We start from the raw sequence: 57,188 nt of genomic DNA on the forward strand, positions 1-57,188 counted from the left end.
CCGCCCCGAGGTGCGGCGCCACAGCAACTCGGCCCAGGGCAGCGCCTGCCCGCCCGTGGCCGAGGGGATCGAGGAGCCCAGCGGCGCGGGCGGCTCGCGGAAGTCCTGGGCGCGGTTGACGGCGAGGGCCTCGGCCAGCGCGGGGTCGGGACCGTCCGCCCCGGTGCCGGGGCTGGGGCCGGTGCCGGTGCCGGTGCCGGGGTCGGGACCGGAGCCCTCCGCGTCCAGTTCGACGGTGAGCGGCAGCGACCACTGCCACGCCGGGGCCAGGCCGAGCGCGCCGAGGCCGGCCTCGGCGGAAGCGTCCGGCAGCCGCAGCCGCCCCGGCAGCCCGAAGAGCTCCAGGGCCAGGCACAGCATGCGCAGGTTGACGCCGAGTTCGAGGTGGACCAGCGAGCCGCGGAACCACTTGTAGACGGGCGGCAGCCGGGTGTACCGGCCGGCCAGCGCGATCTCACGCCCGGCGCCGGGCCGGCCCGTACCGGCCCCCGCCGCGGGGAGGCCGGCCAGCGCGTGCCGGTAGACGTCCAGAGCCCCCCACCGCCCCCGCTCGCCGACGAGGACCTGCACGGGGAACCTGCTGCGCACCGACGGATAGCCGCGGTGGTCGTTGAACGGGTTCTCCGGTTCGCGGCGCTGCACCCCGAAGGCGGCGGCCAGCGCGTGGCCCAGCCGGTCGGCGCCCGGCTCCCCGGCGAACCGGCCCCGGGGGAAGGGGAGTTCCTCCAGCAGGTCGACGGTGCCGTGCGGCAGCGCGGTCAGCGGCCCGGACCGGGCGGCGTCCGGCAGCCCGGGCACCACCTCGGTCTCCGTCAGCGGGCCGGGCGGCGGTACGGGCGGCTCCGGGCGGTCGGCGCCGTTGCCGTAGGCGAACCACATCAGGTCGCGCGCCATGAAGTCCGCGTCCTCGGGCATCGGGGCGCCGACGGGTTCGCCGCGGGCGGGTGCGGTCTCCATACGGTCTCCGTGCTGTCGTGGTCGGTGGTGCGGGTGGTCAGGTGGTGCGGCCGGTGCGGCCGGTACCGCCCGTGCGGGCCTCAGGGGAACGGATGCGGGTCGTAGGGCGGGCTCCCGTGCTCACCGGGGGTGCCGGCCAGTGCGGCGGTCAGCCGCGGAAGGCCCGCCAGGCGCTGCTGCGCGTGGCCGAAGCACATCGGGAGGATGCCGGGGACGACGGCCTTGACCACGGCGGTGCCCAGATCGGTGTGGTCGCGGGTGGTCTGGTCGACGAGCACGATCCGGTCCAGACCCGCGGCGGCGTACAGCCCCCGCACGTACTCCAGCGCGCCGCGCACATCGCCCGCCGCGGCCCGCTGAAGCCTCTCCGGCCAGCCCGGGAGGGCGTCGCGCAGGGTGGTCCGGGGCCCGCCGAGCACGGCGGTGACCCGCTCCCGCTTCTCCGGCAGCGCGTGGAGCCGGAGATGGTCGTCGAGCACCTCGACCCGCCACGGGTCCTCCAGCATCGCCTCCGCCGCCGAACGGTCCCAGTCCGCCGGGTCGCTGACGATCTGGCCCAGCTCCCACAGCGCGGCGCGCACCACCGACTCCGGGCGCGTACCCGAGCCGGCGGCGGAGAACGTCGCGGGGAAGCCGCCGGTGCGGTTGACCGCCAGCGCCCAGACCACCGGGACTCCGATGTCCTGGGTGGCGACCAGCAGATGGGTCTCGAAACCGCGGGACTCGATGAGCGCCAGCAGCCGCCGGGAGGCGGGGTCGGTCACCGTGGCCGGATCGATGGAGGGCAGCGGCACGGCACGGTGCCAGGAGAGCAGGAAGGCGTCGCGCTCGGCGAGTTCGAGCAGCGAGTGCAGGGCCGCCTCCTCCAGGGTGGAGCCGAGCGCGCAGCCGCTGGAGGACTCGTGGAAGAAGTGCCGCCGCGGTGCGGCGCCCTCGGCGCGGGCGGCGTGCCGCGCCAGCCGGTAGCGGTAGTCGTACTGGTAGAAGCCGATGTCGGCCGGGACGAGCCGGGCCTGGCCGGTGTCCAGGTCGTGGCCCCACACCCAGTCCATCGGGGTGTCGGCGGAGGAGGGCATCACCCGGCAGTGCGGGTGCGCCAGCTGCTCGGGCGTGTACCGGCCCAGCGTCGCCGGGTCCAGCGCGAGGTCGCGGACGTCCCGGTGGGCCAGCCCGGTGAGCACCGGGCTCTCGTGCGGGAAGCCGGCCAGCCGCTCGTACGCCTCCAGCACCGCGACGGACTCGGCCTCGCCGAAGGTGAACGCCCGCCCGTAGCCCATGGACAGGGAGTCGGGCACGGCCGCCGCGCTCATGGCGAACGGGGCCAGGGACTGCCGCAGCACCTCCAGCACCGGCCCGTAGCGGGGGTCGACCAGCTTCTCGCGCAGGGCGCCGGGGCGCAGCAGACGGCTGCCGCCGGTGCCCCGGGTGGGGTCCTGCGGGGAGGCGGGGCGGCTGCGCAGCACCAGCGGTTCGGGCGGAACCGGCGGGAGGGGGGCGGGAAGGGGCGCGGAGGCGGCGGCCCGGGCGGCCGGGGCCGGGGCGCACACCGGGCAGTCGAAGCTGCGCGGCACCCGGCGGCGGCGGACCGCGTGCCGCCCGACGGCGTACAGCTCGCCGGGGCGCAGCGGGTGCCCGGCCAGGTGCTCCAGCGCGGTGGCGAGCATCGGCAGCAGCAGCGGGCGGCGGGGCGCCGGGCGTGAGCAGGGCTCGGCGAGGTTCTCCACCAGCGGATGGGACACGGCCACCCGGGCCCGCACCTCGGCGCAGCCCGCGCAGCCCGCGTCGGTGTCCGGCACCCAGCGCGGCCCGACGACCACCTCGTCGTCGTAGACCCGCACCGACAGGTGTTCGGTGCGGCGGTCGGCGGCGCGGCGCCAGTGCCCGCGTTCCCGGGACAAATCCCAGCCACGGCCCAGCGAGATCCCGCCGGTGGCCGTGCGGGCCAGCGGTTCGAGCGCCTCGTGCCATGCGCCGTCGAGGCCGTCGAGGCCGTCGAGGCTGTCAGGGCGGTCGAGGCTGGCGGGACGCTCAGACATCGGACCCCTCCCTCCCGGCCGGGTACGCGCGGACCGGCCCGTACCACACCGGGAGCTCGCCCAGCACGGGATCGGCGCGGTGGCAGACGCCCAGGTAGCGCACTCCCGCGGCGGCGGCGTACGCGGCGACCTGCTCGCGCAGCAGGGCGACCGCCTCGGCGCCGGCGAGGGCCAGGGCGTCCGTGCGCACGCCCGGGGACGTGCCCGCGGCCGCGTCCGCGCCCCGCAGACGGCGCACCTGGACACGGGCCAGGGCGGTGCCCAGCGCCGCCCGCGCGGCCCCGGCGCCGTCCGGGCCCCAGGCCAGCACCGGCGGCTCCCCGCTCCCGGTGATCTCCGCGCGGCACAGCCGCCAGTCCAGGCCGGGGACGTGCAGCAGCCGCACGCGGACGTCCGCGGGCCCGTGCTCCGCCAGGCCGTGCAGGATCCGGACGGTCTCCGGGTCCCGCTTCCACTCCTGTTCCGTCTCCTGCTCCGCCGCGGCGGGAGGGGCCGGGGGACGGGCGTCGGCCGCGAGCAGCCGCAGCGCCCCGTCGAGGAGCCAGCGCTCCTCGGTCAGGCCCGCGGCGGGCACGGCCTCCGACTGCGCGGGCGCCAGCCCGCGCAGCGCCTCCAGGCCGGTGGCGACGGTCGCGGTCCGCTGGTCGTGCGCCCAGGCGACGACGCGGCCGGTGCGTCCGGCGCGGTACTCCGCCTCCCGCAGCGCGAGCGGCATCTGCGGCAGGTCGTCACCGGCGGTGAGGGCGAACAGCCCGGTCCAGGGCGTCGCGACGGCGGTGACGGACCGCACCGCGTCCTGCGGCTCCGGCGCGTCGGCGGGAACGGCGTCCGCCAGCGCGCGCGGTGGGCGCACGGGGTCGGCGGGCGACGGGACGAGCACCCGCTCGGCCGCCACCTCCGCGCCGTGCAGCACATGGGCCTCGCCGGGGGTCGCGCCCTCGGTCAGGGCCTCGAACAGCGCCTGGCCGGCGAGTGCCCCGGCCAGCGCGTCCGCGGCGGGCCGGGCGGCCGGCTCCCCGCCCGCCGGCTGCGGCTCCCCGCCCGCCACCCACGCCTGGGCCCGGACGTCCAGCGCGGGCCACACACCGCGCGCGGCCCGGTCGCGGACGGCCGGGCCGGCCAGCACCAGCGGCCCGGCCGTCCGGACCGCCACCACCGGCACCCCGTCCGGCAGCCAGTCCGCCCCGGACTCCCCGTCCGGGGCGGTCCCGCTCTCCTCCCGGTGGTACAGCACGGCGTCGGCCTCCCCGGCCGTCCGTGCCAGATCCCGCGAGGAGCCGGGCAGCACCTCGGCGCCCAGCCGCAGCGCGGTCGCGGCGACGGCGTCCGGGTCGGGCGACGCCAGCACCAGCCGCCGGGCGCCGGCCCGGGCCAGGCCGCGGGCGGCGGGCAGCACGACGACCGGCGGCCCGCACAGCAGGATCCGCGCGTCGCGGAAGCGCTCGAAGAGGGCGTACGGGTCGTCGGAGACCGACTCCAGCCAGGCCAGCGCCTCGGGGTGGCGCTCGCGCACCTCCCGCGGCGGCTCGGGCACGGTCAGGGCGTCCAGGTCCAGCAGCATGCCGTGCCCGCGCAGCCCGTCGGCCAGCTTCCGCACCACGGGGCGGGCGCGCTCCGAGCCCAGGGCGGCGACCAGCTCGTCCTCGGTGACGCCGTCCTCCAGCAGGGGGACGCACACGTCGACGACCTTGAACAGCGCCTCCGGGCCCCGCATGGCGAACTGCGTGCCCGCCCCGCTGAGGTACACCCCGCCCGGTACCGGCGCGTAGTGGAGGTACGGCCGGGCCTTCATCCTCATTCGGTCTTCCCTCCGTACTGGAACGGTCCGCCGGGAGCGCGGCCGATCTCGACGACCCACTCGGCGGCGTGCTCCCCGTCGGAGACGCCGGGCAGCGCCTCCTCCACGTAGCCGGCGCTGCGGCGCTCCATCAGCCGGGGCAGCACCCGGACGTTCAGGGCGGCGGCGAGGTCGACGTACTGCGGCTTCTGGCGGCGGCGGTGGTCGCGCACGTCCTCGCCCGACTCGTTGGCGGCCTGCCGGTAGCCGTCGTCGAACGGCGTCTTGAGCACGACCTCCTCGGGCACGCCGTGGCGGGCGCGCCAGGCGGCGAGCGCCAGCAGCCGGTCGTGCTCGGCGGGCCCGGCGGCCACGGCGTCGGCCAGTTCCCGGCCGCCGTACCAGCGGCGGCGGGCGAACACCGCCGAACCGACCGACAGCCGGGGGCAGCGGTGGGTGCGCCGGTCGTCCCGGCCGGCGGCGGTGTGCCGGCGGCCGACCAGGTCCTCGTACAGCCGCCCGCCGCTCATCAGCCAGCTCGCCAGCCGCACCGGCGGCGGGAACAGCTCGGGGTGCCCGGCGCCGAGGGTGAGCACCCGCAGGTCGCGGCCTTCCGCGTCGCGCAGGGTGAGGGTGTCGGTGCCGGGGTCGTGCGCCAGCCGGAGGGGGAGCCAGTCGTCCGGGCGGAGCCCGTCGGCGAGGACCGGGACGTGGGCGTTGACGTTGAGCCGGTGCAGACCGAGGTCCTCGGCCACCCGGGCACCGTCCGCGCCGTACTGCGCGGTCAGCCGGCGCGCGGCGTGATCGAGCGCGCCCCCGCCGAGCGCGCGGTCGTAGCCGAGGAAGCGGCCGTAGAGCATGCCGTGCCCGGCGTAGGCGTCGTTGAAGACCAGCCGGTCGCGCCACGGCTGGACCAGGACACCGTAGGCCAGGTGCCCCTGCCGGAAGCGGTCCGGCAGCCCGGCGGCGAGGTCGGCGGCCTCGGTGGCGGTCAGGGTGAGGTCCTCGCCGCGCTCGGCGGCCCGGTCCAGTTCGGCGCCCAGGGTCTCGGCGACGGACCGGCGCAGGTCCTGCAGCCGGTCCAGGGAGCCGTCGGCGGGGCCGGTGCCCGCCGCGACGGTGCCGTCGTAGTCGCCGCCCCTGCGGTACACCTCGCCGACGAGTTCCGCCGCGTGCTCGACCAGGGACACCTCGGCGCCCGCGCCGAACCGCTCGGTGAACGCGGTGCTCAGCAGGGCCCGTACGTCGTGCATCCGGTCGAAGACGGACAGCAGCCCGACCCCGGCGGCCAGATCGTCCAGCCGGGAGCGCCAGGCGGCGGTGGCGATCCGGGCGGGCGGCAGGATGTAGTCCTCCTCCACCAGGATCCGGGCGGGCCGGTTCGCCGCCAGGCTCAGCCGGTTCAGGGAGGAGTTCAGCCGGTCCAGGTCGCGTTCGCGCTCCGAGGGCGGGGAGTCCGCCAGCGCGGGCAGCCGGGTGCGGATCTCCGCCAGGACGCCGGCCGTGGCCGGCTCCGCGAGGTCCGGCGGGTCCAGCAGACCCTGGAAGTCGGCGCCGCCGTCCTCGGGGCCCCGGCAGACGCACAGGATCCCGGCGGCCACGGACTTCGCCACCGCCCGCAGCGCCTCCTCATGGGGGCGGCCGGTCCGGGCGGCCAGGTCCGTCGCCACGGCGGAGGCCCGGCGCGGTCCCAGGGCGGTGGCCTCGACCAGCGGCCGGATGCTGCCGTTCAGGGGGGCCGCCAGGCGTCGCACCCCCTGGTCGGTACGGCGCAGGAAGTACAGCCTGCCGCCGGCGGGGTCCACGGTCGAGGTGGGCGGCAGCTGCACCCAGGTGTCCGGGGCCAGGTCCTCCCGGGCCGGTTCCAGGCCGCCCAGCACGTAGTCGAGCATCACCCGGTCCAGGCCCACGAAGGCGGTCGCGCCCCCGAAGCGCACCTCGCCGGGCGTGGTGCGGTCCTCGCCGTCCTCGCCGTCCTCGCAGGGCAGGGCGAGGCCGACGGCGGTGAAGCGGGACAGCGGGCTGGTGCGGACCATGGCGCGGGTGACGTACTGGAGCAGACCGCGCTCGGTCTTGCGGACCCGGGACGGTATTTGGCCCCCGGCGGCGGCCCTGCGGTAGCGCTCGGCCGATCCGGCCACCTCCGGGGCCACCAGGGCCAGGGAGCGCCGCAGGTCCTCGTCGCCCAGCACCCCGGCCAGCAGGGTCCGTTCGCGGTCCGCGGCCTCCGGGTAGGTCTCGGCCACCCGGGCGCGCAGCCCGTCGCGCCGCTCCCGGGCCTGCCGCCAGCGGGCGACGGCGGCGGGTTCGGGGTCCGGTACGGCGCGGGGCCGGCGGTCGTTGTGGATGTCGCGGCGCAGGGCGATGAGCCTGCCGCGCTCGTCGGTGCCGGTGGTGCCGGCGATCAGCTCGTACAGGGCGTCCGAGCAGGCGTCGGCCGCGGCCCGCACCTCCTGCTCGGCGTCCGTCAGCTCCCCCAGGAGGCCGGCGAGGTGCGGGTCGCCCAGGCGGGAGCGGCGCAGCGGGTTGACGCGGAGCATCCACACCGGCTCGGCCGGCGCCGCTTCGGGGAACTCCGGCGCTCCCGTCCCCTCCGCCGCGCTCACCGGGACCCGCCCGCGGTCGGCTGCTCCACCTGTATCCGGTCCAGCCGTTCCCGCCAGGGGACGCCCAGGACGGTGTCCACGGTCTCGGCGACGGCGTGGCACATGTAGTAGCGGTGCATCGGGGAGACCCCCAGCAGGGGGAGCTGCTGGTAGAAGAGGTTGATGAGCAGGCGGTAGGAGGCGAACCACTCGGGCGGGTCGTCGACGACGCCGGTGGCCCCCACGGTGCGGTGGAACTCGCTGGGTTTGGCCTGCCGGCCGTCGGTCATGCCGGGAGGGCCCATGGTGGCCGCGTCGAACCCGGCGCCCAGCGACTCCAGGCCCTCCAGCGTCAGCGTTCCGCCGGCCACCGCCGAGTCGAAGGCGCCCATGCAGTACGCGAACGCGGTGCGCCAGGCCCCGGCCTGCGGCCCGTATTCACCGGCCAGGGATTTCTCGACTATTTCGCGGAGCAGTGGTGCGTCTTTTTCCAGACGCTTGTCGAATGCGGGTCTGGGATCTTTTCTCGGAGCCGCCCAGGACATGAACGCCTCGGAATGTGAACGCAGTGAGAACACTCCGTAAGCGGCGCCGGAATGGTGTGAGGAGATCAGCGCCGTGAATGCCTCGGCCAGCCGTGCGGTGGCCTGTGAACGGTCCCGGGTGATCTCCTCGATCATCTCCGTCAGCGGCTCGCACATCCGGCCCAGCGCGATTTCCCGGAGACTGTCCAGCGGCTGCGGCCACCGGGCGGCCTCGGCGGCGGGGATCGGCTCGACCGTCCCGTGCGGACGCATCGGCAGATAGGGCGGGGGGACCCGTTCCAGGCGGCCGAACTCGCGCGCCTGTTCCAGGTACTCCTCCTCGGTGAGCGCGCCCTCCGGCGGCTCGGGGCCGGTCTCCAGGAGCCGGCCGACCTCGTCCCAGGGCAGGGGACGGCCCCGGTCGGCGCGGCCGACGAGTTCCACGTGAGGGCCGTACAGCCAGCCGCGCCGCAGGTAGACGAGGGACGCGCCGTACTCCTGCCGCAGTGCGCGGACGGCGGGCACCACCGTGCCGGCCAGCCACTGCGGGGTCACGGGGGTCCGGGTGTACAGACGCAGACCCGCCACCTGGCCGGTGTCCGCCCCGGTGACGGCTGCTGCACCAACGGTCACGCTCATCCACCTGTTCGCGGTCGAGGGTCCGGCCGCGTCCCGCCCGTCCGTGCGGTGGACGGAATCGCGTGTCCGGGGGTGGTCGGAAAAGAAAGGGAAAACCGATAGTTCTTCGACGCTCGCGGCTTCTTCGAAGGCCGCGGATTCTGTTTGTGTTCCGTAGAATTTCTGGATCATCTTGCCCGGCCGCTCCGCCCGGGACAATGGGGGCAGAACAGTTGCCTGACATGTGTCACGATTCTGCGTGACATCGATCATGGGAATCCATGCGCGGAGAATCTGCGAGTAAGGTGGCCGCGACTTTGCCGCAGTTCTTCGGCTGGGTCCGCCCGATCACTTCGGCGGGCCGACAGGAGGCAGCATGACCGGTATGTCTGGCCGGCGGTCCACGGGGGACCTGCCGAGCGGCAGCGGGGTGGAGATCTTCGAGGCGCACTACGCCGGCGAGCCCGGCGCCGGCTGGGAGATCGACCGGCCGCAGTCCGCCCTGGTGCGGCTCGCCCGCGAGGGGGCCCTGCGCGGCCGGGTGCTGGACGTCGGATGCGGCAGCGGGGACAACGCCCTGATGATCGCGGAACACGGACTGGAGACCACCGGGGTGGACGCCGCGCCCAGCGGCATCGAACTCGCCCGCCGCAAGGCGCGCGACCGCGGCCTGGACGTCCGCTTCCTGGTCTGGGACGGCCTGGCGCTGTCCGGCCTCGGGGAGCGGTTCGACACCGTCGTCGACGTCGGCTTCTTCCACTGCTTCACACCCGCCGACCGCCCGGCGGTGGCGGCGTCCGTCGGCGCCGTGGTCCCGCCCGGCGGACGGTACTTCCTGATGTGCTGGAGCGACCGGGAGCCCGGCACCTGGGGCCCCCACCGGATCTCCGAGCGCGACATCACGAGCGCCTTCGCCGACGGCTGGCGCGTCGACTCCCTGGAACCCGCCGACCTGGAGGTCGCCTTCTCCCCGGGCGCCGTACGGGCCTGGCAGGCGGCCATGACACGGCTGTGACGACACGACCGTGACGAACACGGCTGTGACGACACGGCCGTGACCGCGGCCCGTCCGAGCCGGTACCGGGCAGCACCTCTGCTCCACAGCGCAAGCGAAAAGGAACGCATCACCATGACCATCTCCCGAAGAAGCCTGGTCACAGGCGCGGCCGTGCTCGGCACGGCCGCGGCCCTCCCCGCCTCGGGCCAGGCCTGGGCCCGGCCCGAGGCGCCCGGTTCCCCGGGGCAGGGCCCGGGGAACCCGGGGAAGCCGGGTAAGCCGGTGAAGAAGGGGCCCTCGCCGGCGACGGCGGCCACCGAACCCTTCACCGTGCCGCTGGCCGTCCCCCGGCCGCTGCGCCCCCTGCGCGCGGCCGGTCACGACTTCTACCGGCTGACGACCGGCGAGAGCGAGGTGGAGCTGCTGCCGGGCGCCACCACCCGGATCCGCGCCTACAACGGGCGGATCAGTCCGCTGATCACGGCCCGCCGCGGCCGCCCGGTGCTCATCCGCCAGGTGAACCGGCTGGACGTGCCCTTCGCCATGCACCTGCACGGCGGACACGTCCCGCAGCGGTACGACGGCCACCCGATGCACCAGGCCGAGCCGGGCGACGTCCGGTACTACCACTACCCGAACGAGCAGCGCGCCGCCACGCTGTGGCTGCACGACCACTCGCACGGAACCGGCCACGGCCACCACCACTCCGACAGCGCCGAGAGCATCTACCGCGGCCTGGCCGCCACCTACCTGCTGACCGACGACTTCGAGGACGAACTGCCCCTGCCCCGGGGCCGCTACGACGTCCCCCTCCAGATCCGCGACGCCAAGTTCGAGGACGACGGCACCCTGCGCTACGACCCGCAGGGCTTCATGGACCGCCCGACCTTCCTGGTCAACGGCAGCCCCAGGCCGTACTTCAAAGTCGCGGCCCGCAAGTACCGCCTGCGGCTGATGAACACCTCCAACGACCGCTTCTTCCTGCTGCGGCTGCGGGACGGCACCCCCATGACGCAGATCGCCTCGGACGGCGGTCTGCTGCCGGCCCCGGCCCAGGCGTGGGCGGTCCCGCTGTGGCCCGGCGAGCGCATCGACGTCGTCGTCGACTTCTCGCAGTACCCGGTCGGCTCACAGGTGGTGCTGGAGAGCCTGGCGTCGTTCCCGGGGGAGACGCCGGACGTGATGCGCTTCGACGTGGTGCGCGAGGCGCACGACCCCAGCAGCGTGCCCGGCGAGTTGCGCCCCGCCCCCGACCTGGGGACGCCGGCGCTGGAGCGGGAGTTCCGCATGCGGTTCGACCCGGAGACCGGGCGGCATCTGATCAACGAGCGGGTGTTCGACATGAACCGGGTCGACTTCCGGCCCCGGCTCGGCGAGACCGAGGCGTGGACGGTCGTCAACGAGGACGTCGAGATGAACATCCCGCACTCGATGCACCCGCACCTGTCGCACTTCCGGATCCTCGACCGCAACGGCCGCCCGCCCGGCCCGGCCGAGGCGGGGCTGAAGGACACCGTCACCGTGGCGCCGGGGGAGACGGTCCGGTTCGCGGTGCGCTTCACCGACTACACCGGGCTGTTCATGTACCACTGCCACATGATGAACCACGTGACCATGGGGATGATGGGGCAGATGGAAACCGTGCGCTGAGCGGCCGTGTCCCGCTCCCGCGGGCGGGCCGGGCCCCCGGTCAGCGGACCGGGGGCCCGGCCCGGCCTCCGGTCGCGGCGGCCCGGACGAGGAGGGCCGTCGCGGCCCACAGGACCGCGGCACAGGCCAGGCACACCACCGCCCGTGCGGTGTCCACGCCGCCGCCGGCCAGCGCGATCCAGCAGCCGGCCAGGCCGACGCCGATGAGCAGGCCGCCGGTCCACCGGTACACGGGCATCCCGAACAGCGGCGCGAGGGGGAGGAAGTGCGCGCCCACGACGACCGCGATCGCCCCCGGGATCCACGCCAGGGCCCCGGCGCGGTTCGCGGCCACGATCACCGCCACCACGGCCGCCGCCTGGATCAGGTTGATCCCGTGGAAGCGGCGCGCCGCACGCTCGTACGCCGCCTGCTCGCCCACGCCGTTCAGCCGCCGCAGGGCGAGCGTGAACAGCAGTACGCCGACCGCCGGCCCGCCCACCAGGGCGACCGGCTCCGCGAGCCCGCGCAGGGCGGTCGCGCCCGACAGCCACCACACCGTGCCGAAGACCGTCATGACCAGGGCCGCTCCCCGGGTGCCGTCGTGACGCGGGTCGCCGTGACGCGGACCGTGGTGGCGCGGGCCGTCGTGCGCTTGTGTCCTCACGGAAGAACAGCCAACCCGATTACCGTCCCGGCGCGCCAGCCCCGGGACGGAAGACCGGTTCCGGAGGTTGTCTCCAGACGTCAACCCACCGTTTCCACAACCGGTTTCAGGATTCCGGGCGGGACACCTCCATGTGAAGATCGGGGCTCAAAAGGCCCCTACTCCTTCACAACTCGCCGTTCCTGGCCAAAGATTGGCCCCCAGCCAGTGAAAGGTTCCGGGAGGAAGCACATGAGCAGGCTCTGCTTAGCCGTGGCCGGCTGACGGTCGGGGGGCGTGTACCGGCGGTGGCCTCCCGGTGCCGCCGCGGAACCGCCACCACGACGAGAGTGCAGCCGAGAGCATCTACGCGAGTATCTACGAGTCTTCACGCCGGGAAAACGGGGATCGGCTCCGGCCGCCGGGGGCCCACGAGGCCCGCGGTGCCGAGAGGGCGACACGCTGGTGACTCGTCCACGGGGAGCGCCCGGGCCGCCATCCGGCTCCCGGCGCGCGTCCGGTGACAGCGATCTTCCGATCCGACCTTTTGGAAGCGTTGCGGGGGAAACCGAATGACCATTCGCATCATGGTCGCCGACGACCATGTTCTTTTCCTGGAGGCACTGGCCGAGGCGCTCGACCGGGTCGAGGACTTCGACGTGGTGGGGGCGGCCTGCGAGAGCGGGGAGCTCCTGCCGACGGCCCAGCGGGTCTCGCCGTCCGTCCTCGTGGTCGGCGGAGGGATGAGCGGCCCCGGCGGGCTGTGCCAGGTGGCCGAGCTCACCCGGCGCGTGCCGTCCTGCGGCATCACCCTCATCGTCGTCGAGCCCACCCGCTCCCATGTGACCCGCGCGGTCGAGGCCGGGGTGCTGGGCATCGTCCCCAAGCAGGCCAAGCTGCCGAACCTGATCGGCGCCATCCGCGGGGTGGCGGCCGGCTGCGTGACGGTCGACCCCTGCCTGCTGAACGCCCCCGGACCGGGCAACCGCTGTCTGAACGACCGTGAGGTGGAGATCCTGCGGCTGACCGCGACCGGCGCCTCCATCAAGGAGATCGCCCAGGAGCTGTATCTGGCGAGCGGGACGGTCCGCAACCTGACGTCCGCCGCCATCAGGAAGCTGCAGGGCCGCAACCGGTTCGACGCCGCTCGCATAGCACTCGAACGCGGCTGGCTGTGAGGGCTCGGCGGCGTGCGCGCCGCGATCCCCTGGCGTACGGTTGACGGCTGCCCTGAGTACAGCAGAAGGGGGCCGTGCGTTGGGAGCGCAGGAGACAGTGCCGTCGGCGCCGGGGACCGCCGGCGGCAGCGCCGGCGACGGCGGCGGGCACGAGGTGCACGACGGCGTACGGGAGCGGGAGATCCGCGGGGAGCAGGAGCACCTCGACCGGGTCTACCGGCGCCTGGAGGAGAAGATCCACGAGGCGGAGTTCCTCATGGCGGACGCCGCCAAGCGCGCCCAGGTCGGCACACCGGGGGCGCTCGCCGAGCGGGACGCGCAGGTCTTCCGCGCCGGTGTGCACCTCAACCGGCTCAACAGCGAGTTCGAGGACTTCCTCTTCGGCCGGATCGACCTGCTGCGGGGCAAGGACGGCGAACGCGGAGCCGACGGCGCGTACACCTCCGTCGAGCCCGCCGACGACGCCGTGCGCGACGGCGGTGATGTCCGCGACGGCGGCGCCGGCACCGCCGTCGCGGACATCGCCGAGACCCTGCACATCGGCCGGCTCGGCGTACTCGACGCCGACTACACCCCGCTGGTCATCGACTGGCGCGCCCCGGCCGCCGCGCCCTTCTACCGGGCCACCCCGGTGGCGCCGGGCCGGGTGGTGCGGCGACGGGTGATCCGCAGCCGGGGCCGCCGCGTGCTGGGCGTGGAGGACGACCTGCTGCGCCCGGAGCTGACGGCGTACCTGGACGGCGGGGAACTGGCCGTGGTCGGCGACGGCGCCCTGATGGCGGCGCTGGGCCGGTCCCGCGGCCACACCATGCGCGACATCGTCGCCTCCATCCAGGCCGAGCAGGACGAGGTGATCCGCGCCCCCGCCGTCTCCGTCACCGAGGTCGAGGGCGGCCCCGGCACGGGCAAGACGGCCGTCGCGCTGCACCGCGCCGCGTATCTGCTCTACCAGGACCGGCGGCGCTACGCCGGAGGCATCCTCGTCGTCAGCCCCACCCCGCTGCTGGTGTCCTACACCGAGGGTGTGCTGCCGTCGCTGGGCGAGGAGGGCCAGGTGGCCGTCCGCGCGCTGGGCTCGCTGGTGGAGGGCGCCGAGGCGAGCGCCCACGACGAGCAGGCCGTCGCCCGCGTCAAGGGCTCCTCCCGCATGGTGCGGGTGCTGCGCAGAGCGGCGCGCGGCACCCTGGAGCTCGGCGCGCCGGGCGCCGGCGGGGTGCCCGGCCGGCTGCGGGTGGTCGCCCTCGGCACCCGCCTGGAGCTGGACGCCGACGACCTGCGCCGGATCCGCGAGCAGGCCCTCGGCGGCACCGCGCCCGTCAATCTGCTGCGCCCGCGCGCCCGGCGGCTGCTGCTGGACGCGCTGTGGGAGCGCTCGGGGGCGGGCCGCCGGTACACCGACCCGGAGCTGGCGGCCGAGGCGCGCCAGGGGTTCGACGAGGACGTCTCCACCGAGACCGACTTCACCGGCTTCCTGGACGCCTGGTGGCCCGAGCTGACCCCGCGCCGCGTCCTGGCGGCCATGGCGGACGAGAGGAGGCTGTCGCGCTGGGCGCGCCGTGTGCTCCAGACCGGAGAGGCGCGGCGGCTGGCGCGCTCGCTGGCCCGGCTGGACGCCGGCGGCTCCGGCCCGCTGTCCGTCCACGACGTCGCGCTCCTGGACGAGCTGCGGGTCCTGCTCGGCACCCCCGCCCGCCCCCGCAGGCGGCGGGAGATGGACCCGCTGGACCAGCTCACCGGCCTGGAGGAGCTGAGCACCTACGCCGACCGCCTCGTCGGCCGCACCGGCCGCGCCGCCCGTGCCGAGCGCCGGGAGGAAGAGGAGCGCACCGACTACGCGCACGTCATCGTCGACGAGGCGCAGGATCTCACGCCGATGCAGTGGCGGATGGTGGGCCGGCGCGGCCGCCAGGCGACGTGGACGGTGGTCGGCGACCCGGCGCAGAGCTCCTGGTCGGACCAGGAGGAGGCCGCCGCCGCCCGCGACGAGGCGCTGGGCGCCCGTCCGCGCCGCCGCTTCGAGCTGACGGTCAACTACCGCAACCCGGCCGAGATCGCCGAACTGTCCGCCCGGGTGCTGGCCCTGGCCATGCCGGGGGTGCGCCCGCCCCGCGCGGTCCGCGCCACGGGCCTGGTGCCGCGCTTCGCCACGGTGACGGGCCGCCCGGACGGGGCGGTGGGCCGGGCGGTCCGCGCGGAGGCCGAGCGGCTGCTGGCGGAGGTGGAGGGCACCGTCGGCGTCGTGGTGGCGATGGGCCGCCGCGAGCAGGCCCGCGCCTGGCTGGCCGGACTCGGCGACCGGGTGGTGCCGCTGGGCAGCCTGGAGGCCAAGGGCCTGGAGTACGACGCGACGCTCGTGGTCTCGCCCGCGGAGATCGCCGACGAGTCCCCGGCGGGCCTGCGGGTGCTGTACGTGGCGCTGACCCGGGCCACACAGCGGCTGACGGTCCTGTCGCGGGAGAAGGACCTGCCGGACGCGGAGGGGGTCCCCGACCTGCTGCGGGAGTGAGGCCCGCGGGTTTTTCCGATCGCCGCGGCCGAACGGAATCACCGTCGCCGATCGTTTGTTAGCCTGACTGTGGCACCGGCCCGATCCAAGCCCCCGGGCCCAACCTTCGTCGCTTCGAGCGACCACTTGCCGCGAGGCGAGCATGGCGGGTCGGTGTCACAGACGTGGATCCGAGGGGTCCGCACCGCCGGAGGGCGGTGCGGACCCCTCGTCCGTACGCCCCGGGTCCGGGCCCGGCGCCCCGCGGCGTGCGGTGTGCCGTGTGTCACACGGTGTGCCGCGCGGCGCGCCTCGCGGCAGCGGTCCACGGCAGAGGTCCACGGCGGTGGTCCGGAGACGGTCCATGGCGGGAACGCTTTCCGTCCTCCGGAACCGGTTACCTGCTACCGGTCGGTAGGTGCGACGATCGGGTGACGCGATCCGGCGAGGAGGCCGGATGCGCGGCACAGCATCACGGAAAGCAGAGGAACCCGGCCATGGCAACGGCGCCCAGTGTCTCGTACTCGATGACCATCCGCCTGGAGGTGCCCGCCGGGGGAGCGGCGGTCAGCCAGCTCACCACGGCCGTGGAGTCCTCCGGCGGCTCGGTCATCGGTCTCGACGTCACCGCCTCCGGCCACGAGCGGCTGCGCATCGACGTCACGATCGCCGCCTCCTCCACCGCGCACGCCGACGAGATCGTCGCCAAGCTGCGCGAGGTCGAGGGCATCGCCATCGGCAAGGTCTCCGACCGGACCTTCCTGATGCACCTGGGCGGCAAGATCGAGATGGCGTCCAAGCACCCCATTCGCAACCGCGACGACCTCTCCATGATCTACACCCCGGGTGTGGCCCGGGTCTGCACCCAGATCGCGGCCAACCCCGAGGACGCCCGCAGGCTGACCATCAAGCGCAACTCCGTCGCCGTCGTCACCGACGGCTCGGCCGTGCTGGGCCTGGGCAACATCGGCCCGAAGGCCGCGCTGCCGGTCATGGAGGGCAAGGCGGCCCTCTTCAAGCGCTTCGCGGGCATCGACGCCTGGCCGCTGTGCCTGGACACCCAGGACACCGACGCCATCGTCGAGATCGTCAAGGCCGTCGCCCCCGGCTTCGCGGGCATCAACCTGGAGGACATCTCCGCCCCCCGCTGCTTCGAGATCGAGGCGCGGCTGCGCGAGGCGCTGGACATCCCCGTTTTCCACGACGACCAGCACGGCACCGCCATCGTGGTGCTGGCCGCGCTGACCAACGCGCTGCGCGTCGTCGGCAAGCACATCGAGGACGTGCGGGTGGTGATGTCCGGCGCCGGAGCCGCCGGCACGGCCATCCTCAAACTGCTGCTGGCCGCCGGAGTGAAGCACGCGGTGGTCGCCGACATCCACGGCGTGGTGCACTCCGGGCGCGCGGACCTGGTGGACGCCGCCCCCGACTCGCCGCTGTGCTGGATCGCCGACAACACCAACCCCGAGGGCGTCACCGGCACGCTCAAGCAGGCCGTCGTCGGCGCCGACGTCTTCATCGGCGTCTCCGCCCCTGACGTCCTCGGCGCCGAGGACGTGGCGGCGATGGCCGAGGGCGCCATCGTCTTCGCGCTCGCCAACCCCGACCCGGAGGTGGACCCGGCCGTCGCCCGCCGGACCGCCGCGGTGGTGGCCACCGGCCGCTCGGACTTCCCCAATCAGATCAACAACGTGCTGGTCTTCCCCGGCGTCTTCCGGGGTCTGCTCGACGCCCAGTCGCGCACGGTCAACGAGGAGATGATGCTGGCCGCGGCACGGGCGCTGGCCGACGTGGTGCACGAGGACGAGCTGAACGCGAACTACGTCATCCCGAGCGTCTTCAACGACAGGGTCGCGGGCGCGGTCGCCGGAGCGGTGCGGGAGGCCGTCATCGAGGCCGGGGAATCTGTGACGACCACCACGATGCCCTGACCGCATGAGATCGGCGCGTCGGGGGCATCCCACCCGGATGGCCCCTTAGGGTGGCGAAAGCCGCACCAAGGGTGGCCACGGAGTGTAATCGTGGCGTGTCACAGGCGTCGCCCGGGCGATGCCGCGGGGTGCCGGATTGGCATTACCACCGCAGGTGGGGGCAGGATGCTCCCCCGAGGGCTGCGTCCTGGGGGCGCCCCCGCGGACGCAGAAGGTCTGGCAGCAGACCCGGGTCCGGGGACTGTCCGAGGGCCCTGGCAGCATCGGCTTCGATCTCATGCCTCACAGGCAAGAAAAACACGGGAGTACGAATTATGAACCGCAGTGAGCTGGTGGCAGCGCTGTCCGAGCGCGCCCAGGTGACCCGCAAGGACGCCGACGCTGTGCTGGCCGCGTTCGCCGAGACCGTCGGCGAGGTCGTCGCCAAGGGCGACGAGAAGGTCACCATCCCCGGCTTCCTGACCTTCGAGCGCACCCACCGTGCCGCTCGCACCGCGCGCAACCCGCAGACCGGCGACCCGATCGAGATCCCCGCCGGCTACAGCGTGAAGGTCTCCGCGGGCTCCAAGCTGAAGGAGGCCGCCAAGGGCAAGTGAGCCCTGGCGCGGCACCGTACAGGCGCATGCACGAGGGCGGTCACCCCTTTTCGGGGTGACCGCCCTTCGCGTTCCGTGCGGACCCCCGGCCGGGGGCCGGTGGGGGTCAGGCGGGCAGTTCGACGCGCGCGCCCAGCGCCGGCAGCTTCTCCATGAAGTTCTCGTAGCCCCGGTTGATCAGGTCTATCCCGTGGACCCTGGAGGTCCCCTGGGCCGCCAGGGCGGCGATCAGGTACGAGAAGCCGCCGCGGAGGTCCGGGATGACCAGATCGGCCCCCTGGAGCTTCGTGGGGCCGGACACGACCGCCGAGTGGAGGAAGTTGCGCTGGCCGAAGCGGCACGGCATGCCGCCCAGGCACTCGCGGTAGAGCTGGATGTGCGCGCCCATCTGGTTGAGGGCGGAGGTGAAGCCCAGCCGCGACTCGTACACCGTCTCGTGGACGATCGACAGGCCCGACGCCTGGGTCAGGGCCACCACCAGCGGCTGCTGCCAGTCGGTCTGGAAGCCGGGGTGCACGTCCGTCTCCAGGGCGATGGCCTTGAGCGCGCCGCCCGGGTGCCAGAAGCGGATGCCGTCGTCGCCGACCTCGAACTCGCCGCCCACCTTGCGGTAGGTGTTGAGGAAGGTCATCATCTCGCGCTGGCTGGCGCCGCGCACGTACACGCTGCCCTCGGTCGCCAGCGCCGCGCTCGCCCAGGAGGCGGCCTCCAGGCGGTCGGGCAGAGCGCGGTGGTTGTAGCCGCCGAGCTTGTCCACACCGGTGATGCGGATCGTCCGGTCGGTGTCCATGGAGATGATCGCGCCCATCTTCTGCAGTACGCAGATGAGGTCCTCGATCTCCGGCTCCACGGCGGCGTTGGAGAGTTCGGTCACGCCCTCGGCCAGCACGGCCGTCAGCAGGACCTGCTCGGTGGAGCCGACCGACGGGTAGGGCAGCTTGATCCTGCAGCCGCGCAGCCGCTGCGGGGCCTCCAGGTACTGGCCGTCGGCGCGCTTCTCGATCGTCGCGCCGAACTCGCGCAGCACGTCGAAGTGGAAGTTCACCGGGCGTCCGCCGATGTCGCAGCCGCCCAGGCCGGGTATGAAGGCGTGGCCCAGCCGGTGCAGCAGCGGGCCGCAGAAGAGGATCGGGATGCGGGAGGAGCCCGCGTGGGCGTCGATGTCGGCGACGTTGGCGCTCTCCACGTGGGAGGGGTCGAGCACCAGCTCACCGGATTCCTCGCCCTTGCTCACGGTGACGCCGTGCAGTTCGAGCAGGCCCCGGACGACCCGCACGTCGCGGATCTCGGGGACGTTGCGCAGCCGGCTCGGTTCGCTGCCGAGCAGTGCGGCGACCATGGCCTTGGGCACGAGGTTCTTCGCGCCCCGGACTCTGATCTCGCCCTCCAGCGGTGTGCCGCCGTGGACAAGGAGTACGTCGTCGGTGCCGGTCATGGGCCTCGCGTTCCAGGATGAAGAAGAGCAGGGGCACAGGGAATGGTAATGGCCGTGCACCCGGGCCGTATCCGTCCGTCCGGGGCGCGGAAGGGGGCCGGGGGCGGCCGGGGGGCGGCGGGGCAGGGCCCGTACCGGCGCCGGCCGCGCCCGCTCACGCACCGCCTCCGGGCCGCTGCGCGGTGTTGTCCGGGATTCGGGGCCCCGTCCCGGCCCGGAGTGCGGGATCATTGGGGCATGACCGAGGTGACCTCGCTCACCGGGCGGCTGCTCGTCGCGACGCCGGCGCTGACCGACCCGAACTTCGACCATGCGGTGGTGCTGCTCCTCGACCACGACGAGGAGGGCTCGCTCGGCATCGTCCTCAACCGGCCGACGCCCGTGGACGTCGGCGACGTGTTGGAGCCCTGGGCCGCGCTGGCGGGGGAGCCGGGCGTGGTCTTCCAGGGCGGGCCCGTCTCGCTGGACGCGGCGCTCGGGGTGGCCGTCATCCCGGGGAGCGAGGGCCCGCTGGGGTGGCGGCGGGTGCACGGGGCCATCGGACTGGTGGACCTGGAGGCGCCGCCCGAACTGCTGGCCGCGGAACTGGGCTCGCTGCGGATCTTCGCCGGCTACGCCGGTTGGGGGCCGGGCCAGTTGGAGAACGAACTGGAGGAGGGCGCCTGGTACGTGGTGGAGTCCGAACCCGGCGACGTCTTCGCGCCCGAACCGGAGCGGCTGTGGCGGTCCGTGCTGCGCCGCCAGCGCAGCGAGCTGGCGATGGTGGCCACGTATCCCGACGATCCCTCGCTGAACTAGGGCGTGTCCGTGAGAGCGGCGTCGTACGCCCGCAGGGCGTGCACGGCGCCGCCCCGCGGACGGGGCGGGTCCGGGTGCCCCGGGGAGTGGTCGCAGTACCCTTGGGGCCCATGAGCACTCCTGAGCCCGAGCGCGGGACGGGCACCGGCACCCTCGTCGAGCCCACCCCGCAGGTGTCCCACGGCGATGGCGACCACGAGCGCTTCGCCCACTACGTCCAGAAGGACAAGATCATGGCCAGCGCGCTCGACGGGACCCCCGTCGTCGCGCTCTGCGGCAAGGTCTGGGTCCCGGGGCGCGACCCCAAGAAGTACCCGGTCTGCCCCATGTGCAAGGAGATCTACGAGTCCATGGGAGCCGGCGGCGACAAGGGCAAGGACGGCGACGGCAAGAAGTGACGCCGTCCCCCGGCGGTCCCTTCTCCTCCCCCGTCCGGCCCTGATCCGCCCCGCACAGGGTCCGTCACTCCTTCAGCGGCCCCCGGAACGCACCCCGGTGCGTTCCGGGGGCCGTCGTGCGTCCGGGCAGGCGTCCGGGAGCGGCCGGGACGCCTTGTCGGCCGTCGCGGCTTGCCCTACTCTCCTGTGCGGTTGTGCATAACGAAACAGGCGTTGCGCAGGGTGCAACGCTGTTTCTTCAGGGTCGCCCCGGAGCGGGACGCCGAGGACGAGGGCACGCGCCGACGGCTTGCGCGGCCCGCGGAACACACGAGGAGAACCGGGCATGTACGAGCCCGATCTGGTCCCCCTGCCGCGCTCCGTCGAGGACGGCGGCGGACGGCTGGCACTCGACGCGCGGACGGCGCTCGACGCCGGCCCCGGCACCGGGCGGGCCGCCCACTGGCTGCGCACCGCCCTCGCCGCGGCCACCGGCCTGCCCCTGCCGCCCGCGGGCCAAGGCGGCGGGGACGGCGCGGGCGGCGGCCGCGGCGCCGTCGTACGGCTGCGCGTGGACGAGGCGGTGGCCGCCGAACTCGGCCCCGAGGGCTACCGGCTGGACGTGACCGGCGACGGCGCCGAGATCCGCGGCGGCGCGGCCCCCGGTGTCTTCTGGGGCGCCCAGACGCTGCGGCAGCTCCTCGGCCCCGCCGCGTACCGCCGCGCGCCGCTGCCGGACCGCACCTGGTCGCTGCCCTGCGTCCGGGTGGCCGACGCGCCCCGCTTCGCCTGGCGCGGCCTCATGCTGGACACCGCCCGGCACTTCACGCCCAAGGACGGCGTGCTGCGCTGGATCGACCTGCTCGCCGCGCACAAACTCAACGTGCTGCACCTGCATCTGACGGACGACCAGGGATGGCGCCTGGAGATCGCGCGCTTCCCCCGGCTCACCGAGGTCGGCGCCTGGCGCGGGCGAACGAGACTGGGGCACCGGGCCTCCCCGTTGTGGGACGTGCGCCCGCACGGCGGCTTCTACACCCACGACGACATCCGCGAGATCGTCGCCCACGCCGCCGGGCACCACATCACCGTCGTCCCCGAGATCGACCTGCCCGGCCACTCGCAGGCGGCCGTCGCCGCCTACCCGGAGCTGGGCAACACCGACGCCCGCGCGGACGCCCCCCGGGTGTGGGACGACTGGGGTGTCAGCCCCGAGGTCCTGGCCCCCACCGAGGACGTACTCCGCTTCTACGAGGGGGTGTTCGAGGAGGTGCTGGAGCTGTTCCCGGGCGAGTTCGTGCACATCGGCGGCGACGAGTGCCCCGCGGACCAGTGGCGGCGCTCGCCGGCCGCGCGGGCGCGGGCCGAGCGGCTCGGTCTGGACGGTGTGGAGGCCCTCCACGGCTGGTTCGTACGGCACTTCGACCGCTGGCTGGCCGAGCGCGGGCGCCGCCTCGTGGGATGGGACGAGATCCTGGGGGCCCGCGCGGCCGGCACGAACGGCACGAACGGCACGGCCGGTACGAACGGCGCGGGGCTCGGCCCCGGCGCGGTGGTCTCCTCCTGGCGGGGCCGCGCGGGCGCGGTCGCCGCCGCACGGGCCGGACACGACGCGGTGATGTGCCCCGAGCAGGAGGTCTACCTCGACCACCGGCAGGACGACGGCGAGGACGAGCCGGTGCCCATCGGGTACGTGCGCACCCTGCGCGACGTGTACGGCTTCGACCCCGTGCCGCCCGAACTCGCGGGCACCGGCGCGGCGGAGCACGTCCTCGGCGCGCAGGCCAACCTGTGGACGGAGGTCGTGGACGACCAGCGGCGCGCCGACTACCAGGCCTTCCCGCGGCTGGCCGCCTTCGCCGAGGTGGTGTGGTCGGGGCCGGGCGCCCGGGACGGGGAGGACGGCTTCGAGAGGCGGTTCGAGGACTTCGAGCGGCGGATGGCCGCCGCCCACTACGCCCGCCTCGACGCGCTGGGCGTGGCCTACCGGCCGCCGTCCGGGCCGCACCCGTGGCAGCGCCGCCCCGGCATCGCGGGGTGCCCGTTCGAGGAGCCGCCGCCGATGTCCTGAGGACCGGTCCCCGGACCGCCCCCGAAGCACTCCCGAACCGCTCCCGAACGACCCCCGAAACGGCCCGTATAAAGTAGTACAAGGTCTCCCAGGAGTGGCAAGGCGCTTCTGTCGGTGACAACCGCCGAAAGCGGGCCATCGGCCAGGTCAGGGACGGATGCTGCCTTCACGGACCCCGGCTCCGGCGGCCCCCCGGAATGTGCCAGAGTTGCCACGTCCGGGTTCCCAGCACGTACGGTACGGCTGGGCAGCCGGGACGACCGGGGAAGGGGCGCTGGATTGAGCACGCACGCACCGCACGCACCACGGGCGGCGCAGCCGGTCATGCTGCCGGCCACGCTCGACGAGGCCGTGGCCGCTCTCGCCGCCACGCCTGCCGCCGTGCCCGTCGCGGGCGGCACCGATCTGATGTCCGGGGTGAACTCCGGGCTGCTGAGGCCCGCGGCGCTGGTCGGCCTGGGCCGGATCAGCGAGATCCGCGGCTGGGAGTACCAGGACGGCCACGCGCTGCTCGGCGCCGGCCTCACCCACGCCCGTATGGGACGCCCCGACTTCGCCGCCCTCATCCCCGCCCTGGCCGCCGCCGCCCGCGCCGCCGGACCGCCGCAGATCCGCAACGCCGGGACGCTCGGCGGCAACATCGTCACCGCCGCGCCCACCGGCGACTCCCTGCCCGTCCTGGCCGCGCTGGAGGCCACGGTGCTGATCGCGGGGCCGGGCGGCGCGCTGCGCGAGGTTCCTGTCAGCCACCTGCTGGCCGGCATGGAGATGCTGCGGCCCGGCGAGATCGTCGGCTATGTGCGCGTGCCGCTGCTGCACGCCCCGCAGACCTTCCTCAAGGCCACCGGCCGCACCGGCCCCGGACGCGCGCTGGCCTCGGTCGCCGTCGTGCTCGACCCCGTCCGCCGCGGGGTGCGCTGCGCGGTCGGCGCCGTCGCGCCGATGCCGCTGCGCCCGGTGGAGGCCGAGCAGTGGGTGGCGTCGCTCATCGACTGGGACGGACGACGGGCCCTGGCCCCCGAGGTGCTGGCCGCGTTCGGCGACTACGTCGCCATGGCCTGCATCCCCGATCCCCCCGCCCCGGAGGGCGGGGGGGAGGCCCCCGTACTTCCGCCCGCGGCACTGCACGTACGGCGTACGGTGGCGACACTGGCCCGACGGGGGCTCGGGAGGGCACTCGCATGAGCAACGACCAGCAGGAGCCGTTCCGGCAGGACGGCCGGCCCGTACCTCCTCCGGCGCCCGAGGGTGGCTGGGGGGGCGAGTACGACGGCGACTCCACCGCCTTCATACAGCTTCCCGAGAACCTGCCGGGTCCGTATCAGTACGGGCCCGCCGACGGGTCCGGAGGCATGCCCGAGCCGCTCGCCGCGCCGGGCACCGGACACGGCTGGGAACCGCCCGCCATCGACCCCGGCGCCCACCCGGCGCCGGGGAGCCGGGCTCCGCTGACCCCGGAGGCCACCACCGACCCGGCGGCCCCGGTGCAGTGGACCATGCCGTTCGCCGGGAGCCGGGCGGAGCCCGCGGAGCACGCGGAGCCCGCCTCCTTCGGCGAGTCCCCGCGGCCCGAGGGCGAGCGGACCCCGCCGCAGGGCGCGGCCGCCGCCATGGGGCAGGGCGCCGCGGCGGCCCTGGCCGGCTCGCACGAGGCACGCGTACAGCAGCAGAGCCGTCCGCAGGAGGCGGACGGCTCCGGCGGCGGCTGGAGCGCGGGGCCCGCGCCCGGCGCGACCGGCCAGTGGTCGATCCCGTTCGAGGCGGCGGGCAGCCCCGACGACTCCGGCGAGTACCTGGCCGCCGCGGCGGCGGGGCGGGTGCCCGAGCCGCCGCCGGTCCGCGATCCGGGGGAGGCGGACGACCCGGAGGCACACGACCGGGAGACGGCGGATACAGCGGATACGGGAGAGACGGGGGACACGGGGGATACGGGGGAACCGGGCACGAAGGACGCTCCGGAGGCCGAAGACGCCCCGGACGCCCCGGACGCACCGAATGTCCCGGACACCGGGGAGCCGCCCGCCGGCCGGCCCGCCGACCCCTCCGTGCCGCGCGCCGCCGAGGTCGACAGCGAGCACCCGCACGTCTCGTACGTCCTGCGCGTCAACGGGTCCGAGCGGCCCGTGACCGACGCCTGGATCGGCGAGTCCCTGCTCTATGTGCTGCGCGAGCGCCTCGGCCTGGCGGGAGCCAAGGACGGCTGCTCGCAGGGGGAGTGCGGGGCCTGCTCCGTCCAGGTCGACGGGCGCCTCGTCGCCTCCTGCCTGGTGCCCGCCGCGACCACCGCCGGATCCGAGATCCGCACCGTCGAGGGGCTGGCCCAGGGCGGCAGGCCCTGCGACGTGCAGCGGGCGCTCGCCGCCCGCGGCGCCGTGCAGTGCGGCTTCTGCGTGCCCGGCATGGCGATGACCCTGCACGACCTCCTCGAGGGCAACCACGACCCGACGGAGCTGGAGACCCGCCAGGCCCTCAGCGGCAACCTCTGCCGCTGCTCCGGCTACCGGGGCGTGCTCGACGCCGTCCGCACGGTCGTCGCCGAGCGCGAGGCCGCGGCCGCCGCGCTCGCCGATGCCAGGGAAGCCGAGGCCAGGGAAGCCGAGGCCCGCGAGGCCGGGGCCGCGGGCCGCCGCACCGGCGACGGCGGGGAGCGGGGCGACGGCTCCCGCGTCCACATCCCGCACCAGGCCGGACCGGCCTCGCCCCGCACCCACCACGACCCGCCGCAGGACGGAGGCGCGCAGTGAGCAGTGACGCGGTGACCGCCACCCCGGCCCAGGGAGTGCCCCTCACCGGTACGGCCGCGGGGCAGGAGCCCGAGCAGGCGCGGCACGGACTCGGAGCCTCGCTCCAGCCCGCCGACGCACTCGCCAAGGTCCAGGGGACCTTCCCCTACGCCGCCGACCTGTGGGCCGAAGGGCTGCTGTGGGCCGCCGTGCTGCGCTCCCCGCACCCGCACGCCCGCATCGTCTCCGTCGACACCGCGCCGGCCGCCGAGATGCCCGGAGTGCGGGCCGTCATCACCCACGAGGACGTGCCCGGCGACGCCACCCACGGCCGCCGGGTCGCCGACCGGCCCGCCTTCGCCCGCGACACGGTGCGCCACCACGGCGAACCCATCGCCGCCGTCGCCGCCGACCACCCCGACACCGCGCGGCTGGCCGCCGCCGCCATCGCGGTCGAGTACGAGGTCCTGGAGCCGGTCACCGATCCGGAGAAGGCCTTCGAGGCCGAGCCGATCCACCCCGACGGCAACCTGATCCGGCACATCCCCCTGCGCTACGGCGACGAGTCCGTCACCGGGGAGGTGGTCGTCGAGGGCCTGTACCGCATCGGCCGCCAGGACCCGGCCCCCATCGGCGCCGAGGCCGGACTCGCCGTGCCGCGCACCGACGGCGGAGTGGAGATCTACACCGCCTCCACCGACCCGCACACCGACCGCGATCTGGCCGCCGCCTGCTTCGGGCTCCGCCCCGAGCAGGTCAAGGTCGTCGTCACCGGCGTCCCCGGGGCCATGGCCGACCGCGAGGACCTGAGCGTGCAGCTCCCGCTCGGTCTGCTGGCGATGCGGACGGGCTGCCCGGTCAAGCTCGCGGCCGGCCGCGAGGAGTCCTTCCTCGGCCACGCCCACCGCCACCCCACCCTGCTGCGCTACCGCCACCACGCCGACTCCGACGGCCGGCTGGTCAAGGTCGAGGCGCAGATACTGCTGGACGCCGGCGCCTACGCCGACGACTCCGCCGACGCGCTGGCCGCCGCGGTCTCCTTCGCCGCCGGCCCGTACGTGGTGCCGCACGCCGCGATCGACGGCTGGGCCGTGCGCACCAACAACCCTCCGTCGGGCCATGTGCGCGGCGAGGGCGCGATGCAGGTGTGCGCCGCGTACGAGGGCCAGATGGACAAGCTCGCCGCCAGGCTGGGCATGGACCCGGTCGAGCTGCGGACGCGCAACGTCATGGCCACCGGCGACCTGCTGCCCACCGGCCAGACCGTCACCTGCCCCGCGCCCGTGGCCGAACTGCTGCGCGCGGTGCGCCAGGCGCCGCTGCCGCCGCTGCCCGCCGACGGCGCGGACGGCGCCCCGGGCCCGGAGGAGTGGCTGCTGCCCGGCGGCCCCGAGGGCGCCGGCGACCCCGGCGCGGTGCGGCGCGGTATCGGCTTCGCGCTGGGCATGGTCCACATGCTGGGGGCGGAGGGCGCCGACGAGGTGTCCACGGCCACGGTGAAGGTCGACGGACCCGTCGCCACGGTGATGTGCGCGGCGGTGGAGACCGGCCAGGGCTTCTCCACCCTCGCCCGGCAGATCGTCCAGGAGGTCCTCGGCGTCGAGGAGGTGCACGTCGTCGCCGTCGACACCGACCAGCCCCCGGCCGGACCGGGCGCGCGCGGGCGCCACACCTGGGTCTCGGGCGGCGCGGTGGAGCGGGCCGCCAAGATGGTCCGCACCCAGCTCCTCCAGCCGCTGGCCGCGAAGTTCGGGATGTCCACCGAGCTGCTGACCATCGCCGACGGAAAGATCACCTCCTACGACGGGGTGCTCAGCACCACCGTCGCCGAGGCGCTGGAGGGCAAGGAGCTGTGGGCCACGGCCCAGTGCCGCCCCCACCCCACCGAGCCGCTGGACGACACCGGCCAGGGCGACGCCTTCGTCAGTCTGGCCTTCGCCGCGATCCGGGCCGTGGTGGACGTGGACGTGGAGCTGGGCACGGTCCGGGTGGTGGAGATGGCCGTGGCCCAGGACGTGGGCCGGGTCCTCAACCCCCAGCAGCTGCGCGCCCGGATCGAGGCGGGCGTCACCCAGGGCGTCGGCGCCGCCCTCACCGAGCACCTGCGGGTCTCGCGCGGCGTGGTGCGCCACCCCGACCTGACCGCCTATCCGCTGCCGACCGCGCTGGACGCCCCGGACATCCGGATCGTGGAGCTGGTCGAGGAGCGGGACGTGGTCGCGCCCTTTGGCGCGAAGTCGGTCAGCGCGGTGCCGGTGGTGGTCTCCCCGGCGGCGGTGGCGGCGGCGGTGCGCGCGGCGACCGGACGCCCGGTCAACCGGCTGCCGATCCGCCCGCAGGCCGCGGTGGCCAGCCCCTGACATCCCTCCGGCCCCGGCGGTGCTCAGCTCCGGGGGCGGGGGAACAGGGCGGGGGAGGCCTGGGTGAGGCTGGCGCCGGTGTGCGCGTCGCGGCGCACCGGCTCGGGCCCGTACCAGTCCAGGCACATCACGGTCGCGTCGTCCTTCAGCTCGCCTCTGTTGGCGTCCAGGACCGCCATGGTCATGATCTGGGTCGCCTCGCGCGGATGGAGCTCCTGGGTGTCCTTGAGCAGCGCGGGCAGGTCGACGAGCCGGGATCGGCGGTCCAGCATCCCGTCGGTGAGGATGGCCAGCCGGTCGCCCGGCCGCAGCTCCATCCCCTGCACCTCGTACGGGCGCCGCGAGGGGACCCCGAAGGGCAGGTTGATCTTCAGCCCGACCTCCTCCACCCTGCCGTCCCGCAGCAGCAGGGGCCAGGGGTGGCCCGCGTTGACGAGCGAGACCCGTCCGTCGCGCAGGCACACCCGCAGCAGCAGCCCCGTCGCCATGGCGCCGCCGCTGTGGTCGACCATGGCCCGGTGGGCCCGCCGCGCCTGCTCGGCCAGGTCGCGGCCCGCCCGGCGCGCGCCCCGCAGGGCGCCGACCAGCAGGGTGGCGAGCATGGCGGCGTTCACCTCGTGGCCCATGGCGTCGGTGACGGACAGGTGCAGGGTGTCGCGGTCCAGGGCGTAGTCGAAGGTGTCGCCGCCGACGTTGCCCGCCGGCTCCAGCGCTCCGGCCACCGCGAACTGCGCGGCCTCGCACGACAGCGAGGAGGGCAGCAGATTGTGCTGGATCTCGGCGGCCAGGCTGAGCGGGGCCGTCCGCTGCCCCCACTGGTAGAGGTCGGTGAAGCGCTGGTTGGCGATGACGATGTAGGCCAGGGTGTGGGCGGCCCGGCTGATCTCCCGCAGCGTCCTGCGGTCCGGATCGGCCGGAACGCGTACCTCCAGCAGTCCGATGGAGTCCCCGCGGTTGGTGACCGGGGCGATCACCCGCTGCCCGCTGTCCCCGTCGACGGAGCCGGCCAGTCGCAGCCGCTGGGTGCGGATCACGTCGCCGTAGACGGTCCCGAACAGCGGGACGGTCTCCGTGCTCTCGCCCGTCCCGACCTCGCCCGCCGTGCTCATCCGCACCACCGACTGCCGTGCCAGGTCGGTGATGAGGAACGACACCGAGGTCGCGCCGAAGCGCCGCTTGAGTTCCCGGGCCACCACGTCGACGGACTCCACCGGCGACGCGGCCTCCGCCGCCGCCAGGATCCCCGTATGGGTGCCCCGTTCGGTGTCGTACTCGACCGTCATCGTCAACTCCCCTCGCCGGAACACGCTCGTTCCGGGCCGTCATCGGCGCGCTCCGGCCCTCCACCCCGGATGCCGCGCCCGTCAAGATCCGCTGCCGTCTCTCCTGTGGTCCGTATGCCCCGGCTTTCCGTTTCAGTGCGCGCGGCCCTGCGACCGGCCGTGCGGCGGGCCCTGCGACCGGTCGTGCGGGCGGTCGTGCGGGCGTCCCCGGAGCGGGGCGAACCGCCCGGGAACGCGCTCCTTCGGGCCGGCGGAAGACCCCCTCCCGGAGACCTGGGGCCGAAGGACGAGCCGGTCACCGCCCTATGACAGGCGCCAGTGTCGGAGACGGGCCTTACTCTGAGCGCATGACCGCACTCGACGACGAGCTCGACGGCCCCCCGGGCGGGGACCTCGGCACAGTGGCCCCCGTCACCCCCGTCCTCACCCCGGTGCCCACACCGGAGGCGGACGGCGGAGTGCTCGGCCGCACCTACCGGGCGCTGACCCTGGGCATCGTCTCCGTCGTCCTCCTCATCGCCTTCGAGGCGACGGCCGTCGGCACGGCCATGCCCGTCGCCGCCGACCGGCTCGACGGGGTGTCGCTGTACGCCTTCGCCTTCTCCGCGTACTTCACCACCAGCCTGCTGGGCATGGTCGCCGCCGGCCAGTGGTGCGACCGCAGCGGGCCGTCGGCGTCGCTGGCCGCCGGGATCGGGTCCTTCGCCGTCGGGCTGCTGCTGTCGGGCACGGCGGTGCAGATGTGGGTCTTCGTCCTCGGCCGCGCGGTGCAGGGCATCGGCGGCGGCCTGGTGATCGTCGCGCTGTACGTCACCGTCGGCCGTGCCTACCCCGAGCGGCTGCGGCCCACGGTGATGGCCGCCTTCGCGGCCTCCTGGGTGATCCCGGCCGTCGTCGGGCCGCTGATCGCCGGCACGGTCACCGAGCAGCTCGGCTGGCGCTGGGTGTTCCTGGGCATCCCCGCCCTGGTCGTCCTGCCCATCGCGGTCATGCTGCCGCCCCTGCGGCGGGCCGCCGCGGGGCCGCCGCCCGGCGGTGCGAGGCCGCCGGACCGCCGGCTGCTGCGGCTGGCGGTGGCGGTGTCGCTGGGGGCCGGACTGCTCCAGTACGCCGGCCAGGACCTGCGCTGGGTCTCCCTGGCCCCGGCCGTGGCCGGGGCGGCCCTGATGGTCCCGGCCGCGCTCGGACTGCTGCCGCGCGGCACGTTCCGCGCCGCGCGCGGGCTGCCGACGGTGGTGCTGATGCGCGGCATCGCGGCGGGATCGTTCATCGTGGCGGAGAGCTTCGTTCCGCTGATGCTGGTGAGCCAGCGCGGGCTGTCGGTGACGATGGCCGGCCTCTCCCTCGCGGCGGGCGGCGCGACCTGGGCACTGGGCTCGTTCCTCCAGTCCCGGCCCTTCGCCGAGGCGCACCGGGAGCGGCTGGTGCGGTACTGCATGGTGCTGGTGACGGCGGGGATCGCGGCCACGCCGCTGGTGCTGCTGGAGTCCGTGCCGGTGTGGACGGCGGCGATCGCGCAGGCGGTGGGCTGCTTCGGGATGGGCGTGGTGATCTCGTCCACGAGCGTGCTGCTGCTGAAGCTGTCGAAGCCGGAGGAGGCGGGCGCCAACTCCGCCGCCCTCCAGCTGAGCGACGGGCTGTCCAACATCGTGCTGCTCGCCGCCTGCGGCGCGCTCTTCGCGGGGCTGGGCGGCGGCGCGGTGTCGGTGGGGCACGGCGCGGGACAGGCGGCGGGCGCCGCCTCGGCCTCCCATCCGGCGGCGTTCGTGGCGGTCTACCTCCCGGCGGCGGCGGTCGCCCTGGCGGGCGCCCTGGTGGCGGGGCGGCTGCGGGCGGGGAGGTGAAACCATGTGCGCGCGGCACCGTTCGACCCATAGCGTTGAGCCATGAAGACGAACCGCGGCGCCGCAGGACGCCTTCGGACTTCCGCCGAGCCGGGCGAGCGCGCCTCCCGCGAGAAGGCGGTGCGCGAGACGGCCGGCCGCGAGGCCGCCAGGTGGCGTGAGCTTCTGGAGCGGCTGAAGTGAGTTTCTTCCACCTCACCCCCGAAGAGGTCCTGACCGTCACCGAATACGCCTGCGACGACATGCGGGTGGCCGTGCGCGACGCTGGCCTGCTGGAATCGGCGGCGCACCGTCCCGCGGCCTCGGCGTTCGGCGAGGAGGTGTACCCGGACGTGTTCGGCAAGGCCGGGGCCCTGCTCCAGGCGCTGGCGATCAACCATCCGTTCGTCGACGGCAACAAGCGGACGGCGTGGCTGTCGTGCGTGACGTTCCTGTCGCTGAACGGCGAGCGGCTGCGTCCCGACATCGACGCCGCCGAGGAACTGGTGATCGCGGTGGCGACCGGGGAACTGGACGACGCCCGGCTGATCGGCGAGCGGCTGCGCCTGCTGCGGGACACCGCCGATCTGTGATGTGGACCGCACCCCGGTCCGCTCCCCGGGATGTCACCCGGATGGCGGACCGGGCGCCCCGGTAGTCTGACGCGGTTGCCGATCGCCGACCCAGTTCAGCGGAGACCGTGACTACCACGACCACGTCCCACCACCTCTCGCCCGCGTTCCCCGGCCGCGCCCCCTGGGGCACGGCGGGCAAGCTGCGCGCCTGGCAGCAGGCCGCGATGGACTCGTACCTCGAGAAGCAGCCGCGCGACTTCCTCGCCGTCGCGACCCCGGGCGCGGGAAAGACCACCTTCGCCCTCACCCTGGCCTCCTGGCTGCTGCACCACCACGTCGTGCAGCAGGTGACGGTCGTCGCGCCGACCGAGCACCTGAAGAAGCAGTGGGCCGAGGCGGCGGCGAGAGTGGGCATCAAACTGGATCCCGAGTACAGCGCGGGCCCGCTGGGCCGGGAGTACCACGGGGTCGCGGTGACGTACGCCGGCGTCGGGGTGCGCCCGATGCTGCACCGCAACCGCTGCGAGCAGCGCAAGACGCTGGTCATCCTGGACGAGATCCACCACGCCGGCGACACCCGCTCCTGGGGCGAGGCGTGCTTCGAGGCGTTCGAGCCCGCCACCCGCCGCCTCGCCCTGACCGGTACGCCCTTCCGCTCGGACACCAATCCCATCCCGTTCGTCACCTATGCCGAGGACGGCGAGGGGATCCGCCGCTCGGTGGCCGACTACACCTACGGCTACGGCAAGGCGCTCGCCGACGGCGTCGTGCGCCCGGTGATCTTCCTGTCCTACAGCGGCAACATGCGCTGGCGCAGCAAGGCGGGCGACGAGCTGGAGGCCAGGCTCGGCGAGCCGATGACCAAGGACGCCGTCTCCCAGGCCTGGCGCACCGCGCTCGACCCGCGCGGCGACTGGATGCCCAGCGTGCTGCGCGCGGCCGACACCCGGCTGTCGGAGGTCCGCAAGGCGATCCCGGACGCGGGCGGGCTGGTGATCGCCGCCGACCAGGACTCGGCGCGCGCCTACGCCAAGCTGATCCGCGAGATCACCGGCAGCGCCGCGACCGTCGTGCTCTCCGACGACACGGGCGCGTCCAAGCGGATCGAGGAGTTCAGCGGATCCGAGGACCGATGGATGGTCGCGGTGCGCATGGTCTCCGAGGGCGTGGACGTCCCCCGCCTGGCGGTCGGGGTGTACGCCACGACCATCTCCACGCCGCTGTTCTTCGCCCAGGCCGTCGGCCGCTTCGTGCGTTCCCGGCGGCGCGGCGAGACCGCCTCGGTCTTCCTGCCGACCATCCCCATGCTGCTGGGCTTCGCGCACGAGATGGAGGTCGAGCGCGACCACGTCCTGGACAAGCCCAGGAAGAGCGGGGAGGACGCTGACCCGTACGCGGAGGAGGCCGACCTCCTCAAGGAGGCCGAGCGGCAGCAGGACGAGGACACCGGCGAGCAGGACCAGCTGCCCTTCGAGGCGCTGGAGTCGGACGCGGTCTTCGACCGGGTGATGTACGACGGCGCCGAGTTCGGGATGCAGGCCCACCCCGGCAGCGAGGAGGAGCAGGACTACCTGGGCATCCCCGGGCTGCTGGAGCCGGACCAGGTGCAGATGCTGCTCCAGAAGCGGCAGGCGCGGCAGATCGCGCACAGCCGCCGCAAGCCGGACGCCGAGGCCGACCTGCTGGAGACGCCCGCCGAGAAGCGCCCGGTGGTCACGCACAAGGAGATGCTGGAGATGCGCCGGCAGCTCAACTCGCTGGTCGGCGCGTACTCCCACCAGAGCGGCAAGCCGCACGGCGTGGTCCACACCGAGCTGCGCCGGGTCTGCGGCGGGCCGCCCACCGCCGAGGCGACGGCCGGACAGCTCCAGCAGCGGATCGCCAAGGTGCGCGAGTGGGCCACCCGGATGCGGTGACGCGGGCGGGCCCGGGGACGGGGGACGAAGGGCAGGGGCGTGGAGGGCGCGGACCGCGGTCCGCGCCCTCCACGCATTCCGCACGCCCCGTACCGCCCGGTAGACGCCATGAGCGCGGTTGTGTGCATCTGTGCGCTATGCGCATAGATGTGGGAGCGTACCCACGCCGGGGCCGGGCCGCTGTGACCTGCTGCTGTACGCAATGCGGATAAACCGTGCCAGCCGCGCCCGGATTCTGGACAGAGTCTTCCGGACGGCGGACGGGATCGCTAGGTTTCCCGTCACGCACACGCCCCGTGGCAGCGCCGCCTCGGAGCGCAGCCGGTGCGGCCCGCCAAGCGACCGGCGGCTCGCCGGGAACAGCACGCGCGCCGCCGACGGGACCGGCGGCGCATCTCCCGGAACGGAGTCGTCGGCACACAACCGAGGAGGGGGCGTCGTGACCGCGGAGACATCTCAGACGCTCGACCGGGGACTGCGCGTCCTCAAACTGCTCGCCGACACCGACCACGGCCTGACCGTCACCGAGCTCTCCAGCAAGCTCGGGGTCAACCGGACGGTCGTCTACCGACTGCTCGCCACACTGGAGCAGCACTCCCTGGTGCGCCGGGACCTGGGCGGCCGGGCCCGTGTCGGGCTCGGGGTGCTGCGGCTGGGGCGGCAGGTCCATCCGCTGGTGCGTGAGGCGGCCCTGCCCGCGCTGCGGGCGCTGGCCGAGGACGTGGGCGCCACCGCGCACCTGACGCTGGTCGACGGCAACGAGGCCCTGGCCGTCGCGGTCGTCGAGCCGACCTGGACCGACTACCACGTCGCCTACCGCACCGGTTTCCGCCACCCGCTCGACAAGGGCGCGGCGGGGCGCGCGATCCTCGCCGGGCGCCGCCCGGACCGGGACCTGGAGGACGGCTACGTCCTCACCCGCGGCGAGCTGGAGGCCGGAGCCTGCGGCGCCGCCGCACCGCTGCTGGGGGTCAGCGGCATCGAGGGCAGCGTCGGCGTGGTGATGCTGTCGGAGTCGGTGCCGCAGAAGGTGGGGCCCCGTGTGGTGCAGGCGGCGCAGGAGGTCGCCGACTTCCTCCGTTAGCGGCCGGCGGAGCCCGGCCGACGCGCGCGGGGCGGCGGTGAACTAGATTCACCCCCATGCCGGCTCCGTCCTCCCGTACCCAGGCCCTCGCGATCTGCGGGACGCTCGTCGCGGCGCTGTTCGCGGTCGCCGCGTTTCTCCCGCTGCCGTTCTCGGTCGCCCAGCCCGGGATCACCGCGGACGTCCTGGGCGAGTACCGGGGCAGGCAGGTCATCACCGTCGACGGGGCCGGCGACCCCGGTGGCGGCGACCCCGGAGCGGACGAGTCGGAGGGGCGGCTGCTGGCGACCACCATCGCGGCGACGGCGCCGGACACGACCGTGCGGCTGGCCGACGTGGTGGACGCCTGGTTCGAAACCGACCGCGCGGTGATGCCGCGCGACTCGGTCTACCCGGTCGGCGACGACGCCGAGGAGATCGAGGAGCACACCACCGCCCAGATGGAGCAGTCGCAGGCGGAGGCGGTGACGGCCGCACTGCGCCAGCTGGGCAGGTCCGCCGACGAGGTCGAGGTGGAGCTGCGACTCGCGGACGTCGGCGGCCCCAGCGCCGGGCTGGTGTTCGCACTCGGGGTCGTCGACGAGATCGACGACGGCGACCTCACCGGCGGCCGTACGATCGCCGGAACCGGCACCATCACCGCACGCGGCGAGGTCGGGCCGGTCGGCGGCGTCCCGCTCAAGACCCAGGCGGCGGCGCGCGACGGCGCCACCGTCTTCCTGGTCCCCGAGGCGGAGTGCGACGACGCGCGGACCGAACTCCCCGAGGGCCTGCGCCTGGTGCCCGTCACCACCCTGGAGGGCGCGCTGAACGCGCTGAGGGCGCTGCGGGACGGCGGCCACGTACCGGGCTGCTGAGTCCTCCGGAAGCCGGCGGGCGCGGTGGGGGGCGGTTTGGCGGTGGGGGAGGGCGCTGCTTGGATACAGGCCATGAGCCACCCGACGCCTCCGCCTCCCCACATACCGCCCCACACGCCCCCGCCCGACCTCCCCGGACAGCCCGGCCCCTCCGGGCCGTACGCCTACGCGCCCCCGCCGTACGCCTACGCGCCGCCGCCGCTGCCGGGCCCGCCGCCGGAACTGGTGGCCCCGCTGGGCAGACGCTTCCTGGCGAAGCTGGTGGACGCACTGGTCATGGCGGCGATCGTGGCCGGGATCACCGTGCCGTGCGCCGTGCACCTGGAGACCGACCCCGAGGGCGTGACGGAGGGGCTGGCCATCACCGGCATCATCTTCTCGCTCCTCTTCGCCTTCCTCCTCTACGACCCCGCCCTCACCGCCACCGGCGGCACCGTGGGGAAGCGGCTGTGCGGGCTGAAGGTGGCGCGCGTCGAGACCGGCGAGCAGGTGGGTTTCGGGGCCGCGCTGGGGCGCCATCTGATGGCGGGGCTCATCAACAACGCGATGTGCGTGCCGCTCGCCTACCTGTGGTGCACCTGGGACAAGCCCTTCCACCAGGGGCTGCACGACAAGATCGTGCGCACCGTGGTGGTCCGCACCAGGTGACGGGCCTGACGGCGGAGCGCGGTGCCGCGCCCGGAAACGGGCCGCGGCCCCGCCGTCGGGGAGGCGGGGCCGCGGGGTGCGCGCGCTGTGCGCGGCACGGGGAGCGGGAGGCCGCGGCTCAGAGGTTGCCGCGCCGCTCCTGCTCGCGCTCGATGGCCTCGAACAGGGCCTTGAAGTTGCCCTTGCCGAAGCCCATGGAGCCGTGGCGCTCGATCATCTCGAAGAACACCGTCGGACGGTCCTGGACCGGCTTGGTGAAGATCTGCAGCAGGTAGCCGTCCTCGTCGCGGTCGGCGAGGATCTTCAGCTCGCGCAGCTCCTCGATCGGCACCCGGGTCTCGCCGACCCACTCGCCCAGGGTGTCGTAGTAGGAGTCGGGGGTGTCCAGGAACTCCACACCGGCGGCGCGCATGGCCCGCACGGTGGCGACGATGTCGTTGGTGGCGAGCGCGATGTGCTGCACGCCCGGACCGCCGTAGAACTCCAGGTACTCGTCGATCTGCGACTTCTTCTTCGCGATCGCGGGCTCGTTGAGCGGGAACTTCACCTTGCGCTTCCCGTCGGCCACGACCTTGGACATCAGCGCGGAGTACTCGGTGGCGATGTCGTCGCCCACGAACTCCTTCATGTTGGTGAAGCCCATGACCTTGTTGTAGAAGGTCACCCACTCGTCCATCTTCCCCAGCTCGACGTTGCCGACGCAGTGGTCGATGGCCTGGAAGAAGCGGGGGCCGGGCTCGGTGATCGGCTTCGCCGCGGTGAAACCGGGCAGGTAGGGGCCGTCGTAGCCGGAACGCTCCACCAGGGTGTGACGGGTCTCGCCGTAGGTGGCGATGGCGGCCAGCACGACGGTGCCGTGCTCGTCCTTGACCTCGTGGGGCTCCTCCAGGCCGGTGGCGCCGTGCTCGATCGCGTAGGCGTACGCGGCCCGCGCGTCCGGCACCTCGATGGCCAGGTCGATCACGCCGTCGCCGTGCGCGGCGACATGCTCGGCGAGGAACCGGCCGCGCTCGGTGGCCGGCTTGATGACTGACGTGAGGACGAAGCGGGCGGAGCCCGACTCCAGGACGTAGGAGGCGGTCTCGCGGTTGCCGTTCTCGGGGCCGGAGTAGGCCACGAGCTTCATGCCGAAGGCCGTGGAGTAGTAGTGCGCGGCCTGCTTGGCGTTGCCCACGGCGAAGACGACCGCGTCCATCCCCTTCACCGGGAAGGGGTCGGCCTGCCGGGCGGTGCTGGGGGTGTTGTGCATGGTCTCAGTCATGGCCGCAGGCTCCCGCTGTTCCACAAGATGCGCAATAGTTCATGCGAATACTGAGCAATCTGTACAGTGATTTCCCGGCCATGCCGGGCGATCTGTACAGGATGACCATCAGGGAGGCAGATCATGGGCATCGACGAGCTGGACGGCCGGCTGCTGGAGCTGCTCGCCGCCGAGCCGCGCATCGGCGTGCTGGAGGCCTCCCGCCGCCTGGGAGTGGCCCGGGGCACCGTGCAGGCGCGGCTGGACCGGCTGCAGGGCGGCGGGGTGATCCGAGGCTTCGGGCCCGACGTCGACCCCGCTGCCATCGGCTACCCGGTCACCGCCTTCGCCACGCTGGAGATCCGGCAGGGGCAGGGCCGCGACGTACGGGCGCATCTGGCGACCGTCCCCGAGGTGCTGGAACTGCACACCATCACCGGCCGCGGCGACATGCTCTGCCGTCTGGTGGCCCGCTCCAACGCCGACCTCCAGCGGGTGATCGACAAGGTGGTCGGGTTCGAGGGCATCGTGCGGGCCTCCACGGCCATCGTCATGGAGAACCCGGTGCCGCTGCGGATCGTCCCGCTGGTGCGCCAGGCGGCCAGGGACGCCGGACGGCCCGCCTCCTGACGCGCTGTCATGGATCCGGGGGTCCGCGGAGGAGACGACGGGGGGTTCGGTGTCGCTGGATGGGGGTGGGGTCGCCGATGGCCGGGGCGAGGGGTGTCCCGTCTCTGGTAGATGTGGAGCCAGCGCTCCCCGGCCCACGCCGCCGGACGGGGAGCGGCACACGCCACAGCGACGGCCGAGCAGATACGGGACCGGACACATGAGCGCCCCTCCGTCAGCATCCGCCAACGGCAGCCCGGGTCCGGGCTACTACCCCGATCCGTCCATTCCGGGATACATCCGCTACTGGAACGGCGCCGCGTGGGTGCCGGGAACGAGCCGCCCCGAGCCCCGCGAGGGCGAGCCGACGCCCGCCGCGCCCCCGGGGGTCGTGGTGCAGGCCCCGCCCGCGCCCGCCGCCCCCGCCGCCCCCGCGGCCGGCTCCCCGGTGCCCGCCGCGCCCGCCGTGCCCTCCGCTCCCTCCGCGTCGGCCGAGTCCCCGCAGGAGGAGACGGGCCCGGTCTTCCTGGACGAGGAGGGGACCGCGGACGCCGGGGGCCGGGCCCGGCCCCCGGCGTCCGCTCCGGGCGACTCCCTGCCCCGACTGCGCGGACGCGGCGAGGTGGAGATCCGCCCGGGGGACCGGGCGGCCGCCTGGAACGACCCCTCCCGGCCGCACGGCGGACCCGAGCCCGCGTCCGTCTGGCAGGCCGACGCCGCCCGGCAGGCGGGCTTCGACGGGGAGCGGGACGGCCGCGTCTCCTGGGGCACGGGCAGTCCGGTCGAGGGGGCGGCCCCGGCCGCACCGGCACTGGGCGCGGGCCGTGCTCCGCAGGCGCTGGGACCGGGCCCGGACCCGCGCGGCGGGAACGCGCAGCCGCGCGACGAGGGCACCGTGCGGATGCGGCCCGTACGTCCCGAGGGCACTGGCACAGCCCCGGCGGCGGGCGGACGGCCCGTCAGGCCCGGGGACACCGTGGGGCTGGGGGGTACGGAGGCGCCCGCGGCGGGAGCTTTGGCCGTACCGGCGCCGGCCGCGCCCGCGGCGCCCGTGCCCGCGCCCGCCGATCCGGCAGGTCCCGCCGCTCCCGTCACGCCCGCCGGTCCCGCGTCCGGGCAGCCCTCCTGGACACGGCAGGTGCACGAACTGGCCCAGCGTGCCCCCGCGTCCGCCGACCCGGCCCCCGCACCGCACGCCCCCGCACCGCACGCCCCCGCACCGCACGCCCCCGTCCCGCACGCCCCCGTCCCGCACGCGTCCGTCCCGCACGCGTCCGTCCCGCACGCGTCCGCTCCCGCCGTGCCGCAGCAGCAGTCGCCGGCCGGGCGGCCCGGCGGCCCGGAGCAGGTCGTACCCTGGCGCCCCCCGGCCGACGACCCCTTCCTGCGGGCCGCCCGGCGGCAGGCACGCCCCGCCGGGCTCGGACGCCGGCTGGGCGCCCGTGTGGTGGACGGTGTCCTCACCGCGGCGGTGGCCGCGGCGGTGGCCCTCCCGTTCGCCGGCCCCAGCGCCGAGCACTTCCGCGAGCAGGTGGAGGCGGCCGAACGGGCCGGTGAGACACGGCAGATCTGGCTGGTCGACGGCACCACCGGCGTCTACCTGGCGATCGTGCTCGGCGCCCTGCTGGTGTTCGGACTCCTCTACGAGGTACTTCCCACCGCCCGGTGGGGCCGCACGCTCGGCAAGAAGCTGTTCGGCGTTCGGGTGCTCGACATCGAGGAGCAGGACGCCCCCTCCTTCGGCGCCGCGCTGCGCCGCTGGCTGGTGTACGGACTGCTGGCGCCGCTGGGCGTCGGCGTGGTCAACGTCCTGTGGTGCCTGTTCGACCGGCCGTGGCGGCAGTGCTGGCACGACAAGGCGGCGCGCACCTTCGTGGCACGCGGCACCGAGGAGTCCGGACCGCTCGGATGACGCCCGGGGCCAGAGCGCCCCAGGTCCCCCGAACGGCCCGTCCCTGATGCGCGGCGGGCCCCGGCGCGGTCGACTCCGAGCATGAGATACGCGAAGGCCTGCCGGATACGGAGGCCGTGCCGGACGCCAGGGCCCCACCGCCCTGGGGAGGGCGGTGCGGGCGGAGGCGCCTACGGCGGGAGCTTTGGCCGTACCGGCGCCGGGCGCACCCGCGGCTCCCGTGCCCCGGCCGGATCAGCGGCGCGAGGAGGTCTCCGCCAGGCGTCGGCCGCCGTCGGCGGTCTCCGCGCCGCGCTGCGCGGGCACCGCGCCGGTCACCGGACGCGGGGCCCCTGAGGGGCGGCGGCCGGACACCCTGACCGCGACGAGCAGTCCGAGTGCGAGCGACGCACTCGCGACGACCGCGATCCCCGCTCCCGAACGCGCCTGCGACACCAGTAGCATCGCGAGAGCCGAGAGGATGACGGTGGCCGAACCGTAGGCGAGCTGTGCGGGATTCGGACGCGGCATGACGGAATCCGTCCTCCGGGATCGGTGGTTGACCGGGGGCGAGGCCGCCGGACGGCGAACGTGGTCCGTCGAACGACTCTACGATGCCGGATGCCCGTACAAGGCCGCGGGTAAGCACGACCTGACCCACCGCCACCGACACGCCGATGCACAGGGGGCGCACGGAATCACGCCGCGACCGTACTGTCATCGGCCGCTACCGTCCGGTCTCCGGACTCCGCAACTGGCTAGTCGGACAACGTACTTGCGTGGCGTGTTCAAATCAAGGGCTGTTTTTTCGGCCGCCGCTCATGTCGAATGCCTCCACACGTGTGCACACACGTGCCATGGCCATGCATGGGGAGGGCAATACCTAGTGAAGAGCCAACGGAGGACGATCAGATCCGCCGCCCTGGCCACGACGGTCGCCGTCATAGGGGCGACCTTTCTGACCGCCGGCACCGCCTACGCCGGTGAGGGCACCGCACCCGACGGCCGTGACCCGGCCGCCGCGGAGCACGGCGACCACGCCAAGGACGGGCACAAGCACGGCAAGGGCAAGGACGGCAAGCACGTCGACCACGACCTGCCCGGCCCGCTCACCAAGAAGCAGCGCTCCCAGCGCCTCGCCGCTCTCGAGCGGCTCGCCTCCGGCCAGAAGCCCGTGACCAAGAACGGCTCCAAGGTCATGAAGCTCGGCGACGACAAGTACGTCGAGATGGAGCAGACCAAGACCGACAAGATCTTCACCATCCTCATCGAGTTCGGTGACAAGATCGACCCGCAGTACGGGGGCACCCCCGGCCCGCTGCACAACCAGATCGCCGAGCCCGACCGCGAGACGGACAACACCACGCTGTGGAAGGAGGACTTCAGCCAGGAGCACTTCGAGGAGATCTACTTCGGAGAGGGCGAGGGCTCGCTCAAGACGTACTACGAGACCCAGTCCTCCGGTAAGTACTCCGTCGACGGCATGGTCTCCGACTGGGTCAAGATCGACTACAACGAGGCCCGCTACGGCAACAACGCCTGCGGCCAGAGCACCTGCAACACCGTCTGGGACGCCGTCCGTGACGGTGTGAACCAGTGGGTGGCCGACCAGAAGGCCGCCGGCAGCACCACCGAGGAGATCAAGGCCCAGCTCGCCGAGTACGACGTGTGGGACCGCTACGACCACGACGGCGACGGCGACTTCAACGAGCCCGACGGCTACCTCGACCACTTCCAGTTCGTCCACGCGGGCGAGGACGAGTCGGCCGGCGGCGGCGCGCAGGGCGAGGACGCCATCTGGGCCCACCGCTGGTACGCCTACGGCACCGACTACGGCAGGACCGGCCCCGACTTCAACAAGGCCGGCGGCACCGAGATCGGCGACACCGGCATCTGGGTCGGCGACTACACCGTGCAGCCCGAGAACGGCGGTCTGGGCGTCTTCGCCCACGAGTACGGCCACGACCTCGGCCTGCCGGACCTGTACGACACCGCCGGCGGCGAGAACTCCACGGGTTTCTGGACCCTGATGTCGTCCGGTTCCTGGCTGAACAACGGCACCGACGCCATCGGCGACTGGGCCGGCGAGATGACCGCCTGGGACAAGCTGTCCCTGGGCTGGCTGGACTACGAGACGGCCAAGGCCGCCACCCGGTCCACCCACAAGCTGGGCGTCTCCGCCCACCAGGGCAAGAACCCGCAGGCGCTGATCGTGGAGCTCCCCGAGAAGGAGGTCACGACCGAGGTCGTCGAGCCCGCGGCGGGCGAGAAGCAGTGGTGGAGCGGCAGCGGTGACGACCTGCGCAACTCCCTGACCCGCACCGTCGACCTGACCGGAGCCTCCTCCGCGTCGCTCGACCTCAAGGGCTGGTGGGAGATCGAGGCCGGTTACGACTACCTCTACACCCAGGTCTCCACCGACGGCGGCGCCACCTGGACCGCCCTGGACGGCACCCGCAACGGCGAGCCGCTCGGCAAGGACGCCTCCGGCGCCCCCGCCCTCGACGGCTTCTCCGGCGGCTGGGAGGACCTCTCCTTCCCGCTGGACGCCTACGCCGGCAAGAAGGTCGACCTCCGCTTCCACTACCGCACCGACGGCGGCGTGGCGGAGAAGGGCTTCACCGCCGACGAGATCACCATCACCGCCGACGGCCAGGCGATCGTCACCGACGGCGCCGAGGGCGACGACAACGGTTGGACGGCGAGCGGCTTCTCCCGCATCGGGGCGTCGTTCTCCAATTCCTACCCGCAGTTCTACATCGCCGAGAACCGTCAGTACGTCTCGTACGACAAGACGCTGAAGACCGGCCCGTACAACTTCGGCTGGCAGGACAGCCGCCCGGACTGGGTCGAGCGCTACGCGTACCAGAAGGGTCTGCTGATCTGGCTGTGGGACACCTCGCAGCTGGACAACAACACCAGCGCCCACCCGGGTGAGGGCCTGGTCCTCCCGGTCGACGCCCACCCCAAGGCCGAGAAGTGGGCCGACGGGACGCTGATGCGCAACCGCATCCAGTCCTACGACTCCACCTTCAGCTGGTACCCGACGCGCGGCATGACCCTGCACAAGAACGGCGAGGCCACCAAGGTCCGCTGGAAGCTGGGCAAGCCGTACTTCGACGACCACAGGGGTACGTACTGGGACGAGACCAACCCGACCGCGAGTGTGAAGGTGCCCGACACCAACACCCGCATCTCGATCGTCCACCAGCCGCTCAACGGCAAGACGATCACCGTCCGGGTCGGACCCTCCACCCGGTGACACCCGCATGACGCCCGCGCGACGCCCATTGACGCGGCGTTCGCGCAGGTCACCGCGGTAAGGCAGGAAACGATCGGCCGTCGCCCCCTAGCGGGCGGCGGCCGATCGTGCTGAGAATGCGCGTACCGTCCGAGGGCGGGTCGCCGTTGTTGACGTGGTGTATAACGGGGGAGTGGTGAAGATGGCAGGCGGTGGCTGGACCAGGCTGCCGGACGGCAGCGTGGTCGTGGCGCTCTCCGTGCCCCGGCCGGGGCACGGCGGGCAGCGTGCCCGCTTCCTGGTCCACGCGGTCAACCGGGCCCGCGCCCTGACCCGGCTGAGAAACCTCGGCCTGCGTGCGGTCTACCTGCGCGGCAACGCCGAGCCGCCCACCCCCGACGAGATCAGCGCGGTGCTGCACCACCCCGACGGCCTGGTCTGGCGCCCGGCCCCGCAGCACGGAGTCGCCGGCGCCACCGATGCCACCGGCGCGCCGGCCGGCGACGAGGGCGCGTACGCGGACAGCGGTTTCTGGCGGCCCATAGGCGCCCTGCGCCGCGCCGCGGCGGGCTGAACCCGCCGGCCGCACCGGCGCCCCGGCCGGCGCGGCCCGCCGGATTCAGGCGGAGCGCACCACCGGCTCGCCCGACAGCTCCACACCCGCCCCGCGCATCTCCTCCAGTGCCGGCCCGGTGGTCCGCTCCGCCACCCCGGCCGTCATGCCGAGCAGCACCCGGGTGCGGAAGCCCTCGCGGGCCGCGTCCAGCGCGGTCGCGCGCACGCAGTGGTCGGTGGCGATGCCCACCACGTCCACCTCCGTCACACCGTGGGAGCGCAGCCAGTCGGCGAGCGGGACGCCGTTCTCGTCCTTCCCCTCGAAGCCGCTGTAGGCGGCGGCGTACGCGCCCTTGTCGAAGACCGCGTCGATCGAGCCGGAGGCGACGGCCGGCGCGAAGTTCGGGTGGAAGCCCACGCCCTCGGTCCCGGCCACGCAGTGCGCGGGCCAGGAGTGGCGGAAGTCGGGGTGGTCGGAGAAGTGGTCGCCCGGGGAGACGTGGTGGTCGCGGGTGGCCACCACGTGGCGGTATCCGGCGGTGCTCTGCCCGACGAGGTCGGTGATGGCCGCGGCCACGTCGGCACCCCCCGCCACCGCGAGGCTGCCGCCCTCACAGAAGTCGTTCTGGACGTCTACGACGATCAGGGCCCGGTGCATGGTGCACACCTTTCGGCTGGAGTGACTGTGGCTGGCTGGAACTGACTGCGACTGCGACTGGGGCTGCGACTGGGACCGGCGTACCGGTCGGGACCGGCCGCGACCGGTCGCTGTGGCCGGCCGCGGTCCGCAGGGGGGACGGTGGTGTGGACGGAGGTGTGGACGCATCCGACCTTAGACACCCGGCGTCCGCCGCGGGAGTGCGTGGGCACCGCGCCTCACCCCCCGGTGTACTCGGTGGGCAGGACCGGCTCGCCGCGCGAGAGCTGCGTCGCCGACAGCGGCAGCCCGTCGAGGGCCCGCAGATGCCGCTCGCGGGCCGCCTCCAGCCGCTCGCGCGCCACGATCTCGCCGCCGCGGACCAGGTCCACCGCCAGCAGGTGGTCCGCCAGCTGCGCGGGCACCTCGCCGGTACCGACGACCTCGGCCTCGGCCACGCCGTCCGCGTCCGGCCGCCGGGCGGCCCACTTCACGCCTCCGACCGACAGCTTCCCGCCCATGGACTTCTTCGCCACCGGGCGCAGCGGAGCCCGGGGATCGGAGGAGTCGGCGCGGGCCACCAGCTTGTAGACCATCGAGGCCGTGGGGTGTCCGCTGCCGGTGACCAGCTGGGTGCCCACCCCGTAGGCGTCCACCGGGGCGGCGGCCAGCGAGGCGATGGCGTACTCGTCCAGATCGCTGGTCACGACGATCCTGGTGTCCCGCGCACCCAGCTCGTCGAGCTGCTGCCGCACCCGGTGGGCGAGCAGCAGCAGATCGCCGGAGTCGATGCGCACCGCGCCCAGGCCGGGGCCCGCCACCTCCACGGCGGTGCGGACGGCCTCGGCCACGTCGTAGGTGTCCACCAGGAGCGTGGTGCCGCCGCCCATGGACTCCACCTGTGCGGTGAAGGCGTCCCGTTCGGTGTCGTGCAGCAGGGTGAAGGCGTGGGCGCTGGTGCCGGTGGTGGGGATGCCGTAGCGGAAGCCGGCGGCCAGGTCGGAGGTGGTGGAGAAACCGCCGACGTACGCCGCCCGGGCCGCGGCCACCGCCGACAGCTCGTGGGTGCGGCGCGCGCCCATCTCGATCAGGGGGCGCCCCCGGGCCGCGACGGCCATCCGGGACGCGGCGGCGGCGACGGCCGAGTCGTGGTTGAGGATCGACAGGATCACCGTCTCCAGCAGCACGCACTCGGCGAAGGTGCCCTCCACCCGCATGACGGGCGAGCCGGGGAAGTAGACCTCGCCCTCCGGGTAGCCGCTGATGTCGCCGCGGAAGCGGTAGCCGGCCAGCCACTGAAGGGTCGGCTCGTCCACCACGTCCCGCTCGCGCAGGAACTCCAGGATCTCCGGCTCGAAGCGGAAGTTCGCCACCGCGTCCAGGACCCTTCCGGTGCCCGCCACCACGCCGTAGCGGCGGCCCTCGGGCAGACGGCGGGTGAAGACCTCGAAGACGGAGCGCCGGTCGGCGGTACCGCCGCGCAACGCCGCCTGGACCATGGTCAGTTCGTAGTGGTCGGTGAACAGGGCGGTGGACGGCACGGCGACCGGCAGGCCCAGGTCTGCGGTGTTCATGGGACGGATGCTACCCCCAATTTCGTCACCTTGACGATATCTGGTTCCGGGAGAACGCGCCGCAGCCCGCCGGAACCCCGTTTGCGTCGCCGCCCGGCCGAAGTGGCAGCATGGGAACCGTGAGCGACGACACACACCGGATGACACCCTCCGCCGTCACGGTCGTGCGGCCGCCCGCCGCGGACCGCGTACCCGGTCCGCGCGGCGCCCATGTGGCGTGGCTGTCGGTCGCCCCCACCGAGATCACCCGTCCCGCCTCGGACGAGGCGCCCGAGGCGGTCTCCGAGCCGGACGTCCCGTGGGTGACGGTCGTCCACAACGACCCGGTGAACCTGATGAGTTACGTGACCTATGTGTTCCAGACCTACTTCGGGTATCCGAAGGAGAAGGCCAGGAAGCTGATGATGGACGTCCACCACAAGGGCCGCGCGGTCGTCTCCAGCGGCAGCCGCGAGGAGATGGAGCGCGACGTACAGGCCATGCACGGCTACGGTCTGTGGGCAACCCTCCAGCAGGACCGCTGATGGCCGGGCTCTTCCAGTCCGCGGCGGGCGTGCCCGGAGGCGCCGCCGTCGCGCTCGACGAGGTGGAGATCTCCATCCTGCGCAGCCTCGCCGTCCAGCTCCTGGAGCTCATCGGCCCCGGCCCGGGAGCGGACGAGGCCGGCGGCGAACAGGACCCGCTCGCCGCGCTGATGGCCGACGGCCCCACCGAGCCGCCCTCCGACCCGGCGCTGGCCAGGCTCTTCCCCGACGCCTACGGCGGCCCCGGCGCCGGGAGGGACGCCGGGACGCGCGAGGCCGCCGCGGAGTTCCGGCGCTACACCGAGAACGACCTGCGCGCCCGCAAGCGCGAGGACGGCCTCGCCGTCGTGCGCACCCTGGACTCCCTGGCCACCACCGGTGAGGGGGGAGCGGTGCTCACCCTCACCCCCGAGCAGTCGCGCCAGTGGCTCGGCGCGCTCAACGACCTGCGGCTGGCCATCGGCGCGCGTCTGGAGATCACCGAGGACGAGGACGGCGACGAGCTGTACGCGCTGCCGGACGGCGACCCGCGCAAGCCGATGGTGATGGCGTACCTGTGGCTGGGGGCGCTCCAGGAGTCGCTGGTGGAGACCCTGGCGCCCTGATGCGCCGGCGCGGCCCGCGCCGCGGGCCGCGCCGGCCCGGCCGCCGCTCCCGGCGCTCCCGTCGCGTCGCGCCGCATTCCGGCGTTTATTTGTGTCATACATTAAAAAGTCTCTACGGGCCCGTCGCATCGCACAGGGTCACCGAAACTCTCCGTTAATCGGATGCGACGCTTCTTCGGGCGGAGATGATGCCCGTTTCGCCCCCGAATTCCCCTGTGTGATCCGACCGTAATATGAGCATGTGATCCAGGTCACACCGACGCGGTAGCGCAGCGTGATAGGAACTCCCAACCCGATTTTTATCCGAGTCTTACAACCCGGAGAACTTCGGAGGAAACTGCGCGCGAGACCGGACGCCGAGGTTGGTCCGTTCGCCGTACCACCGGCAACCACCGTTGCACCCGCCCCCACACGTCCCCGCAGCCGCTACAGCCAGAGGGAACCCATGGCAAACGAAACCTGGACGACACGACTCGATGAATCGATCACCGAATTCGTCGATCCGATCGCGTCGACAATCAGCGAGATCGTCTTCTACACCATTCCGCTCGGGGACACCGAGTTCCCCTGGATCGTCGGCTGGCTGGTGGTCGCGGGACTGGTGTTCACCGGATACTTCGGCTTCGCCCAGGTCCGCCACCTGCCCAAGGCCCTCAAGCTGGTCCGCGGCAAGTACGACCAGAAGGACGCCCCCGGTGAGGTGAACCACTTCCAGGCCCTCACCTCCGCCGTCTCCGGCACCGTCGGCCTCGGCAACATCGCCGGTGTGGCCATCGCGGTCACCATCGGCGGCCCCGGCGCCACCTTCTGGATGATCGTCTGCGGCCTGCTGGGCATGGCGACCAAGTTCGTCGAGTGCACCCTCGGCGTGAAGTACCGCGAGGTCCACGCCGACGGCACCGTCTCCGGCGGCCCGATGCACTACCTGCGCAAGGGCATGGCCGAGCGCGGCCTGGGCGGCCTGGGCAAGGTGCTCGCCATCGGCTCCGCCGTCGCCCTGCTGTTCTTCACCTTCTTCGGCGGCAACCTCTTCCAGGTCAACCAGAGCCTGGAGCAGCTCCAGTCCGTCACCGGCGGCGAGGACAGCCTCTTCAGCAGCTCCGGCGGTGCCCTCTTCTTCGGCATCCTGATCGCCGCCCTGGTCGCCCTGGTCCTCATCGGCGGCATGCGCTCCATCGGCGCCGTCACCAGCCGGCTGGTCCCCGCGATGGCGATCGTCTACGTCATCGCCTGTCTCTTCGTCATCCTGACCAACGTCACCGCCGTGCCCGACGCCGTCTCCGACATCATCGTGGGCGCCTTCGCCCCCGAGGGCGTGGCCGGCGGCCTCATCGGCGCCCTGATCGTCGGCTTCCAGCGCGCCGCCTTCTCCAACGAGGCGGGCATCGGCTCGGCCCCCATCGCCCACTCCGCGGTGAAGACCAAGCGCCCCGCCACCGAGGGCCTGGTCGCGATGATCGAGCCGTTCATCGACACCGTCGTCGTCTGCACCATGACCGCGCTGACCATCGTCATCGCCCGCACCCCGAGCTGGGAGGCGGCCCGCGAGGCCAACGCCAACGGCGAGCCGATCGCCTCCGGCGTCTCGCTCACCTCGGACGCCTTCGAGAGCGCGATCTCCTGGTTCCCCTACATCCTGGCCGTCGCGGTCCTGCTCTTCGCCTTCTCCACGATCATCACCTGGAGCTACTACGGCATGAAGGCGTGGACCTACCTCTTCGGCCGCACCAGGACCAGCGAGAACGTCTACAAGGTGCTCTTCAGCCTCATCGTCATCACCGGTGCGCTGATGTCGCTGTCCTCCCTGGTCTCCCTGGCCGACTCCTTCCTCTTCCTCGCCGCGGTGTTCAACATCATCGGCCTCTACCTGCTGGCGCCCGTCGTCAGGCGGGAACTCGGCCGCGTCCTCGACTACGTCCGCCGGCGCGACGCCGGTGAGAGCGACGAGCAGATCGAGGCCTCCGAGGCCGCCGGCCCCGGCGGCGCCGACGGAACCCCCACGCTCGCCAAGTGACACCCGCCGCCCCCGGGGGCGGCAGAGCACCGCGGGGCCCAGCCCGTACCGCACACCGGTACGGGCGGGGCCCCGCCCGCGCGTCCTGCCTATGCTGTCGCCCATGCTGACCATCACCCAGGAGCTGCACGACAAGATCGTGGCCCACGCCCGCCAGGACCACCCCGACGAGGCGTGCGGCATCATCGCGGGCCCGGCCGGCAGCGGACGCCCCGAGCGCTTCGTCCCCATGCTGAACGCCGCCCGCTCGCCCACGTTCTACGAGTTCGACTCCGCGGACCTGCTGAAGCTCTACCGCGAGATGGACGACCGCGACGAGGAGCCGGTGGTCGTCTACCACTCCCACACCGCCACCGAGGCCTACCCCTCGCGCACCGACGTCGCCTACGCCGGCGAGCCCGGCGCCCACTACGTCCTGGTCTCCACCGCGGAGTGCGGCAACGACGAGGGGCCCTTCTCCTTCCGCTCCTTCCGCATCGTCGACGGCGAGATCACCGAGGAGGAGGTCAGGGTCGTCCCCGCCTACGAGGACTGACCCCCGACCCCTGACCCCTGACGACAGGTGAGACGGCAGGGTCCGCATCATGGAACAGGTATCCGGTTCCCGAGGCGGGAATCGTTACGATGAGCCCATGGTTAACCACGACGTGAGCGATACCCACCCGGGTAAGTCCCCGGGCGCGCTGCTCGTGGCGCGCCTGCACGTCGACCTGTGCCGCCTCGCCAGCGCCCTGGGGTACCCCCGGCGCCGCGCGGCCGACCGCGCCTGACCCGGACGGCCACCCCCCACGCGGCCCGCCCGGCCGCACCTCGCCCCGCGCACGAGCCAAGGCCCGCACGCTTCCCGCCTCTCCCAACAGGAGTACACCCATGGCCATCGAGGTCCGCATCCCGACCATCCTCCGCACCTACACCGACGGGCAGAAGGCCGTCGAGGGCGACGGCGGCACCCTCGCCGAGCTCATCGAGGACCTGGAGACCCGCCACAGCGGCATCCGGGAGCGGCTGGTCGAGGGCGGCGAGCTGCGCCGCTTCGTCAACGTCTACCTCAACGACGAGGATGTCCGCTTCCTGGACGGGATCTCCACCAAGCTGAGCGACGGCGACAACGTGACGATCCTCCCCGCCGTGGCCGGGGGCATGCGCTGATGCGCTACGACTCGCCGATCGCCGCGGTGGGCAACACCCCTCTGGTGCGCCTGCCGCGGCTCTCGCCGTCCGAGGACGTCCGCATCTGGGCCAAGCTGGAGGACCGCAACCCCACCGGCTCGATCAAGGACCGCCCGGCCCTTTACATGATCGAGCAGGCCGAGAAGGACGGCCGGCTCACCCCAGGCCGCACCATCCTGGAGCCCACCTCCGGCAACACCGGCATCTCGCTGGCCATGGCGGCCAAGCTCAAGGGCTACCGCATGGTCTGCGTCATGCCGGAGAACACCAGCGCAGAGCGCCGCCAGCTGCTGGCCATGTGGGGCGCCGAGATCATCTCCTCCCCGGCCGCCGGCGGCTCCAACACCGCCGTGCGCGTCGCCAAGGAGATCGCCGCCGAGCACCCCGACTGGGTCATGCTCTACCAGTACGGCAACCCCGACAACGCCGGCGCCCACTACGCCGGCACCGGCCCCGAGATCCACGCCGACCTGCCCTCGATCACCCACTTCGTCGCCGGACTGGGCACCACCGGCACCCTGATGGGCGCCGGCCGCTACCTGCGCGAGAAGGTCCCCGGCATCCAGATCGTCGCCGCCGAACCGCGCTACGACGACCTCGTCTACGGCCTGCGCAACCTCGACGAGGGCTTCGTCCCCGAGCTGTACGACGAGACCGTCCTCACCACCCGCTACTCGGTCGGCTCCGAGGACGCCGTCACCCGCACCCGCGAACTCCTCGCCCAGGAGGGCATCTTCGCCGGAGTCTCCACCGGCGCCGCCCTCCACGCCGCCATCGGGGTCGGCCGCAAGGCCGTACGCGCGGGACAGAGCGCCGACATCGTCTTCGTCGTCGCCGACGGCGGCTGGAAGTACCTGTCCACCGGCATCTACACCGCGCCCACCACCGAAGCCGCGGTCGAGGCCCTCCAGGGACAGCTCTGGGCCTGAGCCCGGCCCCGCACACCCAGCACCGGCGACACCCCGCCCGCCGCGCCCGCCGCCTCCCCGCACCCCCTCCGGCAGCCGGGAGCGGCGGTGCGGGGGCGCTCGCCGCCGAGGCCGTGCACCACCCGAGGCCCGCACACCGCGCTGTCCGCCCCCACGCCGTCCCCGCACCACCCCCGCCCTGGTGATTCCGCCCACAACGGGGCACTGCGGAGGAGCCACCGGCCCCCATGCGCCTTACGCTCAGGTAACCCCTCTTCCCGGGCCACGGAGGTTCCTTCCCCTATGAAGCTCACCGTCGTCGGCTGCTCGGGATCGTTCCCGTCCGCGGAATCGGCCTGCTCCAGCTACCTCGTAGAGGCCGACGGCTACCGGCTCCTGCTCGACATGGGCAACGGCGCCCTGGGCGAGCTGCAACGCCACTGCGGCCTCTACGACCTCGACGCCATCATCCTCAGCCACCTCCACGCGGACCACTGCATCGACATGTGCGCGTACTTCGTGGCCCGGTACTACCGGCACGAGGGAGGGCGCTGCGAGGCCATCCCGGTGTACGGCCCCCAGGGCACCGAGCAGCGGCTGACCACCGCCTACGCCGACACCCCCTCCGAGAAGTCGATGAGCGAGGTCTTCGACTTCCGCGACCTCGCCCCCCGAAGCACCTTCCGGCTCGGACCGCTGACCGTCACCGCCGACCGGGTGCGGCACCCGGTGGAGACCTACGGCTTCCGCATCGAGCACGAGGGCCACGAGGGCAGGACCAGGGCCCTCGTCTACTCCGGCGACACCGGCCCCTGCGACACCCTGTGCGACCTGGCCCGGGGCGCCGACCTCTTCCTGTGCGAGGCCTCCTTCACCGACGGCAAGGAGGACATCCCCGAACTCCACCTCAACGGACGGCAGGCCGGGGAGTGCGCACAGCGGGCGGGCGCCGAACGCCTGGTCCTCACCCACATCCCCCTGTGGACGGACCCCCGGCACAACCTGCGCGACGCACAGGCCGCCTTCTCCGGCCCCGTGGAGATGGCCCGCCCCGGCGCCGTCTACGAGATCTGACCGGCCGTACGGCCGGGCCCGTGAACCACACGGGCCCGGCCGGCGCGGCACCCGACTACCCCCGGTACTGCGCCTTCTCCTGCTCGGCGATCTCCTCGTCCGACTCCCGGCCCGGCGTCGGCAGATCGAACCGCACGATCGCGAACCGGAAGACCGCGTAGTACACCACCGCGAAACACAGACCCAGCACCACCAGCAGCCACGGCCTGGACGCGATCCCCAGATTCAGCAGGAAGTCGATCGCCCCGGCGGAGAAACCGAAGCCGTCCCGCGCCCCCAGCGCCCAGCTCAACGCCATCGACACCCCCGTCAGCACCGCGTGGACCGCGTACAGCACCGGCGCGACGAAGATGAACGTGAACTCGATCGGCTCGGTCACCCCGGTGACGAAGGCGGTCAGCGCGATGGAGAACATCATCCCGCCCACCACCTTGCGGCGCTCGGGCCGCGCACAGTGGTACATCGCCAGACAGGCCGCCGGAAGGGCGAACATCATGATGGGGAAGAACCCGGTCATGAACTGACCCGCCGTCGGATCCCCGTGCAGGAAGCGCGCGATGTCCCCCTCGTACCGCACCCCGTCGTCCTCGTAGGAACCCGCCTGGAACCACGGGAACGAGTTCAGCAGATGGTGCATGCCCACCGGGATCAGCGCCCGGTTGGCCACCCCGAACACCCCCGCCCCCAGCGCGCCCGACCCCACCAGCCACTCGCCGAAACCGTGGATGGCGGCCCCCAGCACCGGCCAGGCGTAACCGAAGACGACCCCCAGGACCAGACCCGCGAACGACGCCAGGATCGGCACCAGCCGGCGGCCGCCGAAGAAACCCAGCCAGTCCGGCAGCTTCCTGCGGTGGTAGCGCTGGTAGAGCACGGCGGTGACCAGCCCCATCACCACACCGCCCAGCACACCGGCGTCCGCGGGCCGGGCGACGCCCTCCTCGGGAGGCAGATTGGGATCGATGAAGGTGGCCATCACCTGCTGGAAGACCAGATAGCCCACGACGGCCGCCAGCCCCGTGGAGCCGTCCGCCTTCCTGGCGAAACCGACCGCGATGCCCACGGCGAACAGCAGCGGCAGATTGTCCAGCAGCGCCCCGCCGCCCGCGGCCAGGAACTCGGCGATCCGGTTGACGAAGTCCGGGAAACCCTCCCGGCCCAGCATGTCCTCGTAACCCAGCCGGACCATCAGAGCCGCCGCGGGCAGCACGGCGATCGGCAGCATCAGACTGCGGCCGATGCGCTGGGCCACCGCCATCGTGCCCGCGCCACGCCTCCTCCCGCCCCCGCCGCCCCCCTCGCCGCCGCTCCCGCCGCCCCCTTCGCCTCCGTCGTCGGATGTCCTGGCAGTGGCCGTGGTCATCGGCTTCCTCCCGTGGGGCCGTGCGGTCCGCGCCGCACATCCGCATCGCAAGCATCACATGGGTAACAGAGCGCTTAAGTCACCTTGTAACACGAACAAAGTCTCCGAAAGCACCCAGGCGGGCAAGACGGCCGACGGAACGGAGGACAGTGCCGGAATGCAGTACCCGGAACGCCCGCGGGGCCGCGCCCCCTTCCACACGGGACCGAAAAGCGGTAAGGAGCCGATGAGGCACCCTCGTACAGGTGCGCATAACGTGGGTTAATGTGCCGATCCGGTCCACAGGGGGCACCGGACACAGGACGGGCCCAGACGGCCGGCGGCAGCCGGCGGGAAGGCGGAGAACATGCCCGGCAAAGCGGAGAACATCGTCGCCGGACTCGGCGGCATCGACAACATCGTCGAGATCGAGGGCTGCATCACCCGCCTGCGCACCGAGGTCGAGAACCCCGGCCTCATCGACGAGGCCGCCCTCAAGGCCGCCGGCGCACACGGAGTCGTGAAGATGGGCTCCGCCATCCAGGTCGTCATCGGCACCGACGCCGACCCCATCGCCGCCGAGATCGAGGACATGATGTGACCACCCCGCCCCCGCGACCCCCGCACACCCGGCCACCAGGCCGTTCACCCGAACGGCCGCCCCACCCGGGGCACTAGGCTCACACCCATGTCACGCATCGACGGCCGCACAGCCGAACAACTCCGCCCCGTCACCATCGAACGCGGCTGGAGCAAACACGCCGAAGGATCCGTCCTCATCTCCTTCGGCGACACCCGCGTCCTCTGCACCGCCAGCATCACCGAAGGCGTGCCCCGCTGGCGCAAGGGCAGCGGCGAGGGCTGGATCACCGCCGAATACGCCATGCTCCCCCGCTCCACCAACACCCGCGGCGACCGCGAATCCGTCCGCGGCAGGATCGGCGGACGCACCCACGAGATCTCCCGCCTCATCGGCCGCTCACTGCGCGCCGTCGTCGACCTCAAGGCCCTCGGCGAGAACACCGTCGTCCTCGACTGCGACGTCCTCCAGGCCGACGGCGGCACCCGCACCGCCGCCATCACCGGCGCCTACGTCGCCCTCGCCGACGCCCTCGCCTGGGCCCGCGACAACAAACTCGTCCGCGCCAAGGCCCAGCCGCTGACCGGCACCGTCTCCGCCGTCAGCGTCGGCATCGTCGACGGCGCCCCCCTGCTCGACCTCTGCTACGAGGAGGACGTCCGCGCCGAGACCGACATGAACGTCGTCTGCACCGGCGACGGCCGCTTCGTCGAAGTCCAGGGCACCGCCGAGGGAGTCCCCTTCGCCCGCACCGAACTCGACGCCCTCCTCGACCTCGCCGTCGCCGGCTGCGCCCAACTCGACGGCGCCCAGCGGCACGCACTGGACACCGGAGCGCTGCCCCCCGCCTGACCTCCGGCCCCGCCGCAGCCACCCCGGGCCGTCCGGGCCGTCCGGGCGATCCCGGTGACACCTCATGAGAACAGCGGACGGGACGCGGAACTTTGCGAGCGCTTTACGCGTCCTACAGGGCACGGGCCGTACGGGTCGAGCCGTACGGCCCGTCCAGACACAGGAGACCACGCCGCATGCGCAGACGGACCACCCTCGCCGCCCTCGCCCCCGTCGTCCTCGCCCTCCCCCTGATGGGCTGCGGCGCCGTCCAGAACGCACTGGACTGCGCCAACACCGCCGTCGTCGTCGTGGACAGCGCCAACGCCCTCCAGCAGGCCGTCGCCGACGGCGTCGAGAACCCGGCCGAGGTGGACCGGTCCCTGAACCGCATCAACGAGAACCTCGACAAGATCATCGAGAACACGGACAACGCCGACATCACCCGGGTCGCCGAGGACATGCAGAAGGCCGCCGGCAACGTCCGCGAGTCCGTCGAGCAGGGCAAGACCCCCGATGTCAGCCCCGTCGTCGACGCCGCCGACGAACTGACCCAGGTCTGCACCCCCGGCTGACGGACCCCAGCTGACGGACCCCGGCTGACGGACCCGGGCTTCGGGCTCCGCTCCACGGTCCCCGATCCCGGGCGCGGGCACCGGCGTCCGGCCCGCCGGGGGTTCCGGCCGCCGCGACGGGATAATCGGTCCCCATGAGCCAGCGCCTGATCCTCGCAACCCGCAACACCCACAAGGTCCGAGAGCTGGAGGCCATCCTCTCCGCCGCCGGACTGGACCTCACCCTGGTCGGCGCCGACGCCTACCCCGAGGTCCCGGACGTCAAGGAGACCGGCCTCACCTTCGCCGACAACGCACTCCTCAAGGCCCGCACCCTGGCCAGGGCCACGGCGGTGCCCGCCGTGGCCGACGACTCCGGCCTGTGCGTGGACGTCCTCGGCGGAGCCCCCGGCATCTTCTCCGCCCGCTGGGCCGGACGCCACGGCGACGACCGGGCCAACCTCGACCTGCTCCTCGCCCAGCTCTCCGACATCGACGACCCCCACCGCACCGCGCACTTCGCCTGCGCGGCCGCCCTGGCCCTGCCCGACGGCACCGAACGCGTCGTCGAGGGCCGCCTGGCCGGCACCCTCCGCCGCGAGCCCGCCGGCGCCGGCGGCTTCGGCTACGACCCGATCCTCCAGCCCGAGGGCGAGACCCGCACCTGCGCGGAACTGAGCCCGGACGAGAAGAACGCCATCAGCCACCGCGGCCAGGCCTTCCGCGCCCTTGTCCCGGCGGTCCGCGACCTCCTGGGCTGACGGCCCGTCCCGCGGGGCGGGTTCCGCCGACAACGCCGAAGGCCCGGCTCAGCGAGCCGGGCCTTCGAATGAAAGGTCTATGCGGCGGAAGGGATTCGAACCCTCAAGCCCATCAGGGCCACAGAACCTAAATCTGCTGCGTCACCACTGCGCCACCGCCGCTGGACGCCAACCATGGTAGCGGGCGGACGCGCTGAGCGGCCCACCGGGAAGGTCATCCGCGCCTGTTCGCGGAACGTTTGTTGCGGCCGCACCACGTCTCTGTGATCGCGTGACAGTTTGGGCACAGGTAGCGAAGATTCTCCCGGCGGTTGTCGTGCCAGTCTCCGTTGATGTGGTCGATCTGGAGAGTCATTGTTGTTCCGAGCCACTCTCCCGAGTTACCGCATCCTGTGCACTGGTAGGGCATGCCAATCTCCTCCAAGGCCCGTTGCAACCGGGCACGGTTTACCCGAGGAGCGTCTGCGGGGTGCACCCGCAGTACCTCCCCGGCGATCCGTTTCGGTGTCTTCAGTCGGACCTCACGTCGGGTACGTCGCTTGAAGTGGGAGGTCTCCAGCCCGAGGCGCACCACATGCCGATGTACTCGACGGTGGTTCGCGTCGTTGACCGGTAGGTTCAATGAGCGCATGACTTCGGCGTAGCTTGTGCTGCTCGAAACGGCGGCACGGAGTGGTGCTTCGGCGATGAGAACCTGCGCGTGGGAGAAGTGCGAGACGTCGACGTCCAGTTCGGTGAGCATCCGGCGCAGTGCGGCACGCGATGCGCTGTCGTCGCCGAGGCCCAGCGAGCGCGCCAGGGCACGGATGCCGGTGGCGGTGGCCGCTGCGTGCCTCACCTCCTCAGGCGCGAACGGAAGGTCGATCCGGGGGCGGTTCAGCGCGGGCAGGTGACTGATGTCGATTCCGGCGGCTGCGATACGGCGCCGGATATGGGAGAGCGTCCCCGTTGCGGGTGTCGCACCGAGCTTGGTGACGACCTCGCGCAGCGTGCTCGAACCGGCGACAGCCTCGGCGATCGCTGTGTCGGTGTACTTCCGCCACGGGCTCTGCTGCCTGAAGTGACCTGTGTCGATGCCGTATTCGGCCACCAGTCTCTGGAGCGTACGGCGTCTGCCTCCACTGACCTCCATCCCCAGTTCGCGCATGAGCTGCGCCCATGTCGAGGAG

48 protein-coding genes, 1 tRNA gene and 1 pseudogene (2 of these 50 cut by a window edge) are annotated in these 57,188 nt (G+C 73.4%); 35 read left to right on the forward strand and 15 right to left on the reverse strand.

Annotated elements, in window-relative coordinates; all coding sequences use genetic code 11:
* From BM237_RS30310 to BM237_RS13225, 5 genes are all read right to left on the reverse strand, one after another.
* Window positions 1-957, reverse strand: the 5' portion of a protein-coding gene (locus tag BM237_RS30310) for a nitroreductase family protein (protein WP_093849807.1). The gene continues 570 nt to the left of window position 1, outside the view; only the first 957 of its 1,527 coding nucleotides appear in the window; its start codon is at window positions 955-957; its stop codon lies beyond the left edge, outside the window.
* A gap of 80 nt (window positions 958-1,037) precedes the next feature.
* The gene (locus BM237_RS13210; RefSeq protein WP_093849808.1) at window positions 1,038-2,993 is read right to left on the reverse strand and encodes a TOMM precursor leader peptide-binding protein; all 1,956 of its coding nucleotides are present in this window, start codon (window positions 2,991-2,993) and stop codon (window positions 1,038-1,040) included.
* Window positions 2,986-4,791, reverse strand: coding sequence for a hypothetical protein (locus tag BM237_RS13215; protein ID WP_139238098.1), 1,806 nt, complete (start codon window positions 4,789-4,791; stop codon window positions 2,986-2,988). The genes BM237_RS13210 and BM237_RS13215 overlap by 8 nt, the downstream gene beginning before the upstream one ends.
* A complete protein-coding gene (locus BM237_RS13220; RefSeq protein ID WP_245793599.1) occupies window positions 4,788-7,376 on the reverse strand; it encodes a lantibiotic dehydratase family protein in 2,589 nt (862 codons plus the stop codon). Before BM237_RS13220 ends, BM237_RS13215 begins: the two co-directional genes overlap by 4 nt.
* Window positions 7,373-8,518 carry a hypothetical protein gene (locus tag BM237_RS13225; RefSeq protein WP_412719848.1) on the reverse strand — a complete coding sequence of 382 codons (1,146 nt, stop codon included), beginning with the start codon at window positions 8,516-8,518 and terminating at the stop codon, window positions 7,373-7,375. The genes BM237_RS13220 and BM237_RS13225 overlap by 4 nt, the downstream gene beginning before the upstream one ends.
* A gap of 355 nt (window positions 8,519-8,873) precedes the next feature.
* On the opposite strand from BM237_RS13225, the gene BM237_RS13230 reads away from it, so the two are divergent.
* The gene (locus BM237_RS13230) at window positions 8,874-9,512 is read left to right on the forward strand and encodes a class I SAM-dependent methyltransferase (protein WP_206282585.1); all 639 of its coding nucleotides are present in this window, start codon (window positions 8,874-8,876) and stop codon (window positions 9,510-9,512) included.
* A 114-nt stretch (window positions 9,513-9,626) separates the two neighbouring features.
* Complete coding sequence (locus BM237_RS13235; protein WP_107415227.1) at window positions 9,627-11,144, forward strand: multicopper oxidase family protein; 1,518 nt, start codon at window positions 9,627-9,629, stop codon at window positions 11,142-11,144.
* A 40-nt stretch (window positions 11,145-11,184) separates the two neighbouring features.
* Here the strand turns inward: BM237_RS13235 and BM237_RS13240 are convergent, their stop codons facing one another.
* A complete protein-coding gene (locus BM237_RS13240) occupies window positions 11,185-11,790 on the reverse strand; it encodes a hypothetical protein (protein WP_139238099.1) in 606 nt (201 codons plus the stop codon).
* Window positions 11,791-12,341: 551 nt separating this feature from the next.
* Here BM237_RS13240 and BM237_RS13245 point away from each other — a divergent pair.
* The 4 genes from BM237_RS13245 (at window position 12,342) to BM237_RS13265 (ending at window position 17,959) form a co-directional block, all read left to right on the forward strand.
* On the forward strand, window positions 12,342-12,947 hold the full coding sequence (locus BM237_RS13245) for a response regulator transcription factor (protein ID WP_093849811.1): 606 nt from the start codon (window positions 12,342-12,344) through the stop codon (window positions 12,945-12,947).
* Window positions 12,948-13,101: 154 nt separating this feature from the next.
* Complete coding sequence (locus BM237_RS13250; protein WP_093850012.1) at window positions 13,102-15,453, forward strand: HelD family protein; 2,352 nt, start codon at window positions 13,102-13,104, stop codon at window positions 15,451-15,453.
* Between the two features lie 476 nt (window positions 15,454-15,929).
* Window positions 15,930-17,363: an NAD-dependent malic enzyme gene (locus BM237_RS13255; protein WP_093849812.1), complete on the forward strand. Its 1,434-nt coding sequence runs from the start codon at window positions 15,930-15,932 to the stop codon at window positions 17,361-17,363.
* 314 nt (window positions 17,364-17,677) lie between these two features.
* Complete coding sequence (locus BM237_RS13265) at window positions 17,678-17,959, forward strand: HU family DNA-binding protein (protein ID WP_093654109.1); 282 nt, start codon at window positions 17,678-17,680, stop codon at window positions 17,957-17,959.
* A 106-nt stretch (window positions 17,960-18,065) separates the two neighbouring features.
* Here the strand turns inward: BM237_RS13265 and murA are convergent, their stop codons facing one another.
* Window positions 18,066-19,394: a UDP-N-acetylglucosamine 1-carboxyvinyltransferase gene (gene murA / locus BM237_RS13270; protein ID WP_093849814.1), complete on the reverse strand. Its 1,329-nt coding sequence runs from the start codon at window positions 19,392-19,394 to the stop codon at window positions 18,066-18,068.
* Between the two features lie 237 nt (window positions 19,395-19,631).
* Here murA and BM237_RS13275 point away from each other — a divergent pair, with 237 nt between their 5' ends.
* The 6 genes from BM237_RS13275 (at window position 19,632) to BM237_RS13300 (ending at window position 27,723) form a co-directional block, all read left to right on the forward strand.
* Window positions 19,632-20,192 (forward strand): YqgE/AlgH family protein, encoded by a 561-nt coding sequence (locus BM237_RS13275; protein WP_093849815.1) that lies wholly within the window; start codon window positions 19,632-19,634, stop codon window positions 20,190-20,192.
* A gap of 110 nt (window positions 20,193-20,302) precedes the next feature.
* The gene (locus BM237_RS13280) at window positions 20,303-20,590 is read left to right on the forward strand and encodes a DUF3039 domain-containing protein (RefSeq protein ID WP_093849816.1); all 288 of its coding nucleotides are present in this window, start codon (window positions 20,303-20,305) and stop codon (window positions 20,588-20,590) included.
* Between the two features lie 325 nt (window positions 20,591-20,915).
* Window positions 20,916-22,640, forward strand: a complete 1,725-nt coding sequence (locus BM237_RS13285; protein WP_093849817.1) for a beta-N-acetylhexosaminidase — start codon at window positions 20,916-20,918, stop codon at window positions 22,638-22,640.
* Window positions 22,641-22,964: 324 nt separating this feature from the next.
* Entirely contained in the window at window positions 22,965-23,825 is an 861-nt protein-coding gene (locus tag BM237_RS13290) for an FAD binding domain-containing protein (protein ID WP_093849818.1), read from the forward strand.
* On the forward strand, window positions 23,822-25,384 hold the full coding sequence (locus tag BM237_RS13295; protein ID WP_093849819.1) for a 2Fe-2S iron-sulfur cluster-binding protein: 1,563 nt from the start codon (window positions 23,822-23,824) through the stop codon (window positions 25,382-25,384). The genes BM237_RS13290 and BM237_RS13295 overlap by 4 nt, the downstream gene beginning before the upstream one ends.
* Complete coding sequence (locus BM237_RS13300; protein ID WP_093849820.1) at window positions 25,381-27,723, forward strand: xanthine dehydrogenase family protein molybdopterin-binding subunit; 2,343 nt, start codon at window positions 25,381-25,383, stop codon at window positions 27,721-27,723. Before BM237_RS13295 ends, BM237_RS13300 begins: the two co-directional genes overlap by 4 nt.
* Before the next feature lie 23 nt (window positions 27,724-27,746).
* On the opposite strand, the gene BM237_RS13305 is transcribed toward BM237_RS13300, so the two are convergent.
* Complete coding sequence (locus BM237_RS13305) at window positions 27,747-29,006, reverse strand: PP2C family protein-serine/threonine phosphatase (RefSeq protein ID WP_093849821.1); 1,260 nt, start codon at window positions 29,004-29,006, stop codon at window positions 27,747-27,749.
* Window positions 29,007-29,353: 347 nt separating this feature from the next.
* Between BM237_RS13305 and BM237_RS13310 the strand changes: the two genes are divergently transcribed.
* The 7 genes from BM237_RS13310 (at window position 29,354) to BM237_RS13335 (ending at window position 35,909) form a co-directional block, all read left to right on the forward strand.
* Window positions 29,354-30,850: an MFS transporter gene (locus BM237_RS13310; protein WP_093849822.1), complete on the forward strand. Its 1,497-nt coding sequence runs from the start codon at window positions 29,354-29,356 to the stop codon at window positions 30,848-30,850.
* A 42-nt stretch (window positions 30,851-30,892) separates the two neighbouring features.
* Window positions 30,893-31,033, forward strand: a complete 141-nt coding sequence (locus tag BM237_RS29295; RefSeq protein ID WP_158238965.1) for a hypothetical protein — start codon at window positions 30,893-30,895, stop codon at window positions 31,031-31,033.
* The gene (locus tag BM237_RS13315) at window positions 31,030-31,422 is read left to right on the forward strand and encodes a type II toxin-antitoxin system death-on-curing family toxin (protein ID WP_093849823.1); all 393 of its coding nucleotides are present in this window, start codon (window positions 31,030-31,032) and stop codon (window positions 31,420-31,422) included. Before BM237_RS29295 ends, BM237_RS13315 begins: the two co-directional genes overlap by 4 nt.
* 107 nt (window positions 31,423-31,529) lie before the next feature.
* Entirely contained in the window at window positions 31,530-33,320 is a 1,791-nt protein-coding gene (locus BM237_RS13320) for a DEAD/DEAH box helicase (RefSeq protein WP_093849824.1), read from the forward strand.
* 439 nt (window positions 33,321-33,759) lie between these two features.
* The gene (locus BM237_RS13325) at window positions 33,760-34,404 is read left to right on the forward strand and encodes an IclR family transcriptional regulator (protein WP_093849825.1); all 645 of its coding nucleotides are present in this window, start codon (window positions 33,760-33,762) and stop codon (window positions 34,402-34,404) included.
* Between the two features lie 56 nt (window positions 34,405-34,460).
* Window positions 34,461-35,261, forward strand: a complete 801-nt coding sequence (locus BM237_RS13330) for a S16 family serine protease (RefSeq protein ID WP_093849826.1) — start codon at window positions 34,461-34,463, stop codon at window positions 35,259-35,261.
* A gap of 72 nt (window positions 35,262-35,333) precedes the next feature.
* Window positions 35,334-35,909 carry an RDD family protein gene (locus BM237_RS13335; RefSeq protein ID WP_093849827.1) on the forward strand — a complete coding sequence of 192 codons (576 nt, stop codon included), beginning with the start codon at window positions 35,334-35,336 and terminating at the stop codon, window positions 35,907-35,909.
* Window positions 35,910-36,027: 118 nt separating this feature from the next.
* On the opposite strand, the gene hppD is transcribed toward BM237_RS13335, so the two are convergent.
* On the reverse strand, window positions 36,028-37,170 hold the full coding sequence (hppD, locus tag BM237_RS13340; protein WP_093849828.1) for a 4-hydroxyphenylpyruvate dioxygenase: 1,143 nt from the start codon (window positions 37,168-37,170) through the stop codon (window positions 36,028-36,030).
* Window positions 37,171-37,293: 123 nt separating this feature from the next.
* On the opposite strand from hppD, the gene BM237_RS13345 reads away from it, so the two are divergent.
* Together BM237_RS13345 and BM237_RS13350 are read left to right on the forward strand one after the other, a co-directional pair.
* Window positions 37,294-37,779: an Lrp/AsnC family transcriptional regulator gene (locus tag BM237_RS13345; RefSeq protein WP_093849829.1), complete on the forward strand. Its 486-nt coding sequence runs from the start codon at window positions 37,294-37,296 to the stop codon at window positions 37,777-37,779.
* Window positions 37,780-37,978: 199 nt separating this feature from the next.
* Window positions 37,979-39,670, forward strand: a complete 1,692-nt coding sequence (locus tag BM237_RS13350; protein WP_093849830.1) for an RDD family protein — start codon at window positions 37,979-37,981, stop codon at window positions 39,668-39,670.
* Window positions 39,671-39,904: 234 nt separating this feature from the next.
* Here the strand turns inward: BM237_RS13350 and BM237_RS13355 are convergent, their stop codons facing one another.
* A complete protein-coding gene (locus BM237_RS13355; protein ID WP_093849831.1) occupies window positions 39,905-40,180 on the reverse strand; it encodes a hypothetical protein in 276 nt (91 codons plus the stop codon).
* Between the two features lie 355 nt (window positions 40,181-40,535).
* Between BM237_RS13355 and BM237_RS13360 the strand changes: the two genes are divergently transcribed.
* Both BM237_RS13360 and BM237_RS13365 read left to right on the forward strand, forming a co-directional pair.
* Complete coding sequence (locus tag BM237_RS13360) at window positions 40,536-42,911, forward strand: immune inhibitor A domain-containing protein (protein WP_245793601.1); 2,376 nt, start codon at window positions 40,536-40,538, stop codon at window positions 42,909-42,911.
* Between the two features lie 181 nt (window positions 42,912-43,092).
* On the forward strand, window positions 43,093-43,464 hold the full coding sequence (locus BM237_RS13365; RefSeq protein ID WP_093850013.1) for a hypothetical protein: 372 nt from the start codon (window positions 43,093-43,095) through the stop codon (window positions 43,462-43,464).
* Between the two features lie 45 nt (window positions 43,465-43,509).
* On the opposite strand, the gene BM237_RS13370 is transcribed toward BM237_RS13365, so the two are convergent.
* Entirely contained in the window at window positions 43,510-44,103 is a 594-nt protein-coding gene (locus BM237_RS13370; protein ID WP_093849833.1) for an isochorismatase family protein, read from the reverse strand.
* Between the two features lie 218 nt (window positions 44,104-44,321).
* Window positions 44,322-45,656 carry a nicotinate phosphoribosyltransferase gene (locus BM237_RS13375; protein ID WP_093849834.1) on the reverse strand — a complete coding sequence of 445 codons (1,335 nt, stop codon included), beginning with the start codon at window positions 45,654-45,656 and terminating at the stop codon, window positions 44,322-44,324.
* Between the two features lie 221 nt (window positions 45,657-45,877).
* On the opposite strand from BM237_RS13375, the gene clpS reads away from it, so the two are divergent.
* The 8 genes from clpS (at window position 45,878) to BM237_RS13415 (ending at window position 51,951) form a co-directional block, all read left to right on the forward strand.
* A complete protein-coding gene (gene clpS / locus BM237_RS13380; protein ID WP_101254743.1) occupies window positions 45,878-46,180 on the forward strand; it encodes an ATP-dependent Clp protease adapter ClpS in 303 nt (100 codons plus the stop codon).
* Window positions 46,180-46,785 (forward strand): DUF2017 domain-containing protein, encoded by a 606-nt coding sequence (locus tag BM237_RS13385; protein WP_093849835.1) that lies wholly within the window; start codon window positions 46,180-46,182, stop codon window positions 46,783-46,785. Before clpS ends, BM237_RS13385 begins: the two co-directional genes overlap by 1 nt.
* A 445-nt stretch (window positions 46,786-47,230) precedes the next feature.
* Window positions 47,231-48,799: an alanine/glycine:cation symporter family protein gene (locus BM237_RS13390; protein ID WP_093849836.1), complete on the forward strand. Its 1,569-nt coding sequence runs from the start codon at window positions 47,231-47,233 to the stop codon at window positions 48,797-48,799.
* A gap of 103 nt (window positions 48,800-48,902) precedes the next feature.
* Window positions 48,903-49,334, forward strand: coding sequence for a M67 family metallopeptidase (locus BM237_RS13395; protein WP_093850015.1), 432 nt, complete (start codon window positions 48,903-48,905; stop codon window positions 49,332-49,334).
* Between the two features lie 97 nt (window positions 49,335-49,431).
* Window positions 49,432-49,569, forward strand: a complete 138-nt coding sequence (locus BM237_RS13400; RefSeq protein ID WP_342746234.1) for a putative leader peptide — start codon at window positions 49,432-49,434, stop codon at window positions 49,567-49,569.
* A gap of 100 nt (window positions 49,570-49,669) precedes the next feature.
* A complete protein-coding gene (locus tag BM237_RS13405) occupies window positions 49,670-49,948 on the forward strand; it encodes a MoaD/ThiS family protein (RefSeq protein ID WP_093654152.1) in 279 nt (92 codons plus the stop codon).
* Window positions 49,948-50,898 carry a PLP-dependent cysteine synthase family protein gene (locus tag BM237_RS13410; RefSeq protein ID WP_093849838.1) on the forward strand — a complete coding sequence of 317 codons (951 nt, stop codon included), beginning with the start codon at window positions 49,948-49,950 and terminating at the stop codon, window positions 50,896-50,898. The genes BM237_RS13405 and BM237_RS13410 overlap by 1 nt, the downstream gene beginning before the upstream one ends.
* 282 nt (window positions 50,899-51,180) lie before the next feature.
* The gene (locus tag BM237_RS13415) at window positions 51,181-51,951 is read left to right on the forward strand and encodes an MBL fold metallo-hydrolase (RefSeq protein ID WP_093849839.1); all 771 of its coding nucleotides are present in this window, start codon (window positions 51,181-51,183) and stop codon (window positions 51,949-51,951) included.
* A gap of 55 nt (window positions 51,952-52,006) precedes the next feature.
* Here BM237_RS13415 and BM237_RS13420 read toward each other — a convergent pair whose 3' ends face one another.
* The gene (locus tag BM237_RS13420) at window positions 52,007-53,209 is read right to left on the reverse strand and encodes a PTS transporter subunit EIIC (RefSeq protein WP_093849840.1); all 1,203 of its coding nucleotides are present in this window, start codon (window positions 53,207-53,209) and stop codon (window positions 52,007-52,009) included.
* Between the two features lie 448 nt (window positions 53,210-53,657).
* Between BM237_RS13420 and BM237_RS13425 the strand changes: the two are divergent.
* The 4 genes and pseudogenes from BM237_RS13425 to rdgB form a co-directional block, all read left to right on the forward strand.
* Window positions 53,658-53,894, forward strand: a pseudogene (locus BM237_RS13425) (PTS sugar transporter subunit IIB); the annotation flags it as partial.
* An 87-nt stretch (window positions 53,895-53,981) separates the two neighbouring features.
* Entirely contained in the window at window positions 53,982-54,725 is a 744-nt protein-coding gene (gene rph, locus BM237_RS13430) for a ribonuclease PH (RefSeq protein WP_093849842.1), read from the forward strand.
* Between the two features lie 176 nt (window positions 54,726-54,901).
* Window positions 54,902-55,279 (forward strand): hypothetical protein, encoded by a 378-nt coding sequence (locus BM237_RS13435; RefSeq protein WP_093849843.1) that lies wholly within the window; start codon window positions 54,902-54,904, stop codon window positions 55,277-55,279.
* Between the two features lie 134 nt (window positions 55,280-55,413).
* Window positions 55,414-56,019, forward strand: coding sequence for an RdgB/HAM1 family non-canonical purine NTP pyrophosphatase (gene rdgB, locus BM237_RS13440; RefSeq protein WP_093849844.1), 606 nt, complete (start codon window positions 55,414-55,416; stop codon window positions 56,017-56,019).
* 80 nt (window positions 56,020-56,099) lie between these two features.
* Here the strand turns inward: rdgB and BM237_RS13445 are convergent.
* Together BM237_RS13445 and BM237_RS13450 are read right to left on the reverse strand one after the other, a co-directional pair.
* Window positions 56,100-56,181: transfer RNA gene (locus tag BM237_RS13445), tRNA-Leu, on the reverse strand.
* Window positions 56,182-56,233: 52 nt separating this feature from the next.
* On the reverse strand, window positions 56,234-57,188 hold the 3' portion of the coding sequence (locus BM237_RS13450; protein ID WP_093849845.1) for an HNH endonuclease signature motif containing protein. The gene runs 47 nt beyond the window's last position; only the last 955 of its 1,002 coding nucleotides appear in the window; the start codon falls outside the window, past its right edge — the gene reads right to left on this strand; it ends in the stop codon at window positions 56,234-56,236.

This window comes from Streptomyces mangrovi (genome assembly GCF_900114215.1).
Lineage (GTDB): Bacteria > Actinomycetota > Actinomycetes > Streptomycetales > Streptomycetaceae > Streptomyces > Streptomyces barkulensis.

What these genes read in the sequence shown, in the direction of transcription:
- BM237_RS13390 (WP_093849836.1), top strand. Translation starts at nt 47,231, where the DNA reads ATGGCAAACGAAACCTGGACGACACGACTCGATGAATCGATCACCGAA.
- rph (WP_093849842.1), top strand. Translation starts at nt 53,982, where the DNA reads ATGTCACGCATCGACGGCCGCACAGCCGAACAACTCCGCCCCGTCACC.
- BM237_RS13255 (WP_093849812.1), top strand. Translation starts at nt 15,930, where the DNA reads ATGGCAACGGCGCCCAGTGTCTCGTACTCGATGACCATCCGCCTGGAG.
- BM237_RS13235 (WP_107415227.1), top strand. Translation starts at nt 9,627, where the DNA reads ATGACCATCTCCCGAAGAAGCCTGGTCACAGGCGCGGCCGTGCTCGGC.
- BM237_RS13285 (WP_093849817.1), top strand. Translation starts at nt 20,916, where the DNA reads ATGTACGAGCCCGATCTGGTCCCCCTGCCGCGCTCCGTCGAGGACGGC.
- BM237_RS13395 (WP_093850015.1), top strand. Translation starts at nt 48,903, where the DNA reads ATGCTGACCATCACCCAGGAGCTGCACGACAAGATCGTGGCCCACGCC.
- BM237_RS13385 (WP_093849835.1), top strand. Translation starts at nt 46,180, where the DNA reads ATGGCCGGGCTCTTCCAGTCCGCGGCGGGCGTGCCCGGAGGCGCCGCC.
- BM237_RS13210 (WP_093849808.1), bottom strand. Translation starts at nt 2,993, where the DNA reads ATGTCTGAGCGTCCCGCCAGCCTCGACCGCCCTGACAGCCTCGACGGC.
- BM237_RS29295 (WP_158238965.1), top strand. Translation starts at nt 30,893, where the DNA reads ATGAAGACGAACCGCGGCGCCGCAGGACGCCTTCGGACTTCCGCCGAG.
- BM237_RS13355 (WP_093849831.1), bottom strand. Translation starts at nt 40,180, where the DNA reads ATGCCGCGTCCGAATCCCGCACAGCTCGCCTACGGTTCGGCCACCGTC.
- BM237_RS13225 (WP_412719848.1), bottom strand. Translation starts at nt 8,518, where the DNA reads ATGAGCGTGACCGTTGGTGCAGCAGCCGTCACCGGGGCGGACACCGGC.
- BM237_RS13375 (WP_093849834.1), bottom strand. Translation starts at nt 45,656, where the DNA reads ATGAACACCGCAGACCTGGGCCTGCCGGTCGCCGTGCCGTCCACCGCC.
- BM237_RS13420 (WP_093849840.1), bottom strand. Translation starts at nt 53,209, where the DNA reads ATGGCGGTGGCCCAGCGCATCGGCCGCAGTCTGATGCTGCCGATCGCC.
- BM237_RS13330 (WP_093849826.1), top strand. Translation starts at nt 34,461, where the DNA reads ATGCCGGCTCCGTCCTCCCGTACCCAGGCCCTCGCGATCTGCGGGACG.
- BM237_RS13415 (WP_093849839.1), top strand. Translation starts at nt 51,181, where the DNA reads ATGAAGCTCACCGTCGTCGGCTGCTCGGGATCGTTCCCGTCCGCGGAA.
- BM237_RS13230 (WP_206282585.1), top strand. Translation starts at nt 8,874, where the DNA reads ATGACCGGTATGTCTGGCCGGCGGTCCACGGGGGACCTGCCGAGCGGC.
- BM237_RS13365 (WP_093850013.1), top strand. Translation starts at nt 43,093, where the DNA reads ATGGCAGGCGGTGGCTGGACCAGGCTGCCGGACGGCAGCGTGGTCGTG.
- BM237_RS13295 (WP_093849819.1), top strand. Translation starts at nt 23,822, where the DNA reads ATGAGCAACGACCAGCAGGAGCCGTTCCGGCAGGACGGCCGGCCCGTA.
- BM237_RS13350 (WP_093849830.1), top strand. Translation starts at nt 37,979, where the DNA reads ATGAGCGCCCCTCCGTCAGCATCCGCCAACGGCAGCCCGGGTCCGGGC.
- BM237_RS13305 (WP_093849821.1), bottom strand. Translation starts at nt 29,006, where the DNA reads ATGACGGTCGAGTACGACACCGAACGGGGCACCCATACGGGGATCCTG.
- murA (WP_093849814.1), bottom strand. Translation starts at nt 19,394, where the DNA reads ATGACCGGCACCGACGACGTACTCCTTGTCCACGGCGGCACACCGCTG.
- BM237_RS13400 (WP_342746234.1), top strand. Translation starts at nt 49,432, where the DNA reads ATGGTTAACCACGACGTGAGCGATACCCACCCGGGTAAGTCCCCGGGC.
- BM237_RS13335 (WP_093849827.1), top strand. Translation starts at nt 35,334, where the DNA reads ATGAGCCACCCGACGCCTCCGCCTCCCCACATACCGCCCCACACGCCC.
- BM237_RS13290 (WP_093849818.1), top strand. Translation starts at nt 22,965, where the DNA reads ATGCTGCCGGCCACGCTCGACGAGGCCGTGGCCGCTCTCGCCGCCACG.
- rdgB (WP_093849844.1), top strand. Translation starts at nt 55,414, where the DNA reads ATGAGCCAGCGCCTGATCCTCGCAACCCGCAACACCCACAAGGTCCGA.
- BM237_RS13345 (WP_093849829.1), top strand. Translation starts at nt 37,294, where the DNA reads ATGGGCATCGACGAGCTGGACGGCCGGCTGCTGGAGCTGCTCGCCGCC.
- BM237_RS13405 (WP_093654152.1), top strand. Translation starts at nt 49,670, where the DNA reads ATGGCCATCGAGGTCCGCATCCCGACCATCCTCCGCACCTACACCGAC.
- BM237_RS13275 (WP_093849815.1), top strand. Translation starts at nt 19,632, where the DNA reads ATGACCGAGGTGACCTCGCTCACCGGGCGGCTGCTCGTCGCGACGCCG.
- BM237_RS13265 (WP_093654109.1), top strand. Translation starts at nt 17,678, where the DNA reads ATGAACCGCAGTGAGCTGGTGGCAGCGCTGTCCGAGCGCGCCCAGGTG.
- BM237_RS13310 (WP_093849822.1), top strand. Translation starts at nt 29,354, where the DNA reads ATGACCGCACTCGACGACGAGCTCGACGGCCCCCCGGGCGGGGACCTC.
- hppD (WP_093849828.1), bottom strand. Translation starts at nt 37,170, where the DNA reads ATGACTGAGACCATGCACAACACCCCCAGCACCGCCCGGCAGGCCGAC.
- BM237_RS13245 (WP_093849811.1), top strand. Translation starts at nt 12,342, where the DNA reads ATGACCATTCGCATCATGGTCGCCGACGACCATGTTCTTTTCCTGGAG.
- BM237_RS13215 (WP_139238098.1), bottom strand. Translation starts at nt 4,791, where the DNA reads ATGAGGATGAAGGCCCGGCCGTACCTCCACTACGCGCCGGTACCGGGC.
- BM237_RS13435 (WP_093849843.1), top strand. Translation starts at nt 54,902, where the DNA reads ATGCGCAGACGGACCACCCTCGCCGCCCTCGCCCCCGTCGTCCTCGCC.
- BM237_RS13410 (WP_093849838.1), top strand. Translation starts at nt 49,948, where the DNA reads ATGCGCTACGACTCGCCGATCGCCGCGGTGGGCAACACCCCTCTGGTG.
- BM237_RS13370 (WP_093849833.1), bottom strand. Translation starts at nt 44,103, where the DNA reads ATGCACCGGGCCCTGATCGTCGTAGACGTCCAGAACGACTTCTGTGAG.
- BM237_RS13280 (WP_093849816.1), top strand. Translation starts at nt 20,303, where the DNA reads ATGAGCACTCCTGAGCCCGAGCGCGGGACGGGCACCGGCACCCTCGTC.